The 40,987-nt window shown below is 62.2% G+C and carries 41 protein-coding genes (1 of these 41 running past the window's edge); 20 read left to right on the top strand and 21 right to left on the bottom strand.

All coding sequences use genetic code 11. From position 1 onward, the window contains the following. Window positions 1–1,040, bottom strand: a 1,040-nt coding sequence (locus BM279_RS07745; RefSeq protein WP_167363110.1) for a retention module-containing protein, incomplete at its 3' end; no start/stop codon positions are given. Window positions 1,041–1,347: 307 nt separating this feature from the next. Between BM279_RS07745 and BM279_RS07740 the strand changes: the two genes are divergently transcribed. Genes BM279_RS07740 through BM279_RS07730 form a run of 3 tightly spaced genes read left to right on the top strand, consistent with a single transcriptional unit; the run spans window position 1,348 to window position 6,252 of the window. After that, entirely contained in the window at window positions 1,348–2,700 is a 1,353-nt protein-coding gene (locus BM279_RS07740) for a TolC family outer membrane protein (RefSeq protein WP_093502544.1), read from the top strand. 32 nt (window positions 2,701–2,732) lie between these two features. Then, the gene (locus tag BM279_RS07735; protein WP_093502478.1) at window positions 2,733–4,889 is read left to right on the top strand and encodes a type I secretion system permease/ATPase; all 2,157 of its coding nucleotides are present in this window, start codon (window positions 2,733–2,735) and stop codon (window positions 4,887–4,889) included. A gap of 58 nt (window positions 4,890–4,947) precedes the next feature. Then, window positions 4,948–6,252, top strand: a complete 1,305-nt coding sequence (locus tag BM279_RS07730) for an HlyD family type I secretion periplasmic adaptor subunit (protein WP_093502542.1) — start codon at window positions 4,948–4,950, stop codon at window positions 6,250–6,252. 4 nt (window positions 6,253–6,256) lie between these two features. On the opposite strand, the gene BM279_RS07725 is transcribed toward BM279_RS07730, so the two are convergent. The 3 genes from BM279_RS07725 to BM279_RS07715 are packed head-to-tail and all read right to left on the bottom strand — an operon-like array spanning window position 6,257 to window position 9,483. Further along, window positions 6,257–7,357: an enoyl-CoA hydratase/isomerase family protein gene (locus BM279_RS07725; RefSeq protein ID WP_093502476.1), complete on the bottom strand. Its 1,101-nt coding sequence runs from the start codon at window positions 7,355–7,357 to the stop codon at window positions 6,257–6,259. Window positions 7,358–7,388: 31 nt separating this feature from the next. Beyond that, window positions 7,389–8,207 carry an enoyl-CoA hydratase gene (locus tag BM279_RS07720; protein WP_093502474.1) on the bottom strand — a complete coding sequence of 273 codons (819 nt, stop codon included), beginning with the start codon at window positions 8,205–8,207 and terminating at the stop codon, window positions 7,389–7,391. 28 nt (window positions 8,208–8,235) lie between these two features. Then, on the bottom strand, window positions 8,236–9,483 hold the full coding sequence (locus BM279_RS07715; protein ID WP_093502472.1) for an ABC transporter substrate-binding protein: 1,248 nt from the start codon (window positions 9,481–9,483) through the stop codon (window positions 8,236–8,238). Between the two features lie 190 nt (window positions 9,484–9,673). On the opposite strand from BM279_RS07715, the gene ung reads away from it, so the two are divergent. Further along, window positions 9,674–10,372 carry a uracil-DNA glycosylase gene (ung, locus tag BM279_RS07710; protein ID WP_093502470.1) on the top strand — a complete coding sequence of 233 codons (699 nt, stop codon included), beginning with the start codon at window positions 9,674–9,676 and terminating at the stop codon, window positions 10,370–10,372. On the opposite strand, the gene BM279_RS07705 is transcribed toward ung, so the two are convergent. The 6 genes from BM279_RS07705 to BM279_RS07680 all read right to left on the bottom strand — a co-directional run bounded on the left by BM279_RS07705 (window position 10,373) and on the right by BM279_RS07680 (window position 16,251). After that, window positions 10,373–11,227 carry a DUF6279 family lipoprotein gene (locus tag BM279_RS07705; RefSeq protein ID WP_093502468.1) on the bottom strand — a complete coding sequence of 285 codons (855 nt, stop codon included), beginning with the start codon at window positions 11,225–11,227 and terminating at the stop codon, window positions 10,373–10,375. A gap of 110 nt (window positions 11,228–11,337) precedes the next feature. Further along, complete coding sequence (locus tag BM279_RS07700; protein ID WP_093502466.1) at window positions 11,338–12,393, bottom strand: AbrB family transcriptional regulator; 1,056 nt, start codon at window positions 12,391–12,393, stop codon at window positions 11,338–11,340. Continuing rightward, on the bottom strand, window positions 12,386–13,900 hold the full coding sequence (locus BM279_RS07695) for a tripartite tricarboxylate transporter permease (protein ID WP_093502464.1): 1,515 nt from the start codon (window positions 13,898–13,900) through the stop codon (window positions 12,386–12,388). The genes BM279_RS07700 and BM279_RS07695 overlap by 8 nt, the downstream gene beginning before the upstream one ends. Before the next feature lie 3 nt (window positions 13,901–13,903). After that, on the bottom strand, window positions 13,904–14,359 hold the full coding sequence (locus tag BM279_RS07690) for a tripartite tricarboxylate transporter TctB family protein (RefSeq protein WP_093502462.1): 456 nt from the start codon (window positions 14,357–14,359) through the stop codon (window positions 13,904–13,906). 85 nt (window positions 14,360–14,444) lie between these two features. Beyond that, window positions 14,445–15,428, bottom strand: a complete 984-nt coding sequence (locus tag BM279_RS07685; RefSeq protein ID WP_093502461.1) for a Bug family tripartite tricarboxylate transporter substrate binding protein — start codon at window positions 15,426–15,428, stop codon at window positions 14,445–14,447. Between the two features lie 115 nt (window positions 15,429–15,543). Beyond that, the gene (locus BM279_RS07680; RefSeq protein WP_093502460.1) at window positions 15,544–16,251 is read right to left on the bottom strand and encodes a hypothetical protein; all 708 of its coding nucleotides are present in this window, start codon (window positions 16,249–16,251) and stop codon (window positions 15,544–15,546) included. Between the two features lie 230 nt (window positions 16,252–16,481). Here BM279_RS07680 and BM279_RS07675 point away from each other — a divergent pair, with 230 nt between their 5' ends. Both BM279_RS07675 and BM279_RS07670 read left to right on the top strand, forming a co-directional pair. Beyond that, the gene (locus BM279_RS07675) at window positions 16,482–17,153 is read left to right on the top strand and encodes a response regulator (RefSeq protein ID WP_093502458.1); all 672 of its coding nucleotides are present in this window, start codon (window positions 16,482–16,484) and stop codon (window positions 17,151–17,153) included. After that, complete coding sequence (locus BM279_RS07670) at window positions 17,146–18,537, top strand: sensor histidine kinase (RefSeq protein ID WP_093502456.1); 1,392 nt, start codon at window positions 17,146–17,148, stop codon at window positions 18,535–18,537. Before BM279_RS07675 ends, BM279_RS07670 begins: the two co-directional genes overlap by 8 nt. A gap of 42 nt (window positions 18,538–18,579) precedes the next feature. On the opposite strand, the gene BM279_RS07665 is transcribed toward BM279_RS07670, so the two are convergent. Then, the gene (locus BM279_RS07665; protein WP_093502454.1) at window positions 18,580–19,416 is read right to left on the bottom strand and encodes an HDOD domain-containing protein; all 837 of its coding nucleotides are present in this window, start codon (window positions 19,414–19,416) and stop codon (window positions 18,580–18,582) included. Window positions 19,417–19,464: 48 nt separating this feature from the next. Next, window positions 19,465–20,406 (bottom strand): CAF17-like 4Fe-4S cluster assembly/insertion protein YgfZ, encoded by a 942-nt coding sequence (gene ygfZ / locus BM279_RS07660; protein WP_093502451.1) that lies wholly within the window; start codon window positions 20,404–20,406, stop codon window positions 19,465–19,467. A 161-nt stretch (window positions 20,407–20,567) separates the two neighbouring features. Here ygfZ and BM279_RS07655 point away from each other — a divergent pair, with 161 nt between their 5' ends. Further along, window positions 20,568–20,822, top strand: a complete 255-nt coding sequence (locus BM279_RS07655; RefSeq protein WP_013792334.1) for an FAD assembly factor SdhE — start codon at window positions 20,568–20,570, stop codon at window positions 20,820–20,822. Next, window positions 20,806–21,258 (top strand): protein YgfX, encoded by a 453-nt coding sequence (locus BM279_RS07650; RefSeq protein WP_093502449.1) that lies wholly within the window; start codon window positions 20,806–20,808, stop codon window positions 21,256–21,258. The genes BM279_RS07655 and BM279_RS07650 overlap by 17 nt, the downstream gene beginning before the upstream one ends. Here BM279_RS07650 and nadB read toward each other — a convergent pair. Beyond that, complete coding sequence (gene nadB / locus BM279_RS07645) at window positions 21,227–22,843, bottom strand: L-aspartate oxidase (protein WP_093502447.1); 1,617 nt, start codon at window positions 22,841–22,843, stop codon at window positions 21,227–21,229. The genes BM279_RS07650 and nadB overlap by 32 nt on opposite strands. A gap of 573 nt (window positions 22,844–23,416) precedes the next feature. Here nadB and rpoE point away from each other — a divergent pair. The 11 genes from rpoE to pdxJ all read left to right on the top strand — a co-directional run bounded on the left by rpoE (window position 23,417) and on the right by pdxJ (window position 33,572). Continuing rightward, window positions 23,417–23,998 carry an RNA polymerase sigma factor RpoE/AlgU gene (rpoE, locus tag BM279_RS07640; protein WP_013792331.1) on the top strand — a complete coding sequence of 194 codons (582 nt, stop codon included), beginning with the start codon at window positions 23,417–23,419 and terminating at the stop codon, window positions 23,996–23,998. A gap of 31 nt (window positions 23,999–24,029) precedes the next feature. Continuing rightward, on the top strand, window positions 24,030–24,620 hold the full coding sequence (locus BM279_RS07635; protein WP_093502445.1) for a sigma-E factor negative regulatory protein: 591 nt from the start codon (window positions 24,030–24,032) through the stop codon (window positions 24,618–24,620). Between the two features lie 11 nt (window positions 24,621–24,631). Continuing rightward, window positions 24,632–25,585 carry a MucB/RseB C-terminal domain-containing protein gene (locus BM279_RS07630; protein ID WP_093502443.1) on the top strand — a complete coding sequence of 318 codons (954 nt, stop codon included), beginning with the start codon at window positions 24,632–24,634 and terminating at the stop codon, window positions 25,583–25,585. 96 nt (window positions 25,586–25,681) lie between these two features. Continuing rightward, window positions 25,682–27,121 (top strand): DegQ family serine endoprotease, encoded by a 1,440-nt coding sequence (locus BM279_RS07625; RefSeq protein WP_425272670.1) that lies wholly within the window; start codon window positions 25,682–25,684, stop codon window positions 27,119–27,121. A gap of 242 nt (window positions 27,122–27,363) precedes the next feature. Beyond that, window positions 27,364–29,163, top strand: coding sequence for a translation elongation factor 4 (gene lepA, locus BM279_RS07620; protein WP_013792327.1), 1,800 nt, complete (start codon window positions 27,364–27,366; stop codon window positions 29,161–29,163). 5 nt (window positions 29,164–29,168) lie between these two features. Continuing rightward, entirely contained in the window at window positions 29,169–30,023 is an 855-nt protein-coding gene (lepB, locus tag BM279_RS07615) for a signal peptidase I (RefSeq protein ID WP_093502441.1), read from the top strand. A gap of 106 nt (window positions 30,024–30,129) precedes the next feature. Then, window positions 30,130–30,507 (top strand): DUF4845 domain-containing protein, encoded by a 378-nt coding sequence (locus tag BM279_RS07610; RefSeq protein ID WP_013792325.1) that lies wholly within the window; start codon window positions 30,130–30,132, stop codon window positions 30,505–30,507. Then, a complete protein-coding gene (gene rnc, locus BM279_RS07605; RefSeq protein ID WP_093502439.1) occupies window positions 30,504–31,193 on the top strand; it encodes a ribonuclease III in 690 nt (229 codons plus the stop codon). The genes BM279_RS07610 and rnc overlap by 4 nt, the downstream gene beginning before the upstream one ends. Next, complete coding sequence (era, locus tag BM279_RS07600) at window positions 31,186–32,088, top strand: GTPase Era (protein ID WP_013792323.1); 903 nt, start codon at window positions 31,186–31,188, stop codon at window positions 32,086–32,088. Before rnc ends, era begins: the two co-directional genes overlap by 8 nt. A 49-nt stretch (window positions 32,089–32,137) precedes the next feature. Beyond that, a complete protein-coding gene (gene recO, locus BM279_RS07595; RefSeq protein ID WP_093502437.1) occupies window positions 32,138–32,836 on the top strand; it encodes a DNA repair protein RecO in 699 nt (232 codons plus the stop codon). Next, entirely contained in the window at window positions 32,829–33,572 is a 744-nt protein-coding gene (gene pdxJ / locus BM279_RS07590; RefSeq protein WP_093502435.1) for a pyridoxine 5'-phosphate synthase, read from the top strand. The genes recO and pdxJ overlap by 8 nt, the downstream gene beginning before the upstream one ends. 15 nt (window positions 33,573–33,587) lie before the next feature. Here pdxJ and cmoB read toward each other — a convergent pair whose 3' ends face one another. The 5 genes from cmoB to metR all read right to left on the bottom strand — a co-directional run bounded on the left by cmoB (window position 33,588) and on the right by metR (window position 37,161). Continuing rightward, on the bottom strand, window positions 33,588–34,556 hold the full coding sequence (gene cmoB, locus BM279_RS07585) for a tRNA 5-methoxyuridine(34)/uridine 5-oxyacetic acid(34) synthase CmoB (protein ID WP_093502432.1): 969 nt from the start codon (window positions 34,554–34,556) through the stop codon (window positions 33,588–33,590). Continuing rightward, on the bottom strand, window positions 34,553–35,329 hold the full coding sequence (gene cmoA, locus BM279_RS07580) for a carboxy-S-adenosyl-L-methionine synthase CmoA (protein WP_167363109.1): 777 nt from the start codon (window positions 35,327–35,329) through the stop codon (window positions 34,553–34,555). Before cmoA ends, cmoB begins: the two co-directional genes overlap by 4 nt. Window positions 35,330–35,412: 83 nt before the next feature. Next, window positions 35,413–35,805 (bottom strand): protease inhibitor I42 family protein, encoded by a 393-nt coding sequence (locus BM279_RS07575; RefSeq protein WP_093502428.1) that lies wholly within the window; start codon window positions 35,803–35,805, stop codon window positions 35,413–35,415. Window positions 35,806–35,881: 76 nt separating this feature from the next. Further along, window positions 35,882–36,211, bottom strand: a complete 330-nt coding sequence (locus tag BM279_RS07570; protein WP_093502426.1) for a DHCW motif cupin fold protein — start codon at window positions 36,209–36,211, stop codon at window positions 35,882–35,884. Window positions 36,212–36,240: 29 nt separating this feature from the next. Further along, window positions 36,241–37,161: a transcriptional regulator MetR gene (gene metR, locus BM279_RS07565; RefSeq protein ID WP_093502424.1), complete on the bottom strand. Its 921-nt coding sequence runs from the start codon at window positions 37,159–37,161 to the stop codon at window positions 36,241–36,243. Window positions 37,162–37,372: 211 nt separating this feature from the next. On the opposite strand from metR, the gene BM279_RS07560 reads away from it, so the two are divergent. Beyond that, entirely contained in the window at window positions 37,373–38,362 is a 990-nt protein-coding gene (locus BM279_RS07560; protein ID WP_093502422.1) for an alpha/beta fold hydrolase, read from the top strand. Here BM279_RS07560 and glpD read toward each other — a convergent pair. From glpD to glpK, 3 genes are all read right to left on the bottom strand, one after another. Continuing rightward, window positions 38,286–39,881 (bottom strand): glycerol-3-phosphate dehydrogenase, encoded by a 1,596-nt coding sequence (gene glpD / locus BM279_RS07555; protein WP_093502419.1) that lies wholly within the window; start codon window positions 39,879–39,881, stop codon window positions 38,286–38,288. The genes BM279_RS07560 and glpD overlap by 77 nt on opposite strands. Window positions 39,882–40,130: 249 nt before the next feature. Next, window positions 40,131–40,886 (bottom strand): DeoR/GlpR family transcriptional regulator, encoded by a 756-nt coding sequence (locus BM279_RS07550; RefSeq protein WP_027909947.1) that lies wholly within the window; start codon window positions 40,884–40,886, stop codon window positions 40,131–40,133. Between the two features lie 81 nt (window positions 40,887–40,967). After that, on the bottom strand, window positions 40,968–40,987 hold the 3' portion of the coding sequence (gene glpK / locus BM279_RS07545) for a glycerol kinase GlpK (RefSeq protein WP_093502417.1). It continues 1,477 nt past the right edge of the window; 20 of the gene's 1,497 nt are visible here — the last part of the coding sequence; its start codon lies off the right edge, out of view; the stop codon is at window positions 40,968–40,970.

Raw genomic sequence — 40,987 nt, 5'->3', positions numbered from 1 at the left:
GCCAGCGGCTGAGTCAGCTCGACGCTGTAGGTGCCACCCGCCAGAACCGGTGTGGTCACGGTAAAGGTGTTGGCACCCTGAGTAATGGTCAGCGTGACGGTGCTGCCCACCGGCGCATCGGTAGTACCGACGATGGTCGGCGTCGTGTCATTGGTGATGGCTGGAGCATCGACAGTGATCACGGGTGCAGTGGTATCGACGCTATAAGGACGACTTGCCGTCGCAGTACCGACATTGCCCGCCGCGTCAGCACTGCTGATCGTTGCGCTGATACTGCTGAAACTGCCGAGGTCCGCGCTACTGACCGGAATGCTGAAACCGAGCGCTCCGTTGCCAAGTGCTATCACTGTCCCGCTGTAGAGGTTGCCACCCAGGTTTAGGGTAATCGAATCGCCAACTTTTGCCTCTCCGCCCACAGTGCCGGTGATGGTGACTGTTGCCGCGCCAAGCTCAGCGCTGTTGATCACGTCGTCGCCGGTGACCGGGTCGATGCCGATGGTCAAGACCGGAGGCGTTGTATCCGGTGTCGTCGTGCCCGTAGCGGCTGCGCCTGCCGTTGAGAAAATAGCGGGATCATTGTTTTCAATCAGATTGAAACCTGGCGTACCTAGACCGTTCGTCTGAAAGCCGATTGTCGGATCTACGCGCTGGGCTGTCTCACTGAGCATGACTGCGCTGTGACCGCCACCGGCAGCACCGCCGCCGCCACCTGCACCAGGGCCTGCCGCGGTGGGGTCAAGGTCGACAGTCGGGTCCATTCCCGCAGCCAGCGCCTGCTCGAATTCGCTGCCGGGCGCTTGGGTCGCGCTATCCGCCACTTCCTGGGTTTGTGGGTTAACCGCCTGCCATGAGGCGTTCGCACCGAGCTCTAGAGTCTCGCCATTCGCCATCTCCAGAGTCACGGAACCACCATCGGCCGTGGTGACCTGTTCTCCTGCGAAGATGCGATCTCCCTCAAATACCTGGCGCCGAATTCCGTCAACCGAGGTGACGAATACTTGGCCAATCAAGGACTTGATGACGGCGGCGAAATTACTCATAAACAGCTCCATGCGCGTGCGCGAGAGGTAAAACCTGTGAAATGTGTCTATACCGGTTTATAGCGGATGCTGCTGAAAATACGTCGTCATATAATTGGCGGAAATTTATTGTTGCAAGCTAGCCGCCAGAGTATTGACCCTTCGGGTCCGATCATAAACAATCAGACTCGTTGATGTCACTTTGATATTTTCAGCTGTTTTGTCTTCCATGAGACTCTGAAGTTCAGGTGGCAATGATAGTCTTCGGCCGGTTGCTCAGCGACTTGATCTATACCGATAAAACATGTCGGCGTTTACAGGGAATTTACTGACCATGCGCTTCATTGCCACGCTTCCACTCGTCCTTGCCATTTCCGCCTCGGCTCAAGCGCAGACCTTGACCGAGGCGATGCAGAGTGCCCTGAGCGTGCACCCTGAAATCCAGTCCGGCATCAATGCACGGCTGGCGTCGGAAGAGGACATGAAAGCGGCGCGGGCGGGCTACCTGCCACGCGTCGACGTGCAGGCCGGTTATGGCCGTGAAGGTACGGAAAACAACAGCACTCGCGCGAGCAACGACCGCGGCTATCGCACACTCAACCGTTCGGAATCCAGCCTGAGCGTCCAGCAGATGCTGTTCGACGGTTTCGCGACTCGTAACGAGGTCGCGCGTCAACGCGCCACCGTCAACGCCCGCGCCTACGCACTGCTGGCCAACTCCGAACGCACCGCACTGGAAGTCGCCCAGGTCTACCTGGATGTACTGCAGCGCCAGGAGCTGGCGCGCCTGGCCGAAGAGAACCTGCGTAGCCACGAGCGTATCTACGATCAGATTTCCCTGCGCAGCGAACGCGGTGTGGGCCGTATGGCCGACCTGGATCAGGCCGAGGCGCGCCTGGCCCAGGCACGCAACAACCTGTTGACCGAGCAGACCAACCTAGCTGATGCCCAGGTTACCTTCCTGAGCGTGGTAGGCCGCGAGCCGGCCGACCTGAGCATGCCGGACAGCATGGGCGTACACCTGCCCGAGAGCCTTACGGCTGCCCGTGATGAACTGCTGGCCAACAACCCCAACATCAGTTCGGCCGAAGCTGACGTCAAGGCGACCGAGGCGCAGTACGCCGCGGCGAAGAGTACTTACTACCCACGTTTCGATGCAGAAGTGTCCACAGGCCTGAATAACAACGTCGATGGTGTGGAGGGTGAGAACAAGGAATGGCAGGCCATGCTGCGCATGCGCTACAACCTATACGCAGGTGGCAGCGACAGCGCCAACGTGCGCTCCAAGGCTTACCTGAGCAACCAGGCCATGGACATTCGCAACAACGCGTTGCGCGTGCTCAACGAAGAAGTCGGCCTGGCCTGGAATGCGCTGCAGAACGCCCGTGCGCAATTGCCGATCGCCCAGCAGTACGTCGACCACAGTTCACGTGTGCGTGATTCCTACCAGAAGCAGTTCGGCCTCGGCGAGCGCACCTTGCTGGATCTGCTGGACAGTGAAAACGAGTACTTCACTGCCGCCCGACGTCTGCAGGAAGTTCGCTTCACTGAGCTGTTCACCCATTACCGCATCAAGGCGACCACCGGCACGCTGCTCAAGAGCCAGGGAATCGCCGCGCCGATGGCCTCCGTGCCGCTGGATACCGTGAAGACTAATGTGCAACTGCCCAACATGAACTAGAGTTCGGTTTTTTAGGTAAGGGTAAATGTGCAGTGGCAGTAGAACCGGATCCATCCCAGCCCCGTAATGATCCACGTGACCGTTACGACGACCCTCTGCTGGATAGTTTGCTGTCGTTGTGCAGTCTGCATCAGAAGTCCGTCAGCCGAGCCATGCTCACCGCCGGGCTGCCGCTGCCCAAGCAGCGTCTGAGTGCCGAATTGCTGCCGCGGGCAGCCGCTCGCGCCGGTCTGCAAGGGCGCTGGCTGCGCCGCAATCTGGAAAAGATCCCCGAACTGGCTTTGCCTGCGCTATTGCTGTTACGTGATGGGCGCAGCGCCTTGTTGCTTGGCTGGGAGGCCGGTGGGCAGGCGCGCATCATGCCCAGCGAAACCGAAGGCGGCGAGGTGCGGGTTAGCATCGAGACCCTGGCCGAGGATTACAGCGGCCGGGTGTTCTTCGCCCAGCCCCAGCACAAATTCGATTTCACCCGCGGCGAACTGGTCCCCCGGGCCAGTTCCTGGTTCCGTGACACCCTCAAACGCTCGCGCTGGCTGTATGTCGATGCCGTCGCGGCGAGTCTGCTGATCAACCTGATCGGTCTGGTCACGCCGCTATTCGTGATGAACGTCTACGACCGCGTGGTCCCCAACCAGGCTGAGGCCACGCTCTGGGTGCTGGCCATCGGCATCAGCGGGGTGTTCATCTTCGATCTGCTGCTGAAAACATTGCGCGGTCTTTGCCTAGATCTGGCAGGCAAGAAGACCGACATGATCATTTCGGCCACCCTGTTCGAGCGCATCGTCGGCATGGCGATGAAGCATCGCCCGGCACGCGTTGGCAGCTTCGCCCAGAACATCCATGAGTTTCAGAGCCTGCGCGACTTCCTCGCCTCGCTGACGCTGGCCAGCGTCATCGACCTGCCGTTCACCATCCTGATTCTGGCGGTCATCGCCTACCTGGGCGGGCATCTGGTGTGGATTCCCATCCTGGCCTTCCCGCTGGTCGCGCTGATCGGCTGGGCGCTGCAGAAACCCCTGGCCAAGACCATGGAACGCAGCATGGCTCTGGCGTCCGAGCGCCAGTCCGGGCTGATCGAGAGCCTGGCTGGGTTGGATGCGGTCAAGGTCAACAACGCAGAAAGCGAGCGTCAGTACATCTGGGAACAAACAATCGGCACGCTGGGCCGCTTCGAGCTCAAAGCACGCATGCTGTCGAGTCTGGCGATGAACTCGACGCTGCTGCTGCAGCAGCTCGCCGGTGTGGTGATCATCGTGCTGGGTGTGTACCAGATCATCGCCGGTAACCTGAGCATGGGCGGCCTGATTGCCTGTTATATGCTCAGCTCCCGGGCGCTGGGCCCGCTGGCGCAGGTATCCGGTTTGCTGATCCGCTATCAGCAGGCGCGTGTGACCCTGGATTCGGTCAACCAGATGATGGAGTTGCCCCAGGAACGCCAGGCCGACGAACGCCCGCTCAAGCGCCAGACGCTGCAGGGCGGTATCGAATTCCGTCAGCTGGACTTCCACTACCCGGACCAGCAGCAGGCAGCGCTGCAAAGTATCAACATGGTGATCCGCCCTGGCGAGAAGGTCGGCATCATCGGCCGTAGCGGCTCGGGCAAAAGCTCGTTGGCCAAGCTGATCGTCGGGCTCTATCAGGCCGACGCCGGCAGCCTCCTGGTCGACGGTATCGACGTGCGTCAGCTGGATGTCAGCGACGTACGCTACAACATCGGCTATGTGCCCCAGGATATTCAGCTGTTCGCCGGCACCCTGCGCGACAATCTGTTGTCGGGCGCGCGCTATGTCGAAGACGAACTGGTGCTGCAGGCCGCCGAGCTGGCCGGTGTGCACGAGTTCGCCCGGCTGCACCCCAATGGCTACGAACTGCAGGTGGGTGAGCGAGGCCAGAATCTGTCCGGCGGTCAGCGCCAGAACGTGGCCCTGGCCCGTGCGCTGTTGCTTGACCCGCCGATCCTGCTGCTCGACGAGCCCACCAGTGCGATGGACAACACCGGTGAGGAGCGCCTCAAGCAGCGCCTGGCTGCCATCAGCAAGAACAAGACGCTGTTGCTGGTTACCCACCGTGCTTCGATGTTGAGCCTGGTGGAACGCCTGGTTATCGTCGACCGGGGCCGGATCATTGCCGATGGCCCGAAAGAGAGCGTCATGGAGGCGTTGAAGAAGGGGCAGATCAGTGTCAGTTAAGGATTCCTTCCAGCGTTTCTATCGCGCTGCCGCCTCGTATTTCGGCCCCCGTGACGAAGTGGGCGACGAGCCGCTGCCCGAGGTGCGCAAGGCGCTCATCGAGGATGCGCCACGGGTCATGCGCCTCACGCTCTGGGGCATCATCGCCTTCGTAGTGTTCTGTCTGTTGTGGGCCAACTTCGCCGAGGTCGATGAAGTGACCCGCGGTGATGGCAAAGCCATTCCGTCCTCGCGGGTGCAGAAGATTCAGAATCTGGAAGGCGGTATCGTTTCCGAATTGTTCGTCAATGAAGGGCAGGTGGTCGAGGCGGGTACGCCATTGCTGCGCCTGGATGACACGCGCTTTGCGTCGAACGTGGGCGAGACCGAGGCTGATCGCCTGTCTCTGGCCATGCGTGTCGAACGCCTGAGCGCCGAGGTGGAAGGGCGCGAGCTTGCCATTCCCGAGGATATCGCTGCCAAAGCGCCGGGCCTGGCGCAAAGCGAACGGGCCTTGTTTCTCAGCCGTCAGCAGCAGCTGCAGGACGAAATTGCCGGGCTGCAGGAGCAGCTGACCCAGCGTCGCCAGGAAGTGCGTGAGTACGCATCCAAGCAGGGCCAGTTCCGCAATAGTCTGGAACTGCTGCGCCAGGAAATTCGCATGTCCGAGCCGCTGGTGGCCGAAGGCGCCGTATCGCCGGTCGAGGTGCTGCGCCTCAAGCGTGCCGAGGTGGAGGCCCGCGGTCAGCTGGAGGCCACCGGACTGGCCATCCCGCGTGCCGAGGCAGCGATCAAGGAAGTGGAGCGCAAGATCGACGAGACCCGCGGGCGCTTTCGCAGCGAGGCGCTGACTCAGTTGAATGAAGCGCGTACCGACCTAAGCAAGATCGAATCCACCGGTAAGGCGCTCGAAGATCGGGTCAACCGCACCATGGTCACTTCGCCGGTGCGCGGTATCGTCAAGCAACTGCTGGTCAATACCATCGGCGGGGTGATCCAGCCGGGTAGCGACATGGTGGAGATCGTACCCATCGATGACACCATTCTGGTCGAGGCGCGCATTCGTCCGCAGGACATCGCCTTCCTGCACCCGGGTCAGGAAGCGGTGGTCAAGTTCACCGCCTACGACTACACGATTTACGGCGGCCTGAAAGCCAAGCTTGAGCAGATCGGCGCCGACACCGTGACCGACGAAGAAGGCAACAGCTTCTATGTGATCAAGCTGCGCACCGAGAAAAGCCACCTCGGCACCGAGGAGCACCCGCTGCTGATCATTCCCGGGATGGTCACTTCGGTGGATATCATCACTGGCAAGAAGAGCGTGCTCAGTTACCTGCTCAAGCCGATCATTCGCGCTCGCGCCGAGGCGCTGCGCGAGCGCTGATCGGTCAGGCCAGATCAGCCAAGGGGTGATCGTCGAGCGTTGCGAAATGTGCGGCGATCACCTGATCCGGCACTTGGTTCACGTCCGGCCAATGCCAGTGCGGGGCGTGATCCTTGTCGATCAGCCGGGCACGCACGCCCTCGGCGAACTCCGGGTGGCGGCAGCAGCTAAGGCTCATGCCGTATTCCATCTGAAAAACCTGCGCCAATGACAGGTGCCGCGCGCGTCTGATCTGTTCCCACACCAAGTGACCGGTCAACGGGCTGCCGCCGAGCAGGGTCTTGGCCGCTTTGGCCAGCAGGGTGTCTTCGTCGTTCTCCAGGCTGGCCAGGGCCTGCCAGCTCAGCGGCAGGGTGGCCTGATCGAGCAACGCGTCGAGTCGCTCGCGGCGCGGCAACCACTGTGCAGCGGGTAGCTCGCCGCGGGCCTGCTGTTCCAGCGCCTTGAGCAGGCTGTGCAGTTGCAGATCCGGCTGGTCGCGCCAGTTCAGCTGTATCAGCCCGTCGATCAGCGCGTCCTGCTGGGTGTCGAGCAGGAAGCGATCGGCCAGGTTCAAATCCAGGGCATCACGGGCGTTCAACGGGCTGGCGGTCAGCCCGAAGAACAGCCCCAGCTTGCCCGGCAGGCGCGACAGGAAGTGGCTGCCGCCCACATCCGGAAACAGACCGATGCTGATCTCGGGCATGGCCAGGCGGCTGCTCTGCGTGACGATGCGAATTCCCGCGCCCTGCAGCAAGCCCATACCGCCGCCCAGCACGTGGCCATGGGCCCAGCAGATCAGCGGCTTGGGGTAAGTATGCAGGTAGTGATCGAGGCGATATTCGCGGGCAAAGAAGCGCCCGGCAAGCCCGGGCGCTTCGCCGGGGCTGGCCAGACACTTCTTGGCCAGTTGCACCACATCGCCGCCGGCGCAGAACGCCTTGCTGCCGTTGCCGCGCAGCAGCACGCAGGCGACATCGGCGTCTTCAGCCCAGGCGCGCAGGCGATCCTGCAGGGCGTCGATCATCGGCAGCGACAGGGCATTGAGGCTCGCTGGCGCGTCCAGGCTGGCGATACCGATGCGATAGCCGTGCAGGCTGGCCCGTTCTTCAAAGGTGACATTCATGTGCAGTTCCAAAGGCAGGTGCCGGTAAGGATCACTGGTTGCGCCAGTGGGCCGTACGTTTTTCCAGGAAGGCGTTGACCCCTTCGCGCGTATCGGCGGCGTCGAACAGGTCGACGAAACGCTCGCGCTCTGCAGGCAGCCAGGTGGACGGGGTGCGTTCGCGGGCGCCCTGGATCAGCGGCTTGATGGCGCGTACTGCCACCGGGCTCTGATTGGCGACCTTGGCGGCCAGTAGCAGCGCGTGGCCACGTGCTTCGCCGCTATCGACCACCTGCTCCACCAGGCCGATGCGCAGTGCGGTGTCGGCATCGACCCGTTCACCGCAGAGAATCATGCGCTTGGCCCAGCCTTCGCCAACCAGCCAGGGCAGGTTCTGGGTGCCACCGGCGCAGGGCAGCAGGCCCACGCTGGCTTCCGGCAGGGCCATCAAGGCCTGGCGTTCGGCGATGCGGATGTCGCAGGCCAGGGCGCATTCCAGGCCGCCGCCCATGGCGTAGCCGTTGATGGCGGCGATGGATACACCGCGAAAGGCGCTGAGCCGCTCGAAGGCCTCGCCAAAGCGGCTGGCCATTTCCCGGGCGCGAGCCTTGTCGCCGTCGGCGAACAGTTTGAGATCCGCGCCGGCAGAGAAGAACTTGCCGCCCTGGCCGGTGATCACCAGGGCGTAGATGTCGTCGTCACGGTCCAGGTGGTCGATCAGCTGTTTGAGGCCGATCAGCGATTCCCGGTCCCAGGTGTTGGCCGGTGGATTGTTGATGGTGATCAGCGCGGTGTGCCCGTGCTTTTCCACGGTGAGCTTGTGGGTCAGATCGAAGATCCCGGGTTTGTAGGGTTCCAGTGCCGTACTCATGGGCTGTCCTCTTCAGCTGTGGTGTCTTTTACTGTAGCGCCAAAGGCTGCCCCGCGTTGCGCCGCTCGGCCTGCCAGGTGGCCAGGTCGGGCAGGGCGGTGCTGCCATCCAGGCGTTCGACGATCTCGAAATAATCCTGCTTGAGTGGGTCCTTGAGTACCTCGGCGCGCGGTTTCACCTTCACGGCGTAGACCGTCTGCAGATTCTGGTGATCGAAGCTGCGCCATTGCTGGCGATCCTTGAGCAGGGTGTAGCTGTGGCCTTCGAGCGCCTTGATCAGCGCTTCGCTGTCCAGGCTGTTGGCGCGTTTGGTCGCATCCGCCCATTGCTGGACGATGCTGTAGGCCGAGGCGGCGGAGCTGGAGGGGTACATGGCGTAGCGTTCGCTGTAGGTCTTGACGAAGGCCTTGCCGGCTTCCGAGTTTTCCAGTTCGGGCACGCGCCAAGTCCAGGGTTCGGTGCCGACCACGCCTTCCATCAGACCGGGGCCGGCCTGTTCGACGATGCTCTGGGTCAGGTTGGGCGCCATGATCTGCATGCGCGAGGTGAGGCCCAGGTCCTTGGCGATACGCATCGCCCGCACCAGGTCCTCGCCGAACAGTACCAGGGCCAAAACGTCGGCATTGCTGGCCGCAGCCTGGGTCAGAGCATTGTGGTAGTCGGCCAGGCTTGCGCCGGGGAACGGTACCTTGAGGCCGGCGTGCTGGGCGGCGTCTTGGGTATTGGTGGTCTGGCGCAGCGAACTCTCGGTTGTATGGCCCCAGGTGTAATCGGCCGTGACGTAGAAATAGCGTTTACCCGGCAACTGTTTGTTGAGGTACTGGCCCAGAACCTGGGCGCTCATCCACGCGTTGTTGCACTCGCGGAACATGTGCCGGTGGCCATCCTTGCCAGTGGTGTCGTTGGAGTAGGTAAGGGTGCCGAAGTACAGCAGGTCGAACTGCGCCGCACGCTTGCCAGCGGCGATGGCCACTGCGCTGGAGGCGCCGCCGAACAGCATGGCTGCACCTTCCTTGGCCAGCTTTTCGACGTTGTGCACTGCTTTGTCCGGCTTCGAGGCGTCGTCCAGGCTGGACAGGCGTAGGCTGCGGCCCAGCACGCCGCCCTGGGCGTTGATTTCATCGATGGCGAGCAGGGCGCCGCGCATCTGCGCCAGGCCTTCTTCCTTGTAGCTGCCGGTGCGCGGGTAGCTGAGGCCCAGGGTGATGGGATCGGCGGCTTGTACATAGGCGCTGGCGGCCGTGCACAGGGCGAGAAACGCGAAGATTCGCTTCATGGTGCAGTCCTTGTTTTTATTATTCGGTTGGCCGCTCCGTTTTACGCTTTTCTAAGCGGTTGGTGTGATTCACTTTTGGTCTAAGAAGGCGGCGCTGCCAACCATTTCGCATAATCCCCATCAGCCGCTGCCTTGACTTGATAGGGGCGCTTCTCTAGCGTGCCGACTTCACTGATTACCGGGAGCAGGCATGTCCGCCGCAGACAAGGTCAAGCTGGAGGCCAGCTGGAAGCAGGCGCTTCACGACGAGTTCGACAAGCCCTACATGATCGCCCTGGGCGATTTCCTGCGTCAGGAAAAGGCCGCCGGCAAGGAAATCTATCCGCCGGGTCCGCTGATCTTCAATGCCCTGGATTCCACGCCGCTGGATCAGGTCAAGGTCGTGATCATCGGTCAGGATCCTTACCACGGCCCCGGCCAGGCCCACGGCCTATGTTTCTCGGTGCAGCCGGGCGTGGCGACGCCGCCGTCGCTGGTGAATATCTATAAAGAACTCAAACGCGACCTGAATATCGACATTCCCGACCACGGTTACCTGCAGTCCTGGGCGGAGCAGGGCGTGCTGCTGCTCAACACCTCGCTCACCGTCGAGCGCGCCAACGCCGGCTCCCACGCCGCCAAGGGTTGGCAGCCGTTCACCGATCGGATCATCTCGGTGGTCAGCGAGCAACGCCCGCATCTGGTGTTCTTGCTGTGGGGCGCCCATGCGCAGAGCAAGGAGCGCCTGATCGACACCAGCAAGCACCTGGTGCTGCGCTCGCCGCACCCTTCGCCGCTGTCGGCGCATCGGGGCTTTATCGGCAACGGTCATTTCAGCCGCACCAACAAGTTCCTCGAGCAGAACGGGCTGCCGCCCATCGACTGGCGTCTACCACCAGTTCAGAGCTGATCAGCCGGTACAGATCTCTGCGGCCAGGTCGGTGCGTATGGAAGCCAGGCGCTGGTTTACCCGATCTCGCTGGCTGTCGTCGGCTGCAGCCAGCAGATCGCTGAGCAGTGTGGCCATGGCCTGGCGCGACTGTTCGTAGGCCTGGGTGGTCTGCTCGTCATGGCCGCCACGGCGGTTCTCCAGCACATCGCTCATGCGCTGAGCGAAATCCGGAGCGTTGCGGTCATCCAGCACGCGGCGAAACTCGCCCTGCCAGCGTGTGCGGTTCTCCATCCATAGCTGGTTCTGATCGCGGCGCTCGCTGGCCCACTGGGCGACGCGAGCCCGCTGCGCCTCGTTGAGGCTGCCGAACCAGGGTTTCAGGCGTTTTTCCAGACGTTCGGCGCGCTCGCGGATCTGGGTTTCCAGCGGCGGTTCGAGAAACTTCTGACGGTCTTCGTGATTGTCCTTTTCCATACGGGCGTAGAGCCGGTCGACCTGTTTGTGGCGCAGGTCGGCAAGCAGGGCGACGGTCGTCGGGGTGGTTTGCTGGACGATGGCGTTGAAGGCCTGCTCGGCCTCGAGCATCTGCGCTTCCAGTTGCCGGGCACTGGGCTCTGGCGTCTGGACCAGCTGCTCGGTGCGTTGCAGCCAGTCCACGTAGCGTGGCAATTCGCTGCTGCAGTGCCAGGCCAGGTGTTCCTGTAGTCTGGGCTTGAACCAGGCCTTCTGCTGCGAATCGAGATCCAGATACTGATTCACCCGCCAGGAAACCACCCAGTCCAGGTTGCGGTAGGCCATACCGGCCTTGCCGCAGGCGCTGAGCAACAGGCCGAGTGATAGCAGCAGACACAGGCTTTTCAGATAACCGGACATGTCGCCTCCTTTTGGTACGCGCGCCTGGGGAGAGTACGCCAGCCATATCGACCGCAGGTGCACGGACATATCCGCTAAAAAAAGCCCGACGCAGAGTCGGGCTTGAGAGCTCAGGGCAGTGGCGCGTGCCGTTGCCACAGGCGGAACAGAGGCTCGGCTAGAAACATCACCAGAAACAGGCGCAGCGCCTGCAACGCGGTGACCAGAGCCACCGATAACTGCAGGGCTTCTGCGGTCAGGCACAGTTCGGTGATGCCGCCGGGCATCATGCCTAGCATCAGCGAGACTGAGTCGATACCGCTCAGCCAGCCGATGGCCGAGCCGAGCCCGACCGTCGCCATCATGGCCAGCAAGGTAAATAGCACCACGCGTGCCAGAAAGCTTGGTGCGCTCCGAAAGAATGCCCGGTCGAAATGACAACCCAGGGCGCAGCCGATTAGCCATTGCCCGGCCTGGCCGAGCCAGCCGGGCATGCCGATATGCAGGTCGAAGGTCACGCTGGCCGCGGCGCACAGCGTCAACGGGCCAAGCATCCACGGGTTGGGTTGCCTGAGTCGCCGCCACAGCAGAGCCAGCAAGGCACCGGCTGGCAGTAAAATTGCCAGCCAGAACCAGTCCGCCGGCATCGGCGGCGCGGGATCAACGGGCGGTAAACCCCAGGTGAACAACGCGGGAATCAGCAGGATAACCATCAGCAGCCGCACGCTGTGCGCGGCGGCGATGCGTGCCGGTTGGGCGCCGTGGCGCCTGGACAGATTGACCATCTCGCTGGCCCCGCCCGGCATGCTGGCGAAGAACGCGGTGGCGCGATCCACACCGGCGCGGCGCAGGCCGGCGATGCCGATGGCGCTGAGTGCCAGGGTGGCGAAGGCGCCGAACAGAATGATGGTCAGGTTGCCAAGCACCTGCTCGAGCACTTCGCTGGTGAAATGCAGGCCGATGCCAGCGGCCACCAGCCACTGGCCGACCTGACGGCCGCCAGGCATTTCCTGACTGAGCACGCCGCTGCAGCGCAGCAGGATGACTGCCAGCAGGGAGCCGATCACCCAAGGCAAAGGCCAGCCGATAAGGCTGGCCAGGTAACCACCCACTGCGCCAACCAGTGGCGTGAGCCACCAGTTGCGTAGGTGTTTGGGGTTGCCTTGCGGGTTGCCGCTATCAGGCATTGGCCGCTTCGGCTTTACGCAGGCTGCGCTTGCGCCAGGTGCGATAGAAGGGAAGGGCGATCATTGCCACGATCAAGGCCCAGACGCCCCAGGTGATCGGGCTAGAGAACAGGATGCTCAGCTCACCATTGGAGATCGACAGTGCGCGGCGCAGGTTCTGCTCCATCAGCCCACCGAGGATGAAGCCCAGCAGAATCGCCGACAACGGGAAGTCCATCTTACGCAGGATGTAACCCGCGACACCGATACCGATCATCAGGTACAGGTCGAACGCGGTGGCGTGCACGGCGTAGACGCCAATGGACGTGATGATGGCAATGGCCGGCACCAATGCCCAGTAAGGCACGGCGAGGATCTTGGTAAAGATCTTGATCATCGGCACGTTCATCACGATGAGCATGATGTTGGCCACGAACAGCGAGGCGATCAGGCCCCAGACGATATCTGGCTGGTCACGGAACAGCAGCGGGCCCGGGGTGATGTTGTACAGCGTCAGGGCGCCGAGCATCACTGCGGTGGTGCCGGAGCCGGGAACGCCGAGGGTCAGCATCGGCACCATGGAACCGCAGGCCGAGGCGCTGTTGGCAGTTTCCGGCGCAGCCAGGCCGCGCAGGTCACCTTCACCGAACTTGTTGTCCTTGGTGGCCAGGCGCTTTTCGCTCATGTACGCCACGGCGCTTGCCAGGGTCGCACCGGCGCCCGGCAGGATGCCGAGGCCGAAGCCGACCGCGCCGCTGCGCAGGTTGGTGGCCAGCACCGACAGGCCTTCCTTCAGGTTGAACAGCATGCGGCCTTTGGCTTCGATGGCCTTCTGGCCGTGGTGCGTACGCTCCAGCAACACCAGGATCTCGCTGACCGAGAACAGGCCGAGTACCAGCACGACGAACTGGATGCCGTCGGCCAGGCCCAGGCTGCCAAAGGTGAAGCGGTACACGCCACTGTTGGAGTCGATGCCGACACACGACAGGAACAAGCCAATACAGGCCGCGATGGCGGTCTTCATTGGTTTGTTGCCGGCCATGCCTGCCAGACAGACGATGGCGAACACCATCAGCACGAAGTATTCGGCCGGGCCGAAGGCCACCGCCCATTTGGCCAGTAGCGGAGCGAAGATCACCACACCACAGGTCGCCATCAGGCCGCCGACGAACGAGCTCCAGGCGGAGATCGACAGGGCCACACCGGCCTTGCCCTGACGGGCCAGCGGGTAGCCGTCCAGGGTGGTCATCACGGCCGAGGCTTCGCCCGGGATGTTCAGCAGAATCGACGAGATACGACCGCCGTATTCGCAGCCCAGGTAAACGGCGGCGAGCAGGATCAGCGCGGTTTCCGGCGGCAGGCCGAGGGCGAAGGCGATGGGGATCAGCAGCGCCACGCCGTTGATCGGGCCCAGGCCCGGCAGCAGGCCGACGATGGTGCCGATCAGGGTGCCGCACAGGGCGGTGAACAGGTTGTAGGGGCTCAGGGCAACGCCGAAGCCCTGACCCAGGTAGCTAAAAGTTTCCACGGATCAGATCTCCAGGGAGGACAGGATGCCAAGCGGCAACGGTACATCGAGGATTTTGTCGAACAGCACGTACAGACCGATGGCCAGCACAACGCCGGAAATCAAGCTGGCCAGCCAGGTGCCTTCGTACAGTCGGGCCATGGCGATACCGAAGATCAGGCTGGCCGGCACGAAACCCAGAGGCTCGAACAGCGCGGCGTAGATGGTGAGGATCACCACGCAGCCGACCACCTTGCTGAGTACGTGACGGTCCAGCGGCGGCTCGTCGCTGTGCGAGGCGGTGCTCGGCTTCTTGATCAGCAGGTAGATGGCGCCCAGACCCATGAGGATCAGCAGCAGCATCGGGTAGGCACGCGGGCCCACTGGCTCATAGGAGAAGGGCGCGTGATAGCCCCAGGCAACGACGCCTAGCCCGACACAGGCGAGCAGCAGGACGACGCCGAAAATGCGTTGTGACATTGAGGAAGTCCTCATTCGAGCATGGCAAAAGGCAGCCCCTGGGCACTGCCCAGAGGATGACGGTTTACAGGAAATTGAGCGGGCGTTACTGCTGGATCAGGCCGAATTCCTGGGCCAGTTCCTTGTACTGCGCGACTTGCTTCTTGACGTAAGCGTCCAGCTCGTCACCGGTCATGGCGAACGGGTACAGCTCGCGGCTTTCACGCAGTTTGGCGAAGTCTTCGGAGGCCAGCAGTTGGTCGAAGGAGTTCTTCCACCAGGTGTAGGCTTCGTCGCTGACTTTCGGGCCAACGTAGAAACCGCGGATTACCGGCCATACCACGTCATAGCCCTGTTCCTTGGCGGTGGGGATTTCCGCTACGTTGGCACCTGGCAGACGCTCTTCGGAGAACACGGCGAGGATGCGCATGTCGCCGCTTTCGATGTGCGGAACGGAGTCGGAGATGTCGGTACTGGCGACCTGGATGTGGCCGCCGAGCAGTGCGGTAGCCAGCTCGCCGCCGCCTTCCATCGCCACGTAGCGCAGTTCGCGCGGATCGATACCGGCAGCGCGGGCGATCAGTGCGGTCTGCATCCAGTCCTGGCTGCCGACGGTGCCGCCGGAGCCGATCACCACTTTGCCCGGGTTTTCCTTGAGGGCCTTGACCAGGTCATCGAGGGTCTTGAACGGCGAATCCTTGCGTACTGCCAGGGCGCCGTAGCTGGTGCCGACGCCGGCCAGCCACTTCACGGCGTTCTCGTCGAAACGGCCGAATTTGCCCTGGGCGAGGTTGAGCAACGAGCCGCTGGAGAAGGCGGTGATGGTGCCGGCTTCGGACGGGCGCTGGGCGACTACCGCGTTATAGGCTACCGCACCAACGCCGCCAGGCATGTAGGTCACGCGCATCGGCGACTTGAGCAGCTTGCTTTCCACCAATGCGCTCTGCGCCAGTTTACAGGTCAGGTCGAAGCCGCCGCCGGGCGCTGCCGGCGCGATGCACTCGGGGCGGCGCGGCTCATCGGCAAGGGCCTGACCGGCCAACATCAGGCAGGAAGCGGTCAGCAAAAGGGTACGCATGGATGTCTTCATCGGGTCTTCTCCATTGGAGTCTTTATTGTTAACAGCGATGCACCTGCCATCGCAGGGGGCGATACGAGTGCGCTACGCACAGCGGCGCGAGCCCTCGGCTGATCGAGTCTAGGCGTCAGCTCGCAAGGCCGGCTTGCAAGCGGCTGCTTGCGGGCCAGACAAGGTCGCTGAGTGTCACGTACTTCAATTCGACGTTGCGTTCCCTGCGCCATTCGCCAGCGACATCCGTTACTGCAGTGCGAGCTCTGGGTATGCCGTGGTGGGTGTAGCGCAAGCTGGGAACGCCGAGCGCTTTGAAGTCGTAACGCGCCTGCCGCCAGCCCGTTGGAGGCTCGGCAAGATCGATGATCGGAGAAAGATTTGAGACGGCGCGGCTATCGTCGTGGGCTGCGCCAGGACCTGCTTCGCCGGGAGTCGGGCGCAGCAGGCGGGCGGGAGAAAGTTTATTGGCCTGGGGCGAGCTGAACGCGGGGCGTGAAGAAGGCTCGCTGGCGGTATTGGGATATCCAACAGCGGCCGGCTGTTCGGTGTGATCTTCAATCACGGCTGGATCAGATTCGGCTGTTGTCGCTGAAGCCTGTTCGGTATTTTTCTGGCCAGCATCAGGGCGAGCTTGAAGATGCAAGCTGCCTTCTCTGCTGTCATTGGCGGCGGGGCGGACGCTTTGCCGGGCGACGCGGCTGGCAGGAGCTATGCGTTCTTCCAGGCTGGTAACGGAATCTTCAGGAATGTTCGCCTGGGCGAGGGAGGCGAAAAGGGCAGCCGGCAGGGCGAGGCTCAAAAGGCTCGTACACGAGATGGCCTGGCGCGCGGCAATCGGCATGCGGATACTCCGTTGTTATTGTTGTAACGGCCGCATAGGTGTCGGTCGTTCTGAGGGTGGATCTAGCCACTCGTGCGGCGATCCTAAAAGCACAACCTTTCGCCAACCTTTCAGTGTTGAAAGTTGTTACGCAGGCTGGCCTGTACACGCCGTCACTGCCAAGTCTTCGCGCGAACGGTAAACTCTCGTCCCACAGGGCGGTCAAGTCCATGGTTGTTGTGGAGGTTGCAGTGCGAATTCTGCTGGTCGAGGATCATCCGCAATTGGCGGCGAGTGTCAGTCAGGCGCTCAAGAATGCTGGCTGGACAGTGGATCTTCTGCATGATGGCGTGGCTGCGGATCTCGCCCTCGGCAGCGAGGATTACGCCCTGGCGATTCTGGACGTAGGGCTGCCACGCATGGACGGTTTCGAGGTGCTCGCCCGTTTGCGCGCCCGCGGCAAGACCGTGCCGGTGCTGATGCTCACCGCCCGTGGCGAGGTGAAGGATCGGGTGCACGGGCTCAACCTGGGGGCCGACGATTATCTGGCCAAGCCCTTCGAACTCAGCGAGCTGGAGGCGCGGGTCAAGGCGCTGCTGCGCCGCAGTGTGCTGGGCGGCGAACAGCAGTTGCGCTGCGGCGATCTGGTCTATGACCTGGATACCCGGCGTTTCACGCTGCTCGACGAAAACCTCAATCTCACCTCCCGCGAGCAGGCGGTGCTCGAGGCGATGATCGCCCGCCCCGGCCGCGTGATGAGCAAGGAGCAACTGGCCTCCCAGGTGTTCGGGTTGGACGAGGAGGCGAGCGCCGACTCCATCGAAATCTACGTTCACCGGCTGCGCAAGAAGCTCGAGCGCGGCTCGGTGCGCATCGTCACTTTCCGCGGCCTGGGCTATCTCTTGGAAGCCACGAGTGGATAGCCCCGGCAGCCTGCGTGGCCGGCTGATCCGCCGGCTGGCGGTGCTGTTCACGGTCATTCTGCTGGTCAGCAGCGTAACGGCCTACTGGAGCGCGCGCCACGCCGCCGATACCGCCTACGACCGCACCCTGCTGGCCTCCGCACGCGCCATTTCCGATGGGCTCTACGCCGTCGAGGGAATGCTCAGCGCCAACGTGCCTTATATCGCTCTGGACACCTTCGCCTACGACAATGCCGGACGCATCTATTATCAGGTGCTGGGGCCCAAGGGTGAGCTGGTTTCCGGCTATGAAGATCTGCCTGCGGCTCCACCGAATACGCCGCGCACCAATGATTACCCAGCTTTGGCCAAGTTCTACGACGGTGAATACCGTGGCCAGGGCGTGCGCTTGGTGAGCTTTCTGCAGCCAGTCAGCGAGCCCGGTTACAGCGGAGTGGCCGAGATTCGTGTAGCGGAAACCCAGGGCGCGCGCGAGCGCATGACCCGCGAATTGCTGCTCGGCACGCTGTGGCGCATGGGCCTGCTGTCGCTGAGCGCGCTGTTGTTGGTCTGGCTGGCGGTGAGTGCCGGGCTGCAGCCGCTCGAAAGCCTGCGCCGAGCGGTGGCTGTGCGCAGCAGCGATGATCTGAGCCCGCTGCCAGATGCGGACATGCCCCGCGAGTTGCGGCCGCTGGTCAATGCTCTGAATCAGTTCAACGACCGCTTGCGCAGCCTGTTCGAACGTCAGTCGCAGTTCATCGCCGACGCGTCCCACGAGCTGCGTACGCCCCTGGCGGCGCTTAAGGCGCGAGTGGAGCTAGGGCTGCGTGACCAGGATCCGCGGATCTGGCACGCGACTCTGGAGGATGCCGCGCTCAATGCCGATCGCCTGACCCATCTGGCCAACCAGCTGCTATCACTGGCGCGGATTGAAAGCGGGGCACGGGCGATTGCCGAGGGTGGCGCGTTGCGTCTGGATCTCAGTCAGTTGGCTCGTGAACTGGGTATGGCACTGGCGCCCCTGGCCCATTCCCGAGGTGTCGCGCTCGCACTGGAAGCCGAGCAGCCTGTGTGGATTCGCGGCGAACCGACCTTGCTCAATGAGTTGCTCTGCAACCTGGTCGACAATGCCATGGCCTATACGGAAGTCGGCGGCAACGTGATCCTGCGGGTTCTGGAGTCCGGCGTGCTGGAGGTCGAAGACGACGGCCCGGGAATTCCCGAGGAAGACTGGGAACGGGTGTTCGAGCGTTTCTATCGGCGTCAGCCCCAAGGGCTGGGCGCAGGCCTGGGCTTGGCTATCGTCGGTGAGATATGCCGTGCGCACCGCGCGGACATCAGCCTGCACCAGGCCAGCCCCCATGGGCTTCTAGTGCGTGTGGTCTTTCCTGGCGAGCCGGACTGAAAAAACTGACGGGGCGAAGCAGGCTTCGCCCCGATTGAGCAATTACTGCAGCATGGTCATGGCAGCGTCCATGGCCGCCGACAGATCTTCATCGGCGTGGATGTCCAGATCCGGCTTGATACCGAGCTTGGCGAACGCCGGGATCTGGCTCCAGTCCAACTGCGTATAGGGGTGCGGCGTGCCAAGCATGCTCTGCAGCGTGGCCACCTGCACGATGTCGACGTAGTCTACCTTGCCGCTGTCGCGGCTGAAGTTCAGGTACTGACTGGGGATGCAGGCGATCATCTCCGGGAATTCCCAGGTGCGCAGGATCTTGTCGCCGATGATCGGGTGGATCTGCTCGATCACGTGGTTGAGGCTGATCGAGTCGGACAGCAACTCGCTGTGTTCTTCGGCGTAGGTGAGAATCGGCAGTACGCCGATCTGATGAACCAGGCCGGCAAGGGTGGCCTGGTCCGGCATCAGACGGGTGTAGTGGCGGCACAGCACGTGGCAGATGCCGGCGATCTCGGTGCTTTTGGTCCACACTTCGCGCATCTTGCGGTCGACCACATCGGTGGTCGCCTGGAACATCTGCTCCATGGCCAGGCCCGTAGCGAGGTTGCAGGTGTAGTTGATGCCCAGGCGGCCGATAGCCATTTGCAGGTCGGTGATTTCCCGGTTGGTGCGCAGCAGCGGGCTGTTGACCACCTTGATGATGCGGGCGGTCAGCGCGGCGTCGTTACCGATCACTTTGGTCATCTCGGGAATACCCACGTTGGGGTCTTCCGCTGCCTCGCGAACTTTCAGGGCGACCTCCGGCAGGGTGGGTAGCACCAGTTCATCGTTGTCGATGGCCCGGGTCAGATCCAGCAGAACTTTCTCGGCGAGTTTGCTCATGAAATTCTCGTTATTGGCAGAGTGATGACAGGCGAAGCGCAGTGTACGTCAGCGCTGGATCTCGCGGTTGCTGTCCAGCGTATACGGCAACTCGAGCAGCTCGAGCGGTAACCCTTCCAGGCTGCCCAGGTGGATATGGCCGTCGAGTGCGGCATCTTCCTGCAGCACTGCCAAGAGCTCGACACCCTCGGTGCTCTCGGCCGCCAGCACCACTTCGCCCACCGCGCTGCGGTGCACCGGCGAAAACAGTTCGCTGCCTGGCGCGGGCAGTTGATCACCGGTCATGCGCAGGCGATACAGGCGCCGCTTGAGCTTGCCCAGGTACTGCATGCGGGCAACGATTTCCTGGCCGGTGTAACAGCCCTTCTTGAAACTCACCCCCCCAACTGCCTGGAGGTTGATCATTTGCGGGATGAATAGCTCGCGGGTGCTACCGGTTACCTGGCCGATACCGGCGCGGATCTGCGCCAGCAGCCAGTCATTTAGGCTGGCTTCAGGAAGCGCTTCGCTCAGGCGTGAATGCAGGGCTTCGGCTTGCTCGGCTGGCGCCCACAGTTCGGCGCGGCCATCGCTGAGGCGAATGGCGATCAGCGTACCCGTACTGGCAACGCCGTCAGCCTCGGCTGCGAGTTCGAGCCCAAGGGCTTGCAGAGCAGCATCGGCGCCGCGCAGCCCGAAGCGAATCCAGGCAGCGCTTTCGTCGCCGAGCTTGGCCTTGGAGAACACCGCGTATTTCTGCAGCTCGGCGAGTTGCGGCTCGAGCAGTTCGCGGCTCATGGCCAGGAGAAAACCGTCGGCTACGCTAACGATACGAAAGCTCGACAGCATACGGCCCTTGGGTGTGCAGCGTGCGCCAAGACTGGAGCCGCTGGTGCCGAGGTAATTGATGTTGCAGGTGATCTGGCCCTGCAGGAACTTACCCGCATCGGGGCCGCGCACGGCAAGGATGCCTTCGTGGGTGAGCGGGCAAAAGAAAGCGCTGTCGGCCATGGTCAGGACAATCGTGGGTAAAGAATGAGGAGGCCATGATAAGAGCAGCGGCAAGCGTCTAGCTACAGGCAAAAAAGCGCCGCCGGTCAATTACCGCGGCGACGCTGATCCGCTCGGTTGCTGTTGGTATACTGCCGGCCTTTTTTCCGAGGAGCACTGCCATGGTCGACGCCGTTGAACTCAATCGCCTTTTCTGGCACAGCCGGCGCGGCATGCTGGAGCTGGACGTGTTGCTGGTGCCTTTCGTGCAGGAGGTTTATGCCACGCTCGACGAAGAGGACCGCGCCCGCTACCGCAAGCTGCTCGAGTGCGAGGATCAGGACATGTTTGGCTGGTTCATGCAGCGTGGCGAGCCCGAGGATGCCGATCTGCGCCACATCGTTCGCATGATTCTGGATCGTGTCCAGCCCAAGTAAACGCTTCGAATGTGACTGGCGGCCGTCGCGGCGGCTGCTGGAAATCTACCTGTGCGCCCAGGCCCTGGCGCTGCTGGCTTTGCTACTCGTCGAGATTCCCTTGTGGGCGCGCCTGCTCGCCGCACTCGCCTGTGCCGGCCATGCCGCCTGGGTGCTTCCCAGGCAGGTGCTGCTGACCCATCCGGCCGTGTTCAAGCGGTTGCGTCATGACGACGAGGGCTGGCAGTTGGCGGGGCGCGATGGGCAATGGCAACCAATTACCCTGCAGCCGGACAGTATGGCGCTGCCCTGGCTGGTCATCGTGCGTTATCGTCTGCCGGGCCACTGGTTTACCCGCAGCCTTTGTATTGCTGCCGACGCCATGCCGCAGGACATGCATCGACGCCTGCGGGTACGCCTGAAGTTCAGCCGTCAGCGTTGGCGGGTTGCAGAATAGTGTCCTGCGCGTCGGGCAGCAGGCCCGGGTAATCCAGGGTGTAGTGCAGCCCTCGCGATTCCTTGCGCGCCATGGCGGAGAGAATCATCAGCTCGGCCACCTGAGCCAGGTTGCGTAGCTCGATCAGGTCCCGGCTGACCTTATAGTTGCTGTAGAACTCGTCGATCTCGTCGAGCAGCAGGCGCACACGGTGCTGGGCGCGCTGCAGGCGTTTGGTGGTGCGCACGATCCCTACGTAATCCCACATGAAGCGCCGCAGCTCATCCCAGTTGTGGGCGATGATCACGTCCTCGTCCGAGTCGGTGACCTGGCTGGCGTCCCAGGAGGGTAGGTCGGCCGGCATCGCCACTTTGTCTAGGTTCGCGACGATGTCGGCAGCGGCCGAGCGGGCATACACGAAACATTCGAGCAGCGAGTTGCTGGCCATGCGATTGGCGCCATGCAGGCCTGTGAAGCTGGTTTCGCCGATGGCATAAAGGCCTTCCACGTCGCTGCGCCCGGCCTGATCGACCAGCACGCCGCCGCAGGTGTAATGAGCGGCAGGCACCACGGGGATGGGCTGGCAGGTGATGTCGATGCCGAACTCCAGGCAGCGCTGGTAGACGGTCGGGAAGTGGTTTCTGACGAAGTCCGCCGGCTTGTGGCTGATATCCAGGTAGACGCAGTCGATACCCAGGCGCTTCATCTCGTGGTCGATGGCGCGGGCCACGATGTCCCGTGGCGCCAGTTCCTCGCGGGGATCGAAGCGCGGCATGAAACGCTCGCCGTTGGGCAGGCGCAGCAGAGCGCCTTCGCCGCGCAGTGCCTCGGTAATCAGAAAGCTCTTGGCCTGCGGGTGATAAAGGCAGGTGGGGTGGAATTGGTTGAATTCCAGATTGCCGACCCGGCAGCCGGCGCGCCAGGCCATGGCGATGCCGTCGCCACAGGCGCCGTCGGGGTTGCTGGTATAGAGATAGACCTTGGCTGCGCCGCCAGTGGCGAGAATCACGAAACGCGCATGGTGGGTATCCACCTCGCCGCTGCGCCGGTTGAGCACGTAGGCGCCCAGGCAGCGACGGCCTTTGCGGCCCAGCTTGTGCTCGGTAATCAGGTCCACCGCGACTCGCTGTTCCAGCAGCGTGATATTGCCTCGCTCGCGGGTGCGTTCGAGCAGCGTATTGAAGATGGCTGCGCCGGTGGCGTCGGCGGCATGAATGATGCGCCGGTGGCTGTGGCCGCCCTCGCGGGTCAGGTGAAATTCGTAACCGCCGTCTTCGCGGTCATGTTCGTCATCACGAGTAAAGGGCACACCTTGCTCGATCAGCCACTCTATTGCTTCACGGCTATGCTCCACGGTAAAGCGTACAGCGTCTTCACGACACAGGCCGGCACCGGCGTTGAGGGTGTCATCGACATGGGAGTCAACGGTGTCGCTGTGATCCAGTACAGCGGCGACGCCACCTTGGGCCCAGTAGGTCGAGCCATTGGTCAGCTCGCCCTTGCTCAGCACGGCGATGTGCAGATTGTCGGGAAGTGTCAGCGCCAGGGTAAGGCCGGCGGCTCCGCTGCCGATAATTACAACATCGTGCTTAAAGTGTTGGCTCATTATTATGGGTTCCACTGGGTGGCGTGCAGCTGAAGGAGCGTTCCTCGACAGTCAGCTATTGCTTGTGCTGGTGGGTACTCCGACCGGCTACGCACATGCTGGCAACAGGGGCTTGCAGGACCACGGCTGGGGCTCGGCGGACTCTAGTATATAGAGGGAGCCAACGGCACAATAGCCGGCCCGGTAGGTAGCGCAGCGTGGAACGTGTATCGTGTCGGGATGGCGATATGCCTGCGTAGCTGGTCGCCTTGTTGGAGCTGCATTTTCTCCGCTGAAACCGGTATGAACTTTGTCATGAGGCAGGGTTCTATAGCGGAGTCGCCCCGGAGAGGGAAATGTGTCTGGCGAGTAAGTGAGCGAAGCGATTGTGCGATTCGATTCCGCTCGTCAGGTGATCTAAAGACAATTCGCGCAGCAGGCAGTGCCCTGGTGCGTGGTTTCGTGCAAAACCAAAAATGTTTTGTGGGAAGCTTGTTCGTAGGGGAGAGAACTTTTGCATATGAGTCGAGTCTATTTCGGCAGATCGATCTTCTGGCAGGTGCAGACCTCCTACGGGCTCAACGAGGAGTATTCATGCTAACCCAGGAAGAAGATCAGCAGCTGGTCGAGCGCGTGCAGCGCGGTGACAAGCGAGCATTCGATCTGTTGGTGCTGAAGTATCAGCACAAGATTCTCGGGTTGATCGTGCGATTCGTGCACGACACCCATGAAGCTCAGGATGTCGCCCAGGAAGCTTTTGTAAAAGCTTATCGGGCACTTGGAAACTTTCGCGGTGACAGTGCGTTCTATACATGGCTGTACCGTATCGCCATCAACACGGCGAAGAATCATCTCGTTTCTCGTGGCCGCCGGCCGCCGGACAACGACGTAAGTGCAGAGGATGCCGAGTTCTATGATGGCGACCACGCCCTCAAGGATATCGAATCTCCCGAGCGTGCCCTGTTGAGGGATGAAATCGAAGCCACCGTGCATCGAAGCATCCAGCAACTGCCAGAAGATTTACGAACGGCGCTAACGTTACGTGAATTTGATGGTCTGAGTTATGAAGACATTGCGAGCGTCATGCAATGTCCAGTTGGTACCGTGCGTTCGCGAATCTTTCGGGCGCGTGAAGCCATCGACAAGTCCCTGCAACCCTTGTTGCAGGAAGCCTGAGACAGCGGCGACAGCCAAGAGAGGAACCGCTATGAGTCGTGAAGCCCTGCAGGAATCGCTGTCCGCGGTGATGGATAACGAAGCGGATGAACTTGAACTTCGGCGTGTGCTCGGTGCGAGCAACGATGCTGAACTGCGTGCCACCTGGTCGCGTTACCAGGTAGCTCGCGCCGCGATGCACAAGGACTTGCTCGTGCCGAAACTGGACATCGCTGCAGCCGTTTCTGCGGCCTTGGAAAACGATGAAACTCCAGTCGTTGCACAAGAAAAGGTCGTGCGTGGTCCGTGGCGTAGCCTAGGTCGCGTCGCAGTAGCTGCAACCGTGACGGTTGCCGTGCTGGCTGGCGTACGTTTCTACAATCAGGATGATGTTTCTGGTGCCCAGTTGGCGCAGCAGGATCAGCCTGCCATCGCACTGCCGCAAGCTCAGGGACCGGCCATTCTGGCAGGCTTCAAGACTTCGGATGAGCAGCCGGCCGTAGAAACCGTTTCTGCCGAAGGTGAAGGCTGGCACGAACAGCGTCTGCCTGAGTACTTGCGTCAGCATGGTCAGCAGTCTGCCCCAGGCGCTGCTGAGAACGCTCTGCCTTTCGCTCGGTCTGCGAGTGTAGAAGAGCGTTAAGATCTACGTGTATGCGCTGCATTCTCATCACGTCCCTGGTGCTCAGCGGTATTTTGGCAACCCCTGCCATAGCCGCTGATGCGCAGGGATGGTTGCAGAGGCTGAGTCAGGCCGAAAGCAAGCAAAGCTTCCAAGGCACCTTCGTTTACGAACGCAACGGTAATTTTTCTACTCACAGTATCTGGCGTCAGGTCGAGCCGGGTGGTTCTGTGCGTGAGCGGTTGTTGCAGCTCGACGGCACGCCCCAGGAAATGCTTCGGATCAATGGTCAGGCGCAGTGCGTCAATGGGCCTATCGCTTCTGCGGTGGTCGATGAGCAAGCCTGGCCTGCCCATGGCCTTGATGCCAAACAGATAGAGCAATGGTACGAGCTGCGCCTCGATGGGGAGTCCCGTGTAGCGGGGCGTTCTGCCGTGGTTCTCGGTCTGGTTCCTCGTGATCAGCATCGCTATGGCGTTCAGCTGTACGTGGACAAGGAAACCGGTTTGCCGCTCAAGTCGCTGCTGGTCAATAACCGCGGCGAACTGCTCGAGCGTTTTCAGTTTACCCAGTTGGATACCGCCGATACGCAGCCAGCCTCCGTGCTGCAGCCATCCACCGACTGTTCGCCTGTGCGGGTCGTCAAGGCGCGCACGCCGTTGGTGGAGTCCTGGCATTCGGAGTGGTTGCCCCCGGGTTTCAGCCTCAGTGCCGTGACTCAGCAGCGTAGCCCTGTATCCAGCGATAGCGTTGATTGCCTGGTCTATGATGACGGCCTGGCGCGTTTTTCCGTCTTCCTCGAACCCCTGCATGATGCTGCTGTGGCAGATGCCCGCAATCAGCTGGGTCCTACCGTGGCGGTTTCGCGGCGCCTGACAACCGATGATGGTGATGTCATGGTTACAGTGGTGGGCGAAATTCCGTTGGGGACCGCGGAGCGTATCGCCATGTCGATGCGAGCCGCAGACATGCATGCTGCTCGGTAGCAATCGACGAAACGAATCAAGGCCGATGTGCCACCCGTATGTTGTACCAATGGCCCCGCAGGGGCCTCGTTTGTTCTGGATGGGGAAGAAACTGCAATGTCGATGCCTAGCCTGAAAAAATACGCTGCCGCGTTGTTCGCGGTGTTTCTGATGGGGCAGTCGGTGGCGGCGCATGCGCAACTGCCGGACTTCACCCCCTTGGTCGAGGCGGCTTCACCTGCCGTGGTCAATATCAGCACGCGGCAGAAAGTGCCGAATGCCGTCGCCAGTAATGGCGGGCTTTCCGTTCCGGATCTGGAAGGTCTGCCGCCGATGTTCCGCGAGTTCTTCGAGCGCAGCATTCCCCAGCAGCCGCGTGCGCCAGGTGGCGGTGGTCGGCAGCGTGAGGCGCAGTCGCTGGGCTCGGGCTTCATCATCTCCAAGGATGGCTACATCCTGACCAACAATCATGTGGTGGCCGATGCCGATGAAATCATCGTGCGTCTGTCCGACCGCAGCGAGCTGGAAGCCAAGCTGATCGGTACCGATCCGCGCAGCGATGTGGCGCTGCTCAAAGTCGAGGCCAATGACCTACCCACCGTTAAGCTGGGTAACTCCGACAACCTCAAGGTCGGTGAGTGGGTGCTGGCCATCGGTTCGCCGTTCGGCTTCGATCATTCGGTCACCGCCGGTATCGTCAGTGCCAAGGGCCGCAGCCTGCCGAACGAAAGCTACGTGCCGTTCATCCAGACTGACGTGGCGATCAACCCGGGTAATTCCGGTGGTCCGCTGTTCAACCTGGATGGCGAAGTGGTTGGCATCAACTCGCAGATCTTCACCCGTTCAGGTGGCTTCATGGGCCTGTCTTTCGCCATTCCTATGAGCGTGGCGATGGATGTGGCCGACCAGCTCAAGGCCAGCGGCAAGGTTAGCCGCGGCTGGCTGGGCGTGGTGATCCAGGAAGTGAACAAGGATCTGGCCGAGTCCTTCGGTCTCGACAAGCCGGCAGGTGCGCTGGTTGCTCAGGTGCTCGAAGATGGCCCGGCAGCCAAGGGTGGCCTGCAGGTGGGGGACGTGATCCTCAGTCTCGATGGCAAGCCAATCATCATGTCCGCCGACCTGCCGCATCTGGTTGGTGCCCTGAAGCCGGGCACCAAGGCCAATCTGGAAATCGTTCGCGAAGGTTCGCGCAAGACGCTGAAAGTGGCGGTCGGCACCATGCCTGCCGATGACGGCGACGAAGCCACCGACGACGCGGCGCCAAGTGCCGAGCGCAGCAGCAATCGCCTGGGTGTCAGTGTTGCCGAACTGACCGACGAGCAGAAAAAGGCCCTTGATCTGCGCGGTGGCGTGGTGATTCGTGAAGTTCAGGATGGTCCGGCGGCGCTGATTGGCCTGCGTCCGGGCGACGTGATCACTCACCTGAACAACCAGGCGATCAGCTCGGCGAAGAACTTCACCGAGGTGGCGCAATCGCTGCCGAAGAATCGTTCGGTGTCGATGCGCGTGCTGCGTCAGGGGCGTGCAAGCTTTATCACCTTCAAGCTGGCTGAGTAATAGCGTCAGTAAGTCAGGGTGAAGAAGGGCGACGAAAGTCGCCCTTTTTTATGCCTGCCTCACTGCCTTCCTATGAAGAGCTGCATGGGAAATCTCTGCCATTGCAGGCAGGTGAGCCGACCCGGCATTCAATTACTGCGCTCGTGCGCTTGTCCTGACGTGACGTGGGGGCAACCACTCGGGTAAACTTCGCGGCTATTTTCGGCAGGCATTCGCCTGCGCCCTTTTTCGAGTGTTGTCCTGTGAGTGACCTGAGTCATATCCGCAATTTTTCCATCATTGCCCACATTGACCACGGCAAGTCGACGCTGGCTGACCGTTTCATCCAGATGTGCGGCGGCCTGACCGCGCGCGAGATGGAGGCTCAGGTTCTCGATTCCATGGACCTGGAGCGTGAGCGCGGCATCACCATCAAGGCCCACAGCGTCACCCTGTACTACAAGGCGAAGGACGGCATTACCTACCAGCTGAACTTCATCGATACGCCCGGTCACGTCGACTTCACCTATGAGGTGAGCCGCTCGCTGGCGGCCTGTGAAGGTGCGCTGCTGGTAGTCGATGCGGGGCAGGGCGTGGAAGCGCAGTCGGTCGCCAACTGCTACACCGCCATCGAGCAGGGCCTGGAAGTCATGCCTGTGCTGAACAAGATGGACCTGCCGCAGGCAGACCCCGATCGCGTCAAGGACGAGATCGAGAAGATCATCGGTATCGACGCCAGCGACGCCGTAGCCTGCAGTGCCAAGAGCGGCATGGGCGTGGATGAGGTGCTCGAGCGTCTGGTGCAGGCGATTCCAGCGCCGACCGGCGAGATCGAGGCGCCGCTGCAGGCGCTGATCATCGACTCCTGGTTCGACAACTACCTGGGCGTCGTGTCCCTGGTGCGCGTGCGCCACGGTCGCGTCAAGAAGGGCGACAAGATTCTGGTCAAGTCCACCGGCAAGGTGCACCTGGTCGACAGCGTCGGGGTGTTCAATCCCAAGCACACGGCTACCGCCGACCTCAAGGCCGGCGAAGTGGGCTTCATCATCGCCAGCATCAAGGACATTCACGGTGCGCCGGTGGGCGACACCCTGACCTTGAGCTCGACGCCCGATGTGGAGATGCTGCCGGGCTTCAAACGCATCCAGCCGCAGGTTTACGCAGGCCTGTTCCCGGTCAGCTCCGATGATTTCGAGGACTTCCGCGACGCCCTGCAGAAGCTGACCCTCAATGATTCGTCCCTGCAGTATCTGCCGGAAAGCTCCGACGCCCTCGGCTTTGGCTTCCGTTGCGGCTTCCTGGGCATGCTGCACATGGAAATCATCCAGGAGCGCCTCGAGCGCGAATACGACCTGGACCTGATTACCACGGCGCCGAGCGTTATTTTCGAGGTCGTGCTCAAGACCGGTGAAACCATTTACGTTGACAACCCGTCGAAGCTGCCGGATGTGTCCTCGGTCGAAGATTTCCGTGAGCCGATCGTACAAGCCACGATCCTGGTTCCGCAGGAACATCTGGGCAACGTCATCACCCTGTGCATCGAAAAGCGCGGCGTGCAGCGTGACATGCAGTTCCTAGGCACCCAGGTTCAGGTTCGCTACGACCTTCCGATGAACGAAGTGGTGCTCGACTTCTTCGACCGTCTGAAATCCACCAGCCGTGGCTATGCCTCGCTGGATTATCATTTCGACCGTTACCAGTCGGCCAATCTGGTCAAGCTGGACGTGTTGATCAACGGCGACAAGGTCGATGCGCTGGCACTGATCGTGCACCGTGACAACGCCCACTACAAAGGGCGTCAGTTGACCGAGAAGATGAAGGACCTGATTCCTCGGCAGATGTTCGACGTGGCGATCCAGGCAGCCATTGGCGGTCAGATCGTGGCGCGAACCACTGTCAAGGCATTGAGAAAGAACGTTCTGGCCAAGTGCTACGGCGGTGACGTGAGCCGTAAGCGCAAACTGCTGGAGAAGCAGAAGGCCGGTAAGAAGCGCATGAAGCAGGTGGGGAACGTGGAGATTCCACAGGAAGCCTTCCTTGCTGTACTCAAGTTGGATAGCTAGGGCCTATGTCATTCAATTTTCCGCTGTTGCTGGTCATTGCCGTCGCCGTGTGTGGCACCCTGGCCTTGTTCGACCTGGTATTCCTGGCGCCGCGGCGTCGTGCAGCGATTGCCAGCTACCAGGGCAAGGTCGAGCAAGTCGACGACGCAGTGGTCGAGAAGCTCAACAAGGAACCCTTGCTGGTCGAGTACGGCAAGTCGTTCTTTCCAGTGCTGGCCATCGTGCTGGTGCTGCGCTCCTTTCTGGTTGAGCCGTTCCAGATTCCATCCGGCTCGATGATCCCGACTCTGGAAGTCGGCGATTTCATCCTGGTCAACAAGTTTGCCTACGGCATTCGCCTGCCGGTGCTGGACACCAAGGTGATTGAAGTCGGCGACCCGCAGCGCGGCGACGTCATGGTGTTCCGCTACCCGAGCGACCCCAACGTCAACTACATCAAGCGCGTCATCGGCCTGCCGGGTGATCACGTGCGCTACAGCAGTGACAAGCGCCTGTTCATCAATGACAAGCCGGTGGCCGAGCAACTGATTGGCGAAGAGCCGGGCAGCCTTGGCAGCGCCACGCTGTACAACGAGCGCCTGGGCGATGTGGAGCACCGCATCCGCAAGGAGATGACCCGCTACCGTGCCGAGCCCGGCAAGGAGTGGACCATTCCTGAAGGGCACTACTTCATGATGGGCGACAACCGCGACAACTCCAACGACAGCCGTTACTGGAACGACCCGAATATCCCCAAAGACGTACTGGGCATGGTTCCGGATCGCAACATCGTCGGCAAGGCGTTCGCCATCTGGATGAGCTGGCCGGATCCGAAGTTCAAGACCCTGCCGAACTTCTCCCGTGTCGGGCTCATTCACTGATCTGATGAAAATTTGCGGCGCCGTTCAATACGACGCCGCCAGCTATCTATAGTCTTGTCATGCGCGCGAAGCGCATCGGACTATCTGGATACTTTTGGGGATGAACATGAAATTCGCACGCTCGCAGCAGGGCTTGTCGATCGTCAGTTGGCTGGTGGTACTGGCTGTCGTGGCGTTTCTGGCTAGCACGGCGTTCAAGGTGGTACCGCATTACCTCGACTACATGTCGATGGAAAAGATCATCACCTCCGTGGAAACCGACCGCCTGCAGGAAGTCAGGACGGTGGGCGATTTCTACAGCCACGTCAGCCGTGGCATGACGGTCAACAGCATCCGCGACCTGAACATGCAGGACGCACTTAAGGTGACCCAGGATGGCAACGAGTTTCTTGCCCACCTCAAGTATGAAAAACGTGAGCACCTGATCGAGAACATCGATCTGGTGGTTAATTTCGATAAAGAATTTCGTGTGCGTATGCCGTGAGTGTTTCGTTGACCCGCCTCGAGCGCCAGCTCGGGCATAGCTTCAAGGACCAGGATCTGATGATCCTGGCCCTGACCCATCGCAGTTTTGCCGGACGCAACAATGAGCGTCTGGAGGTCCTCGGTGATGCCATCCTCAATTTCGTCGCTGGCGAGGCGCTCTACGAGCGCTTCCCCCAGGCCCGCGAAGGCCAGCTGTCGAGGCTGCGCGCGCGGCTGGTGAAGGGCGAGACCCTGGCCGTACTGGCGCGCGGTTTCGATCTTGGTGAGTACCTGCGCCTGGGCTCCGGTGAACTGAAAAGCGGAGGTTTTCGCCGCGACTCGATTCTGGCCGACGCCCTGGAAGCCCTGATCGGCGCCATCTACCTGGATGCCGGCATGGACGTCGCCCGCGAACGCGTGCTGGCCTGGCTGACCAACGAGCTGGACGGCCTGACCCTGGTCGACACCAACAAGGACCCCAAGACCCGTCTGCAGGAATTCCTGCAGTCGCGTGCTTGCGAGCTGCCGCGTTACGAGGTGGTCGATATCCAGGGCGAACCCCATTGCCGGACATTCGTGGTCGAATGTCAGGTCAATCTACTCAATGACAAGACCCTGGGCCAAGGCGCCAGCCGCCGGATCGCCGAACAGGTCGCGGCAACTGCCGCGCTGATCGCCCTGGGTGTGGAGAACGGCAATGACTGATTCGCCCGTAACGCGCTGTGGCTATGTCGCCATCGTTGGCCGGCCCAACGTGGGCAAGTCGACGCTGCTCAACCACATTCTCGGTCAGAAGCTGGCGATCACCTCGCGCAAGCCGCAGACCACTCGCCACAACATGCTCGGCATCAAGACCGAGGGTGACGTGCAGGCGATCTACGTCGATACGCCCGGCCTGCACAAGAATAACGACAAGGCGATCAACCGCTACATGAACAAGAACGCCTCGTCGGCCCTCAAGGATGTCGACGTGGTGATCTTCGTGGTTGATCGCACCCGCTGGACTGACGAGGACCAGATGGTGCTCGAGCGCGTCCAGTACGTCGAAGGCCCGGTGATTCTGGCGGTCAACAAGACCGATCGCCTGGAAGACAAGGCCGACCTGATGCCGCACCTGCAGTGGCTGGCGCAGCAGTTGCCCAATGCCGAGATCGTGCCGGTTTCGGCGCAGCAGGGGCACAACCTCGATGCCCTGGAAAAGCTGGTGGGCGAACGTCTGCCCGAGGGCGTGCACTTCTTCCCGGAAGACCAGATCACCGACCGTTCCGGGCGTTTCTTCGCTGCCGAGCTGGTGCGCGAGAAGATCATGCGTCAGCTCGGTGCCGAGCTGCCGTACCAGATCACCGTGGAGATCGAGGAGTTCAAGCGCGAAGGGCGGATCATGCATATCCATGCACTGATCCTGGTCGAACGTGACGGTCAGAAAAAGATCATCATCGGCGAGAAGGGCGAGCGCCTCAAACGCATTGGCCAGGAAGCGCGCAAGGACATGGAGTCGATGTTCGACACCAAGGTCATGCTCAACCTGTGGGTCAAGGTGAAGAGTGGCTGGTCCGATGACGAGCGCGCCCTGCGTTCGCTCGGTTACGACGATATCTGACCCCGGCATCCGCCGCGCCGCGGCTGGCTCACTCAGCGAGTTTCTTCCCATGCTTGCGCCCAGCCAGCCCGCCTATGTCCTGCACAGCCGCGCGTACCTCGAGAGCAGCGCACTGGTCGACTTCCTGACCCCGCAAGGCCGTTTGCGCGCCGTGTTGCGTGGCGCGCGGGGAAAGGCTGGCAGCCTGGCGCGGCCGTTCATTCCCCTGGAGCTGGAAACCCGCGGCCGTGGCGAGCTGAAGAACGTCGGTCGCCTGGAAGCCGCTGGCATTCCCAACCTGCTCACCGGCGAGGCGCTGTTCAGCGGCCTGTACCTAAACGAGTTGCTGATTCGCGTGCTGCCCGCCGAAGACCCGCACCCGGTGATCTTCGAGCATTACGCCATGAGCATCCTGGCGCTGGCCCAGGGGCGGCCGCTGGAGCCGATCCTGCGCGCGTTCGAATGGCGGCTGCTCGATGAACTCGGCTATGGTTTCGCCCTCGACAGCGACGTACAGGGCAATGCCGTGGTCAGCGACGGCTTGTACCGGTTGGAGGCCGACAGCGGCTTCCTGCCCATCAGCCATTGGCAGCCCGGGGCCTTTCTCGGTAGCGAATTGCTGGCCATGGCCGATGCGGACTGGAGCACGCCCGGTGCCCTGGCCGCGGCCAAGCGCCTGATGCGCCAGGCACTCGCCCCCCATCTCGGCGGCCGACCTCTGGTCAGCCGCGAATTGTTCATGACGCTCAAGGAGCCGACTCGTGACTGAAGCCAACCGTGTTTTGCTGGGCGTGAATATCGATCACGTCGCCACGCTGCGCCAGGCGCGCGGTACCCGCTATCCCGATCCCGTAAAAGCTGCGCTGGACGCCGAAGAGGCGGGCGCCGATGGCATCACCGTGCACCTGCGTGAAGATCGCCGGCATATTCAGGAGCGCGACGTGCGCGTGCTCAAGGAAGTCATGCAGACGCGCATGAACTTCGAGATGGGCGTGACTGACTTCATGCTCGCCTTCGCCGAGGAGATCCGCCCCGAGCACGTGTGCCTGGTGCCGGAAACCCGCCAGGAACTGACCACCGAAGGTGGCCTGGACGTCGCCGGCCAGGAAGCGCGGATTGCCGCGGCAGTAACTCGCCTGGCGGCCGTTGGCAGTGAGGTTTCGCTGTTCATCGATGCTGACCCGCGGCAGATCGAGGCGAGCAAGCGCGTCGGCGCACCGGCCATCGAATTGCATACCGGGCGGTATGCCGATGCGCACACGCCGCAAGAAGCGGCTGTCGAGCTGCAACGTATCCGAGAAGGGGTCGCCCTGGGCGTGTCGCTGGGGCTGATCGTTAACGCCGGCCACGGTCTGCATTACCACAACGTCGAGCCGGTCGCGGCGATCCCCGGTATCAACGAGCTGAACATCGGCCATGCGCTGGTCAGCCACGCGCTGTTCGTCGGCTTCAAGGAAGCCGTGCGTGAAATGAAGCAGCTGATCCAGGGCGCAGCGCCGCGCTAAGCGGCGCTGCTTCCATCAGGGCTTGCGGGCGACCATCACGGCGCGGCGTGGCGCCGGCAGGCCTTCGACGGTGCGGTGGTGGTCGAGTGGGTCGAGGAATTCGGGCAGCGACTGGTAGCGCATCCACTCGGTGCTGCGCTGCTCTTCGACCGAGGTGACGCTGACGTCCACGCAGCGCACGTCAAGGAAGCCGGCGCGGCGCAGCCATAGCTCCAGCGCCGGCACCGACGGCAGGAACCACACATTGCGCATCTGCGCGTAGCGGTCTTCGGGGACCAGCACCTGCTGGGCGTCGCCTTCCACCACCAGGGTTTCCAGCACCAGTTCGCCACCCTTGCGCAGGCAGTCCTTGAGTTCGAGCAGGTGGTCGACGGGCGAGCGGCGGTGATAGAGCACGCCCATTGAAAACACCGTGTCGAAGCCCAGCAGCTTCGGTGGCAGCTCTTCGATACCCAGCGGCAGGTGCCAGGCGGGCAGATCCGGCAGGTAGTTCTTCATCGCCAGGAACTGGCAGAGGAACAGCCAGTTCGGGTCGATACCGACCACGCTGCGGGCGCCGGCGCCGAGCATGCGCCACATGTAGTAGCCATTGCCGCAGCCGACGTCGAGCACGCGTCTGCCTTCGAGACTCAGATGCGGGGCGACGCGCTGCCATTTCCAGTCCGAGCGCCATTCGGTGTCCACGTGCACGCCGAAGGTACGGAAGGGGCCTTTGCGCCAGGGAATCAGGCCGCGCAGGGCACTGTCCAGCGCGGCTCGGGTGGCGTCGTCACAGGGGCCATCGAGGCGGAAATCCTCTCGGAGGTCGATTTGCTCGGCACTCAGTGCCGGTAAGGCTTCGACCGCGGCGTACCAGCGCTGCAGGTCGCCGTGACCGATGGCCAGCTTGGCGTCGATCTGCGCGGGCAGGTCGGCGCTCCAGTCCTGCAGAGGTGTACCGGCCAGCTCGGCCTGCAGGGCGTCAAGATCCATGCGGCGCATCATGGCAGAGCCACCAGGGAGGCGAAGTTCAGGCACTGGAACCACGGCACCACCTTGCTGAAGCCAGCAGTGTGCAGGCGTTCGCGGTGCTGTTCGAGGCTGTCGGGCAGCATGACGTTTTCGATCGCGCTGCGCTTCTGGGCGATTTCCAGTTCGCTGTAGCCATTGGCTCGCTTGAAGGCGATGTGCAGGTCGGTGAGCAGAGCATGTTGTTGCTCGTCTTCGAAGCGCAGTTTCTCGGAGAGGATCAGCGCGCCACCGGGTAGCAGGGTATTGCGAATACGGCTCAGCAGCTCCAGGCGGTTTTCCGGGGCAATGAACTGTAGGGTGAAATTCATCGCCACCAGGGAGGCGGGCTGCCAGTCCATGGCGAGAATGTCGGCTTCGATGACGTCGACCGGCAGCAGCTCCTGGAACATGGCGTCCTGGGCGTGCAGGTACTCGCGGCAGCGCTCGACCATGGCGCTGGAGTTGTCCACGGCGATCACCCGGCAACCGTCCGCCTGTACGTGGCGGCGCAGCGCCTGGGTGACGGCGCCCAGTGAGCAGCCCAGGTCATAGAGCAGGCTGCCGGGCTGGGCGAACTGGCCCGCCAGCACGCCGATGTTCTCGACGATGGTCGGGTAGCCCGGCACCGAGCGCTTGATCATGTCGGGAAAGACCCGGGCCACGTCCTCGTTGAAGACGAAATCCGGCACCTGATCCAGTGGCTGGGCGAAGAGTTGGTCGGGCTGTCTGTTCACGGTCGGTCTGCATGGCGCTGGAAAGGCGCGCATTTTAGCCAAGTCCGGCGATTAGCCAAACCTCGCTGCAGGCCTGATGCGATGCTCGGCCTGCGTGGGTTTGTAGAAATGCTCGCTTAGCGCACGCGGATCTGGCAATCAAAGGTGTCGGCCGGCGCGGTGCTGGTGTCCCAGGGCTGGGCGTAGGTCAGCAGCAGCTGCGCCTCGCCGGGCTCGGTGGCCTGGAAGCGCCAGGTGGAGTGGCCGTCACCGCCGACCAGATCGGAGTCTTCTTCGCTGCTGTAAACCTCGGGCCCCAGGGCCTTGAGCACCGCGGCCGCGTCTTCTTGGACCGTCCAGCGATAGCCGGTGGTGGGGTTGCTCGGCAGGCTGAGGATCAGCTGCTGGCCCGCGTGCAGGACGATCGGGCACTGGCTCTGCTTCTGCACCTGCAGGGTTTTCGAGGGGCTGGCGCAGGCACCCAGCAGAACCAGGCCGGCGATAACGGGCAGACGATAGGCGTTGATCATGACGGGCTCCAGGCGCAAAAAACGACCGCCAGCATAACGGCAGAACGGCGAGGCTGTAACCCGTCGGCGGCCCGATTCAGTCGACGATGAACAGGCGAGCGCCGGTGCTCGTCGAGCTGCGGTGCGCCTCGGCGCCATCGGCGACCTGATAACTCATGCCAGGGGTCATCACGAAACGGCGGCCGTCTTCGAGTTCGGTATGCAGCTCACCCTCCAGGCAGAGCAGGATGTGGCCCTTCTTGCACCAGTGGTCGGCCAGGTAACCCGCCGTGTACTCGACCATGCGTACGCGCAGCGCGCCGAACTGGCAGGTACGCCAGTAGGCGGTGCCGGTTTCGCCAGCATGTTCGGTGGCTTCGATCTGGCTCCAGTCGGTGACGCCGAAGGGGATATCGCTGATGTTCATGGTGAAGCCCTGAGATGCTGTGGAAAGGATTACTGCCGGGCGACGCTGACGCCTTCGAGATTGGCGAACGAGGTGTCCTTGGCGGTGAGCAGGAAGTCGCGCATGAACGGCGCATCGAGCATGTCGGTGCGCACGCCGGCGTAGAGCGTGGCGAACAGACCCTTTTCGCCCAGGCGCTTGGCGGTCACGTAACCGCGCGAGCTGTACTCGTGCAGCGCCCAGTTGGGCAGGCCGCAGACACCGCGACCGCTGGCCACCAGCTGCATCATCATCACCGTCAGCTCGGAGGTGCGTACTTGGGCCGGCTCGATGTCGGCGGGCTCCAGAAAGCGGGTGAAGATGTCCAGGCGATCGCGCTCCACCGGGTAGGTGATCAGCGTTTCCTTGAGCAGATCTTCGGGGCGGACATAGGGACGACTGGCCAGGGCGTGCTGGTTGGCCACCGCCAGCATGGCTTCGTAGGTGAACAGCGGCACATAGGTGATGCCGGACAGATCTACAGGATCAGATGTCACCACCAGGTCCAGATCGCCACGGGCCAGAGCGGGCAGCGGCGCGAAGGAGAAGCCCGATGCCAGATCCAGCTCGACTTCCGGCCAGGCATCGCGGAATTGGTCGATGGTCGGCATCAGCCATTGAAAGCAGCTGTGGCACTCGATCGCCATGTGCAGGCGACCGGCCGTGCCGCCGGCAAGACGCGACAGATCGCGCTCGGCGCTGCGCAGCAGAGGCAGTACGGCGTCGCTCAGCTGCAGCAAGCGCAGCCCGGCGCTGGTGAAGCGCACCGGCTTGGTCTTGCGCACGAAAAGCTGCATGCCGAGGCGCTCCTCCAACTCCTTGAACTGGTGCGACAGCGCTGACTGGGTCAGGTGCAGGCGGTCAGCCGCTTCGACCAGGCTGTCGGTTTCCCGCAGAGCATGGAGCGTCTTCAAATGGCGGATTTCGAGCATTGAGTTACCTGCAGGTGATTCAACTGCGCCTGAATTAAAATGAGCGCTGTTCATGAACGGCAGTGTCGCCTAGCGACTGGTCGCTGTCGAGTCGCGTCTCGATTTTCCGTTTGGCAGGTTTCATCAAACTGTCACCGTTTTATGGCAGCGAGCCGTACGCCATCACTGCAACACTTGCCTGCTATCCGGCTTATCGTTCGTGGAACTCATGATGCGCATCGTTATTTTTCTGGCTTTCTTGCTGGGCAGCTTGTCTTGCATGGCGGCTGATGTGTGCAATGTCGGCACGGGTGTCGAACGCGTGTCCGTGGGCGACGTGAGTCTGGCCTACCAGAGCATCGGTCGTGACAGCGATCCGGCATTGCTGCTGGTCATGGGGCTGGGTGGGCAACTGATCCATTGGCCGGATGACGTGGTCGAGCAGCTGTGCGAGAAGGGTTTCCGGGTGATTCGCTTCGATAACCGGGATGTAGGCCTGAGCAGTTGGAATGCCAAGGCGCCCGAGGCCAATTTAGCGTATGAGGTGCTGCGCTACCGGCTTGGACTGTCGGTCGGCGCGCCCTATCGGCTGCGCGATATGGCCGGCGATGCCCTGGGTTTGATGGATGCATTGGGAATTCAGGATTTCCATCTGCTGGGCGCGAGCATGGGCGGGATGATCGCCCAGCACATTGCCGACATGGCGCCGCAACGAGTGCGCAGCCTGACCCTGGTGATGACCAGCTCAGGCGCCCAAGGCTTGCCGGCACCCAGCCCGGCGCTGCTAAAGTTGCTGGCGCGCCGCGAGGCGCCGAGCCGAGAGGTGGCCCTGGAACAACAGGCGGATCTGCTGGCCGCGTTGGGCAGTCCGGCTGTGGTGGATGACCGGGCGATGCTCTTGCATCAGGCTGAAGTGGCCTACGACCGCGCCTTCAATCCGGCAGGCGTAGAGCGGCAATTGTTGGCGATTCTTGCCGAGAGCAGCCGGGTGGATCTGCTAAACCGGCTGCAGGTGCCGACGCTGGTGGTTCATGGCACCGCCGACCCGTTGCTGCCGGTGATGCATGGCGTGCATGTGGCGGCCCATATTCGCGGCAGCGAGCTGCGGCTCATTCCCGGGCTCGCTCACCGCTTTCAGGAGCGTTTCAAGGCGCCGTTGCTTGCCGCGGTACTGCCACACCTTCAAGCGCATCGGCTGGACGCGCAACTGGTACAGCTGTAAGCAGGGCAGGCGCAGTGGGCGCAAGGTAGGCTTCCAGCCGGCTGCGCTCGGCGGCCGTCAGGAACAGGCCCAGCTTGCTGCGGCGCCAAAGAATGTCGTCCACCTCGATGGCCCATTCCTGCTCGCGCAGATAATCCACCTCGCGGGCATACAGGTCGTGGCCGAAGTGTTCGCCCAGGTCGCTTTCGCTCTGCACGTTTTCCAGTAGCAGCCAGGTACGGCTGCCGTAAGTGATCGCCCAGCGTTTGGCCAAGTCGGCATTCATCCAGCTGTGGCGGGCACGCAGTGCTTCGATCAGGCTTTCGCGGCTCTGCATATTCTCGCCGCCCGGCAGCGGCGCATCGGCGGTCCAACGCGCTTTCATGTTCGGAAAGAACGGCGCGAGTTGCGCCATTGCCGACTCCGCCAGCTTGCGATAGGTGGTCAGCTTGCCGCCGAACACCGAGAGCAGCGGTGGTTCATTACCTTGGGCCGACAGCGACAGGGTGTAGTCGCGGGTAATGGCCGAGGGCTCGTCGGACTCGTCGTCGCATAGTGGGCGCACACCGGCGTAGCTATGGATGATGTCATCACGGCTCAGGGACTTGCGGAAGTGATCGTTGACCACTTTGAGCAGGTAATCGGTTTCTTCGTCGCTGATGCTTACGGTGGCCGGGTCGCCCTGGTACTCGCGGTCCGTGGTGCCGATCAGGGTGAAGCGATCCAAGTAGGGAATGGCGAAGACGATGCGGCGGTCTTCGTTCTGCAGGATAAAGGCCTCCTTGCCGTCGTAAAGGCGCGGCACCACGAAGTGGCTGCCCTGGATCAGGCGAATGCCGTAGGGCGACTTCTGCTGCAGATCGTCACGGATAAACCGCGCTACCCAGGGGCCGGCTGCGTTGACCAGCGCCTTGGCGCGGATCGAGAAGCGGCTGCCATCGGCGCGCTCCAGATCGACTTCCCAGGCGCCCTGATTGCGGCGTGCGCTGACGCAACGCGTATGGGTGTGTACATGGGCACCGTTCTCGCGGGCGGCCATGGCGTTGAGCACCACCAAGCGGGCGTCGTCGACCCAGCAATCGGAGTACTCGAAGCCCTTGGTGATCTCGGGCTTCAGCGGGCTGTTGGCACCGAAGGTGAGGCCACGCGAGCGCGGCAGCGCCTTGCGCTTGCCCAGGTTGTCGTAAAGAAACAGGCCAGCACGGATCATCCACGCTGGGCGCAGGTGCGGGCGGTGGGGCAGGATGAAACGCATCGGGCTAACGATGTGCGGTGCTTTGGCCAGCAGCACTTCGCGCTCGGCCAGGGCTTCGCGCACCAGGCGGAACTCGTGGTGCTCCAGGTAGCGCAGGCCACCGTGAATCAGCTTGCTGCTCGCCGACGAGGTGTGGCGTGCGAGATCGTCCTTTTCGCAAAGGAATACCGAGAGGCCGCGACCTGCCGCATCACAGGCGATACCGGCGCCATTGATGCCGCCGCCCACGACGGCAATATCGTAAACCTCGGACAGCGGGCTGTTGGTCAGGCTGGATGTGGACATCGTCGGGGCCTCGTCTAGCGTTTGTGTTTTCAAATCGAACATAAATGTTCATTTCCGAAAATACTAGCGCATGAATAGTTACGCATCCAGTGGTGTTCGATCAAAAAGAGCCAAGGAATGCGCTGGAATGAAAATTCACGAACATAATTACAGATGCCCTGCCGCCGAGAAGGTTCGCCCGATGTTCGAATAGGAATAAAAAATGACACGCACCCGAGCGAGGAATCGCTCAGGTGGTGGGAGGAGGGGTCAGACGACTTCGAGGCGGATCTTATGCTGATCCAGCAGTTGGCACAGGCCGGGAACCGGCTGTTCATCGGTGACCAGGCAATCGATCAGACTGATCGGGCCGAGGCGGATCATCGCGTTGCGGCCGAACTTGCTGGAGTCGGCGGCTAGAATCACCTTGCGGGCATTGGCGATGATCGCCTGGGAGACGCGCACTTCCTGGTAGTCGAAATCCAGCAGGCTGCCGTCTTCATCGATGCCGCTGATGCCGACCAGGGCGAAGTCGACCTTGAACTGGTTGATGAAATCCACACTGGCCTGGCCCACCAGGCCGCCGTCGCGACGCACGTTGCCGCCGGTGAGCAGCACGTCGAAGTCATCCTTGGCGGCAAGCATCGAGGCGACGTTCAGGTTGTTGGTGATGATCTTCAGGTGGCTGTGGTTGAGCAGCGCCCGGGCGATGGCTTCGGTGGTGGTGCCGATGTTGATGAACAGCGAGGCGTGGTCGGGAATCTGCGCGGCTACCGCTTCACCGATGCGCTGTTTTTCCTGGCGCATCTGGTCGGCGCGCATCGCATAGGCGGTGTTCTCGACGCTGGAGTCGTAGGCGGCGCCGCCATGGTAGCGGCGCAGCAGGTTGGCATCCGCCAGCTGATTGATATCGCGGCGGATGGTTTGCGGAGTTACGACGAACTGGGTGGCCAGCTCCTCGATGCTGACATAGCCGCGTTCGCGGATCAGATCGAGGATTTGCTGCTGGCGAGGGGGCAGATTCATTGAATGTCCTTCGGGCCGCACGGAATTGCACCATGATGCCGCACGAACCTGCTCACTGCCAGTGACAGCCGGGGCTGTGGCTCACTTCTGTTCTTCGTGGG

This window comes from Phytopseudomonas straminea, from assembly GCF_900112645.1.
Lineage (GTDB): Bacteria > Pseudomonadota > Gammaproteobacteria > Pseudomonadales > Pseudomonadaceae > Aquipseudomonas > Aquipseudomonas straminea.
This window is presented reverse-complemented; position numbering and strand designations above follow the sequence as displayed.

What these genes read in the sequence shown, in the direction of transcription:
- BM279_RS07725 (WP_093502476.1), bottom strand. Translation starts at nt 7,357, where the DNA reads ATGAATGTCACCTTTGAAGAACGGGCCAGCCTGCACGGCTATCGCATC.
- BM279_RS07720 (WP_093502474.1), bottom strand. Translation starts at nt 8,207, where the DNA reads ATGAGTACGGCACTGGAACCCTACAAACCCGGGATCTTCGATCTGACC.
- BM279_RS07715 (WP_093502472.1), bottom strand. Translation starts at nt 9,483, where the DNA reads ATGAAGCGAATCTTCGCGTTTCTCGCCCTGTGCACGGCCGCCAGCGCC.
- ung (WP_093502470.1), top strand. Translation starts at nt 9,674, where the DNA reads ATGTCCGCCGCAGACAAGGTCAAGCTGGAGGCCAGCTGGAAGCAGGCG.
- BM279_RS07705 (WP_093502468.1), bottom strand. Translation starts at nt 11,227, where the DNA reads ATGTCCGGTTATCTGAAAAGCCTGTGTCTGCTGCTATCACTCGGCCTG.
- BM279_RS07700 (WP_093502466.1), bottom strand. Translation starts at nt 12,393, where the DNA reads ATGCCTGATAGCGGCAACCCGCAAGGCAACCCCAAACACCTACGCAAC.
- BM279_RS07690 (WP_093502462.1), bottom strand. Translation starts at nt 14,359, where the DNA reads ATGTCACAACGCATTTTCGGCGTCGTCCTGCTGCTCGCCTGTGTCGGG.
- BM279_RS07685 (WP_093502461.1), bottom strand. Translation starts at nt 15,428, where the DNA reads ATGAAGACATCCATGCGTACCCTTTTGCTGACCGCTTCCTGCCTGATG.
- BM279_RS07680 (WP_093502460.1), bottom strand. Translation starts at nt 16,251, where the DNA reads ATGCCGATTGCCGCGCGCCAGGCCATCTCGTGTACGAGCCTTTTGAGC.
- BM279_RS07665 (WP_093502454.1), bottom strand. Translation starts at nt 19,416, where the DNA reads ATGAGCAAACTCGCCGAGAAAGTTCTGCTGGATCTGACCCGGGCCATC.
- ygfZ (WP_093502451.1), bottom strand. Translation starts at nt 20,406, where the DNA reads ATGGCCGACAGCGCTTTCTTTTGCCCGCTCACCCACGAAGGCATCCTT.
- BM279_RS07655 (WP_013792334.1), top strand. Translation starts at nt 20,568, where the DNA reads ATGGTCGACGCCGTTGAACTCAATCGCCTTTTCTGGCACAGCCGGCGC.
- nadB (WP_093502447.1), bottom strand. Translation starts at nt 22,843, where the DNA reads ATGAGCCAACACTTTAAGCACGATGTTGTAATTATCGGCAGCGGAGCC.
- rpoE (WP_013792331.1), top strand. Translation starts at nt 23,417, where the DNA reads ATGCTAACCCAGGAAGAAGATCAGCAGCTGGTCGAGCGCGTGCAGCGC.
- BM279_RS07635 (WP_093502445.1), top strand. Translation starts at nt 24,030, where the DNA reads ATGAGTCGTGAAGCCCTGCAGGAATCGCTGTCCGCGGTGATGGATAAC.
- BM279_RS07630 (WP_093502443.1), top strand. Translation starts at nt 24,632, where the DNA reads ATGCGCTGCATTCTCATCACGTCCCTGGTGCTCAGCGGTATTTTGGCA.
- BM279_RS07625 (WP_425272670.1), top strand. Translation starts at nt 25,682, where the DNA reads ATGTCGATGCCTAGCCTGAAAAAATACGCTGCCGCGTTGTTCGCGGTG.
- lepB (WP_093502441.1), top strand. Translation starts at nt 29,169, where the DNA reads ATGTCATTCAATTTTCCGCTGTTGCTGGTCATTGCCGTCGCCGTGTGT.
- BM279_RS07610 (WP_013792325.1), top strand. Translation starts at nt 30,130, where the DNA reads ATGAAATTCGCACGCTCGCAGCAGGGCTTGTCGATCGTCAGTTGGCTG.
- era (WP_013792323.1), top strand. Translation starts at nt 31,186, where the DNA reads ATGACTGATTCGCCCGTAACGCGCTGTGGCTATGTCGCCATCGTTGGC.
- recO (WP_093502437.1), top strand. Translation starts at nt 32,138, where the DNA reads ATGCTTGCGCCCAGCCAGCCCGCCTATGTCCTGCACAGCCGCGCGTAC.
- cmoB (WP_093502432.1), bottom strand. Translation starts at nt 34,556, where the DNA reads ATGATGCGCCGCATGGATCTTGACGCCCTGCAGGCCGAGCTGGCCGGT.
- cmoA (WP_167363109.1), bottom strand. Translation starts at nt 35,329, where the DNA reads ATGCGCGCCTTTCCAGCGCCATGCAGACCGACCGTGAACAGACAGCCC.
- BM279_RS07575 (WP_093502428.1), bottom strand. Translation starts at nt 35,805, where the DNA reads ATGATCAACGCCTATCGTCTGCCCGTTATCGCCGGCCTGGTTCTGCTG.
- BM279_RS07570 (WP_093502426.1), bottom strand. Translation starts at nt 36,211, where the DNA reads ATGAACATCAGCGATATCCCCTTCGGCGTCACCGACTGGAGCCAGATC.
- metR (WP_093502424.1), bottom strand. Translation starts at nt 37,161, where the DNA reads ATGCTCGAAATCCGCCATTTGAAGACGCTCCATGCTCTGCGGGAAACC.
- BM279_RS07560 (WP_093502422.1), top strand. Translation starts at nt 37,373, where the DNA reads ATGCGCATCGTTATTTTTCTGGCTTTCTTGCTGGGCAGCTTGTCTTGC.
- glpD (WP_093502419.1), bottom strand. Translation starts at nt 39,881, where the DNA reads ATGTCCACATCCAGCCTGACCAACAGCCCGCTGTCCGAGGTTTACGAT.
- BM279_RS07550 (WP_027909947.1), bottom strand. Translation starts at nt 40,886, where the DNA reads ATGAATCTGCCCCCTCGCCAGCAGCAAATCCTCGATCTGATCCGCGAA.